53 protein-coding genes (1 of these 53 only partly in view) are annotated in these 57,671 nt (G+C 40.5%); 29 read left to right on the plus strand and 24 right to left on the minus strand.

The annotated features are described in order from the left end of the window. Nucleotides 1–153 carry the 5' end (the start) of an inorganic phosphate transporter gene (locus ACYZ0U_RS14485; RefSeq protein WP_461453252.1) on the minus strand. Its footprint begins 1,266 nt before the window's first position, so only the first 153 of its 1,419 coding nucleotides appear in the window; its start codon is at nt 151–153; the stop codon falls past the left edge of the window. 487 nt (nt 154–640) lie between these two features. Beyond that, nucleotides 641–1,312: a lipid-binding SYLF domain-containing protein gene (locus tag ACYZ0U_RS14490; protein ID WP_461453253.1), complete on the minus strand. Its 672-nt coding sequence runs from the start codon at nt 1,310–1,312 to the stop codon at nt 641–643. Between the two features lie 114 nt (nt 1,313–1,426). Here ACYZ0U_RS14490 and ACYZ0U_RS14495 point away from each other — a divergent pair, with 114 nt between their 5' ends. Then, complete coding sequence (locus ACYZ0U_RS14495) at nt 1,427–2,410, plus strand: LuxE/PaaK family acyltransferase (RefSeq protein WP_461453254.1); 984 nt, start codon at nt 1,427–1,429, stop codon at nt 2,408–2,410. Nucleotides 2,411–2,469: 59 nt separating this feature from the next. Further along, the gene (locus ACYZ0U_RS14500; RefSeq protein WP_461453255.1) at nt 2,470–3,147 is read left to right on the plus strand and encodes a PH domain-containing protein; all 678 of its coding nucleotides are present in this window, start codon (nt 2,470–2,472) and stop codon (nt 3,145–3,147) included. 8 nt (nt 3,148–3,155) lie between these two features. Here ACYZ0U_RS14500 and ACYZ0U_RS14505 read toward each other — a convergent pair whose 3' ends face one another. Genes ACYZ0U_RS14505 through tyrS form a run of 3 tightly spaced genes read right to left on the minus strand, consistent with a single transcriptional unit; the run spans nt 3,156 to nt 5,427 of the window. After that, nucleotides 3,156–3,608 (minus strand): RES family NAD+ phosphorylase, encoded by a 453-nt coding sequence (locus ACYZ0U_RS14505; protein WP_461453256.1) that lies wholly within the window; start codon nt 3,606–3,608, stop codon nt 3,156–3,158. Between the two features lie 3 nt (nt 3,609–3,611). Further along, nucleotides 3,612–4,106, minus strand: coding sequence for a type II RES/Xre toxin-antitoxin system antitoxin (gene parS, locus ACYZ0U_RS14510; RefSeq protein WP_461453257.1), 495 nt, complete (start codon nt 4,104–4,106; stop codon nt 3,612–3,614). A gap of 37 nt (nt 4,107–4,143) precedes the next feature. Next, the gene (gene tyrS / locus ACYZ0U_RS14515; protein ID WP_461453258.1) at nt 4,144–5,427 is read right to left on the minus strand and encodes a tyrosine--tRNA ligase; all 1,284 of its coding nucleotides are present in this window, start codon (nt 5,425–5,427) and stop codon (nt 4,144–4,146) included. 119 nt (nt 5,428–5,546) lie between these two features. On the opposite strand from tyrS, the gene ACYZ0U_RS14520 reads away from it, so the two are divergent. The 5 genes from ACYZ0U_RS14520 to ACYZ0U_RS14540 all read left to right on the plus strand — a co-directional run bounded on the left by ACYZ0U_RS14520 (nt 5,547) and on the right by ACYZ0U_RS14540 (nt 11,624). Then, nucleotides 5,547–6,218 carry an ACP phosphodiesterase gene (locus ACYZ0U_RS14520; protein ID WP_461453259.1) on the plus strand — a complete coding sequence of 224 codons (672 nt, stop codon included), beginning with the start codon at nt 5,547–5,549 and terminating at the stop codon, nt 6,216–6,218. 168 nt (nt 6,219–6,386) lie between these two features. Further along, nucleotides 6,387–8,375 carry a 30S ribosomal protein S1 gene (gene rpsA / locus ACYZ0U_RS14525; RefSeq protein ID WP_461453260.1) on the plus strand — a complete coding sequence of 663 codons (1,989 nt, stop codon included), beginning with the start codon at nt 6,387–6,389 and terminating at the stop codon, nt 8,373–8,375. Between the two features lie 187 nt (nt 8,376–8,562). After that, entirely contained in the window at nt 8,563–9,114 is a 552-nt protein-coding gene (gene pyrR, locus ACYZ0U_RS14530) for a bifunctional pyr operon transcriptional regulator/uracil phosphoribosyltransferase PyrR (RefSeq protein ID WP_461453716.1), read from the plus strand. Between the two features lie 104 nt (nt 9,115–9,218). Further along, nucleotides 9,219–10,145: an aspartate carbamoyltransferase catalytic subunit gene (locus tag ACYZ0U_RS14535; RefSeq protein WP_461453261.1), complete on the plus strand. Its 927-nt coding sequence runs from the start codon at nt 9,219–9,221 to the stop codon at nt 10,143–10,145. Nucleotides 10,146–10,187: 42 nt separating this feature from the next. Continuing rightward, complete coding sequence (locus tag ACYZ0U_RS14540) at nt 10,188–11,624, plus strand: serine hydrolase domain-containing protein (protein WP_461453262.1); 1,437 nt, start codon at nt 10,188–10,190, stop codon at nt 11,622–11,624. A gap of 92 nt (nt 11,625–11,716) precedes the next feature. Here ACYZ0U_RS14540 and ACYZ0U_RS14545 read toward each other — a convergent pair whose 3' ends face one another. The 3 genes from ACYZ0U_RS14545 to ACYZ0U_RS14555 are packed head-to-tail and all read right to left on the minus strand — an operon-like array spanning nt 11,717 to nt 17,585. Next, nucleotides 11,717–12,946: an efflux RND transporter periplasmic adaptor subunit gene (locus tag ACYZ0U_RS14545; protein ID WP_461453263.1), complete on the minus strand. Its 1,230-nt coding sequence runs from the start codon at nt 12,944–12,946 to the stop codon at nt 11,717–11,719. Continuing rightward, nucleotides 12,927–16,175: an efflux RND transporter permease subunit gene (locus ACYZ0U_RS14550; RefSeq protein ID WP_461453264.1), complete on the minus strand. Its 3,249-nt coding sequence runs from the start codon at nt 16,173–16,175 to the stop codon at nt 12,927–12,929. The genes ACYZ0U_RS14545 and ACYZ0U_RS14550 overlap by 20 nt, the downstream gene beginning before the upstream one ends. Before the next feature lie 18 nt (nt 16,176–16,193). Continuing rightward, nucleotides 16,194–17,585 (minus strand): TolC family protein, encoded by a 1,392-nt coding sequence (locus ACYZ0U_RS14555; protein ID WP_461453265.1) that lies wholly within the window; start codon nt 17,583–17,585, stop codon nt 16,194–16,196. Nucleotides 17,586–17,684: 99 nt separating this feature from the next. Here ACYZ0U_RS14555 and ACYZ0U_RS14560 point away from each other — a divergent pair, with 99 nt between their 5' ends. Next, nucleotides 17,685–18,731, plus strand: a complete 1,047-nt coding sequence (locus ACYZ0U_RS14560; protein ID WP_461453266.1) for a LysR family transcriptional regulator — start codon at nt 17,685–17,687, stop codon at nt 18,729–18,731. Nucleotides 18,732–18,747: 16 nt separating this feature from the next. Then, entirely contained in the window at nt 18,748–19,950 is a 1,203-nt protein-coding gene (locus ACYZ0U_RS14565; RefSeq protein WP_461453267.1) for a glycosyl hydrolase family 8, read from the plus strand. A gap of 105 nt (nt 19,951–20,055) precedes the next feature. Here the strand turns inward: ACYZ0U_RS14565 and ACYZ0U_RS14570 are convergent, their stop codons facing one another. Further along, nucleotides 20,056–21,363: a flavin monoamine oxidase family protein gene (locus tag ACYZ0U_RS14570; RefSeq protein WP_461453268.1), complete on the minus strand. Its 1,308-nt coding sequence runs from the start codon at nt 21,361–21,363 to the stop codon at nt 20,056–20,058. Between the two features lie 277 nt (nt 21,364–21,640). Here ACYZ0U_RS14570 and ACYZ0U_RS14575 point away from each other — a divergent pair, with 277 nt between their 5' ends. After that, nucleotides 21,641–22,378 (plus strand): DNA-formamidopyrimidine glycosylase family protein, encoded by a 738-nt coding sequence (locus ACYZ0U_RS14575; protein ID WP_461453269.1) that lies wholly within the window; start codon nt 21,641–21,643, stop codon nt 22,376–22,378. Between the two features lie 10 nt (nt 22,379–22,388). Here ACYZ0U_RS14575 and ACYZ0U_RS14580 read toward each other — a convergent pair whose 3' ends face one another. Continuing rightward, nucleotides 22,389–23,042 (minus strand): ankyrin repeat domain-containing protein, encoded by a 654-nt coding sequence (locus tag ACYZ0U_RS14580; protein WP_461453270.1) that lies wholly within the window; start codon nt 23,040–23,042, stop codon nt 22,389–22,391. A gap of 186 nt (nt 23,043–23,228) precedes the next feature. Here ACYZ0U_RS14580 and ACYZ0U_RS14585 point away from each other — a divergent pair, with 186 nt between their 5' ends. The 5 genes from ACYZ0U_RS14585 (at nt 23,229) to ACYZ0U_RS14605 (ending at nt 28,348) form a co-directional block, all read left to right on the plus strand. After that, a complete protein-coding gene (locus tag ACYZ0U_RS14585) occupies nt 23,229–25,796 on the plus strand; it encodes an FtsK/SpoIIIE family DNA translocase (RefSeq protein ID WP_461453271.1) in 2,568 nt (855 codons plus the stop codon). A 137-nt stretch (nt 25,797–25,933) separates the two neighbouring features. Beyond that, nucleotides 25,934–26,614 (plus strand): LolA family protein, encoded by a 681-nt coding sequence (locus ACYZ0U_RS14590; protein WP_461453272.1) that lies wholly within the window; start codon nt 25,934–25,936, stop codon nt 26,612–26,614. A 186-nt stretch (nt 26,615–26,800) separates the two neighbouring features. Next, nucleotides 26,801–27,073, plus strand: a complete 273-nt coding sequence (locus ACYZ0U_RS14595; protein WP_461453273.1) for a hypothetical protein — start codon at nt 26,801–26,803, stop codon at nt 27,071–27,073. Beyond that, nucleotides 27,070–27,831 (plus strand): MBL fold metallo-hydrolase, encoded by a 762-nt coding sequence (locus tag ACYZ0U_RS14600; protein WP_461453274.1) that lies wholly within the window; start codon nt 27,070–27,072, stop codon nt 27,829–27,831. Before ACYZ0U_RS14595 ends, ACYZ0U_RS14600 begins: the two co-directional genes overlap by 4 nt. 91 nt (nt 27,832–27,922) lie before the next feature. After that, nucleotides 27,923–28,348 (plus strand): BLUF domain-containing protein, encoded by a 426-nt coding sequence (locus tag ACYZ0U_RS14605; RefSeq protein ID WP_461453275.1) that lies wholly within the window; start codon nt 27,923–27,925, stop codon nt 28,346–28,348. On the opposite strand, the gene ACYZ0U_RS14610 is transcribed toward ACYZ0U_RS14605, so the two are convergent. Then, nucleotides 28,349–28,825: a hypothetical protein gene (locus ACYZ0U_RS14610; RefSeq protein WP_461453276.1), complete on the minus strand. Its 477-nt coding sequence runs from the start codon at nt 28,823–28,825 to the stop codon at nt 28,349–28,351. It lies immediately after the preceding gene. 128 nt (nt 28,826–28,953) lie between these two features. On the opposite strand from ACYZ0U_RS14610, the gene ACYZ0U_RS14615 reads away from it, so the two are divergent. Together ACYZ0U_RS14615 and ACYZ0U_RS14620 are read left to right on the plus strand one after the other, a co-directional pair. Further along, complete coding sequence (locus tag ACYZ0U_RS14615; RefSeq protein WP_461453277.1) at nt 28,954–29,826, plus strand: alpha/beta hydrolase; 873 nt, start codon at nt 28,954–28,956, stop codon at nt 29,824–29,826. 68 nt (nt 29,827–29,894) lie between these two features. Further along, on the plus strand, nt 29,895–31,157 hold the full coding sequence (locus tag ACYZ0U_RS14620; protein WP_461453278.1) for an alkaline phosphatase family protein: 1,263 nt from the start codon (nt 29,895–29,897) through the stop codon (nt 31,155–31,157). Between the two features lie 69 nt (nt 31,158–31,226). On the opposite strand, the gene bla is transcribed toward ACYZ0U_RS14620, so the two are convergent. Continuing rightward, the gene (gene bla / locus ACYZ0U_RS14625; protein ID WP_461453279.1) at nt 31,227–32,129 is read right to left on the minus strand and encodes a class A beta-lactamase, subclass A2; all 903 of its coding nucleotides are present in this window, start codon (nt 32,127–32,129) and stop codon (nt 31,227–31,229) included. Between the two features lie 128 nt (nt 32,130–32,257). Between bla and ACYZ0U_RS14630 the strand changes: the two genes are divergently transcribed. The 3 genes from ACYZ0U_RS14630 to ACYZ0U_RS14640 all read left to right on the plus strand — a co-directional run bounded on the left by ACYZ0U_RS14630 (nt 32,258) and on the right by ACYZ0U_RS14640 (nt 35,506). After that, entirely contained in the window at nt 32,258–33,907 is a 1,650-nt protein-coding gene (locus ACYZ0U_RS14630; RefSeq protein ID WP_461453280.1) for an amidase, read from the plus strand. Nucleotides 33,908–33,997: 90 nt separating this feature from the next. After that, nucleotides 33,998–34,528 carry a hypothetical protein gene (locus ACYZ0U_RS14635; RefSeq protein WP_461453281.1) on the plus strand — a complete coding sequence of 177 codons (531 nt, stop codon included), beginning with the start codon at nt 33,998–34,000 and terminating at the stop codon, nt 34,526–34,528. A 51-nt stretch (nt 34,529–34,579) separates the two neighbouring features. Then, nucleotides 34,580–35,506: a DUF72 domain-containing protein gene (locus ACYZ0U_RS14640; protein WP_461453282.1), complete on the plus strand. Its 927-nt coding sequence runs from the start codon at nt 34,580–34,582 to the stop codon at nt 35,504–35,506. Between the two features lie 92 nt (nt 35,507–35,598). On the opposite strand, the gene ACYZ0U_RS14645 is transcribed toward ACYZ0U_RS14640, so the two are convergent. The 5 genes from ACYZ0U_RS14645 to ACYZ0U_RS14665 form a co-directional block, all read right to left on the minus strand. Continuing rightward, nucleotides 35,599–36,291 (minus strand): DUF1345 domain-containing protein, encoded by a 693-nt coding sequence (locus tag ACYZ0U_RS14645; RefSeq protein ID WP_461453283.1) that lies wholly within the window; start codon nt 36,289–36,291, stop codon nt 35,599–35,601. Nucleotides 36,292–36,299: 8 nt separating this feature from the next. Next, on the minus strand, nt 36,300–36,500 hold the full coding sequence (locus tag ACYZ0U_RS14650) for a YwbE family protein (RefSeq protein ID WP_461453284.1): 201 nt from the start codon (nt 36,498–36,500) through the stop codon (nt 36,300–36,302). Then, on the minus strand, nt 36,500–37,834 hold the full coding sequence (argH, locus tag ACYZ0U_RS14655; RefSeq protein ID WP_461453285.1) for an argininosuccinate lyase: 1,335 nt from the start codon (nt 37,832–37,834) through the stop codon (nt 36,500–36,502). The genes ACYZ0U_RS14650 and argH overlap by 1 nt, the downstream gene beginning before the upstream one ends. A 104-nt stretch (nt 37,835–37,938) precedes the next feature. Beyond that, complete coding sequence (locus ACYZ0U_RS14660) at nt 37,939–38,373, minus strand: hypothetical protein (RefSeq protein ID WP_461453286.1); 435 nt, start codon at nt 38,371–38,373, stop codon at nt 37,939–37,941. A 61-nt stretch (nt 38,374–38,434) separates the two neighbouring features. Beyond that, complete coding sequence (locus ACYZ0U_RS14665; RefSeq protein ID WP_461453287.1) at nt 38,435–39,499, minus strand: M20 family metallo-hydrolase; 1,065 nt, start codon at nt 39,497–39,499, stop codon at nt 38,435–38,437. Between the two features lie 113 nt (nt 39,500–39,612). Between ACYZ0U_RS14665 and ACYZ0U_RS14670 the strand changes: the two genes are divergently transcribed. The 5 genes from ACYZ0U_RS14670 to ACYZ0U_RS14690 all read left to right on the plus strand — a co-directional run bounded on the left by ACYZ0U_RS14670 (nt 39,613) and on the right by ACYZ0U_RS14690 (nt 43,404). Beyond that, a complete protein-coding gene (locus ACYZ0U_RS14670; protein WP_461453288.1) occupies nt 39,613–40,281 on the plus strand; it encodes a basic secretory protein-like protein in 669 nt (222 codons plus the stop codon). Between the two features lie 144 nt (nt 40,282–40,425). Continuing rightward, complete coding sequence (locus tag ACYZ0U_RS14675; protein ID WP_461453289.1) at nt 40,426–41,712, plus strand: DUF2851 family protein; 1,287 nt, start codon at nt 40,426–40,428, stop codon at nt 41,710–41,712. 1 nt (nt 41,713) lies between these two features. Beyond that, nucleotides 41,714–41,935 carry a PspC domain-containing protein gene (locus ACYZ0U_RS14680; RefSeq protein WP_461453290.1) on the plus strand — a complete coding sequence of 74 codons (222 nt, stop codon included), beginning with the start codon at nt 41,714–41,716 and terminating at the stop codon, nt 41,933–41,935. 229 nt (nt 41,936–42,164) lie between these two features. Next, nucleotides 42,165–43,091: a DnaJ C-terminal domain-containing protein gene (locus tag ACYZ0U_RS14685; RefSeq protein ID WP_461453291.1), complete on the plus strand. Its 927-nt coding sequence runs from the start codon at nt 42,165–42,167 to the stop codon at nt 43,089–43,091. Between the two features lie 16 nt (nt 43,092–43,107). Further along, nucleotides 43,108–43,404 carry a chaperone modulator CbpM gene (locus tag ACYZ0U_RS14690; protein ID WP_461453292.1) on the plus strand — a complete coding sequence of 99 codons (297 nt, stop codon included), beginning with the start codon at nt 43,108–43,110 and terminating at the stop codon, nt 43,402–43,404. Nucleotides 43,405–43,414: 10 nt separating this feature from the next. Here the strand turns inward: ACYZ0U_RS14690 and ACYZ0U_RS14695 are convergent, their stop codons facing one another. From ACYZ0U_RS14695 to kaiC, 5 genes are read right to left on the minus strand one after another with little or no spacing between them, the layout of a single operon-like run. Continuing rightward, nucleotides 43,415–44,188: an enoyl-CoA hydratase/isomerase family protein gene (locus ACYZ0U_RS14695; RefSeq protein WP_461453293.1), complete on the minus strand. Its 774-nt coding sequence runs from the start codon at nt 44,186–44,188 to the stop codon at nt 43,415–43,417. A gap of 58 nt (nt 44,189–44,246) precedes the next feature. Next, nucleotides 44,247–45,914 (minus strand): PAS domain-containing sensor histidine kinase, encoded by a 1,668-nt coding sequence (locus ACYZ0U_RS14700; RefSeq protein ID WP_461453294.1) that lies wholly within the window; start codon nt 45,912–45,914, stop codon nt 44,247–44,249. Further along, nucleotides 45,914–46,231 (minus strand): circadian clock KaiB family protein, encoded by a 318-nt coding sequence (locus ACYZ0U_RS14705; protein ID WP_461453295.1) that lies wholly within the window; start codon nt 46,229–46,231, stop codon nt 45,914–45,916. The genes ACYZ0U_RS14700 and ACYZ0U_RS14705 overlap by 1 nt, the downstream gene beginning before the upstream one ends. Nucleotides 46,232–46,240: 9 nt before the next feature. Beyond that, the gene (locus ACYZ0U_RS14710) at nt 46,241–46,525 is read right to left on the minus strand and encodes a circadian clock KaiB family protein (protein WP_461453296.1); all 285 of its coding nucleotides are present in this window, start codon (nt 46,523–46,525) and stop codon (nt 46,241–46,243) included. Nucleotides 46,526–46,546: 21 nt separating this feature from the next. Continuing rightward, nucleotides 46,547–48,256, minus strand: a complete 1,710-nt coding sequence (gene kaiC / locus ACYZ0U_RS14715; RefSeq protein ID WP_461453297.1) for a circadian clock protein KaiC — start codon at nt 48,254–48,256, stop codon at nt 46,547–46,549. A gap of 378 nt (nt 48,257–48,634) precedes the next feature. On the opposite strand from kaiC, the gene ACYZ0U_RS14720 reads away from it, so the two are divergent. The 3 genes from ACYZ0U_RS14720 (at nt 48,635) to ACYZ0U_RS14730 (ending at nt 52,666) form a co-directional block, all read left to right on the plus strand. Further along, a complete protein-coding gene (locus tag ACYZ0U_RS14720) occupies nt 48,635–51,655 on the plus strand; it encodes a PAS domain S-box protein (RefSeq protein WP_461453298.1) in 3,021 nt (1,006 codons plus the stop codon). Nucleotides 51,656–51,685: 30 nt separating this feature from the next. Further along, complete coding sequence (locus ACYZ0U_RS14725) at nt 51,686–52,051, plus strand: response regulator (RefSeq protein ID WP_461453299.1); 366 nt, start codon at nt 51,686–51,688, stop codon at nt 52,049–52,051. A gap of 93 nt (nt 52,052–52,144) precedes the next feature. Then, entirely contained in the window at nt 52,145–52,666 is a 522-nt protein-coding gene (locus ACYZ0U_RS14730; RefSeq protein WP_461453300.1) for a ferritin-like domain-containing protein, read from the plus strand. A gap of 77 nt (nt 52,667–52,743) precedes the next feature. Here ACYZ0U_RS14730 and ACYZ0U_RS14735 read toward each other — a convergent pair whose 3' ends face one another. Then, on the minus strand, nt 52,744–55,788 hold the full coding sequence (locus ACYZ0U_RS14735; RefSeq protein ID WP_461453301.1) for a protein O-mannosyl-transferase family: 3,045 nt from the start codon (nt 55,786–55,788) through the stop codon (nt 52,744–52,746). Between the two features lie 285 nt (nt 55,789–56,073). Continuing rightward, on the minus strand, nt 56,074–56,967 hold the full coding sequence (locus ACYZ0U_RS14740) for a hypothetical protein (protein ID WP_461453302.1): 894 nt from the start codon (nt 56,965–56,967) through the stop codon (nt 56,074–56,076). Nucleotides 56,968–57,115: 148 nt separating this feature from the next. Between ACYZ0U_RS14740 and ACYZ0U_RS14745 the strand changes: the two genes are divergently transcribed. Then, complete coding sequence (locus ACYZ0U_RS14745; RefSeq protein WP_461453303.1) at nt 57,116–57,628, plus strand: hypothetical protein; 513 nt, start codon at nt 57,116–57,118, stop codon at nt 57,626–57,628. Nucleotides 57,629–57,671 lie beyond the last annotated feature (43 nt).

Genomic DNA, 57,671 nt, shown 5'->3' on the forward strand with positions numbered 1-57,671 from the left:
CGTAGCAACAGCGTTGGCGGTATCATGAAAACCATTAACAAACTCAAAGCCGACTACCGCTATAAGGCAAATTGCAAATACAACCAGCAGTGACGTGCTTAAAGTAACCTCGCCAATAAAGGGCAGGGTGATTGCACTTAGTACGTTGAGCATAATTTTACAGCATTAATAATTAGGTGAGAAAATTTTTTGATTAACCCAAAGAAATGGTTTTAGCCGCTTTAGTGTGAAAAATGCAGATTATCAAATTGTTATGTTATCCTGTAAATTATGTTATGTTGATATTAGCTTGATAGGGAATGTTGTTTCCCGAATGCCGGCAAACGACATGCTTATGTTTAATTTTTGTTTTAAAATTAGCGTTTTACAGCGAAATTTGTTTCAGCGATGAAACAACCCCGTATATTCAAGCCACTCATTTACAATATTTTGCATGTTTCGGCTCGTTCGGGTGTTCGGCGGCTTGTTCGGGTTTGTTCGAGTTTGTTCGGGAATGTTCAGGTGTGTTTGGGCCATACTACAAGTCCATTTCACACCGGTGATAGTGACACTTTGGGAACTAACCCAAAAACTGAAACAAAACAAAAAACCCCACTTTAGGCGGGGCTTTTTGTGGATTTAAAATTTAAAACTAACATGCCTACAAGTGGCTGATAGCTTCTTTTAGGCCAACAACACCTTCCGTAGTGCTCGTACCAGTTTCAAATATCTCGCGTGAGTTTAAGTCCATACCGTAAAAGGCATGGTCAGCATGCTTGTCAATAGACAGGTTTGAACCGTGTAAGGTTATACCTGCAAACAAACCACGGCTGCGTGAGTATGAGTATACTTCGGCTTCCAGTTTGTAATCTGTACTGGCAGATGAGCTACGGCCAACCGGGCCAGCTGCAACTGATACGTCGCCACCCAGGGTGAAGTCGCCATTTTTAACCTTAGCCAAAGCACCACGATGACGGAAAACCAACACTAAATCAGTTGATTGTACACCGATCTGCAAGCCGATACTGCCACCAGTAAGCGTTACGAATACCGGGTCGCTCCATTTGCCGTTAGGCAACTTCACCATGGCTACGCCTTTACCGCGTAAACCGCCAATTCCTAAACCTGCGTTAATCAGGTGCGGAATGATCACAATACCACTGTATTGCTCGATCAAATCATGCGGGATACTCTCGCGCATCTTACCAAAATCGCGGATCACGTTAGCGGCGGCATGTATGCGCTCGGTCTCTTTACTCGCGTCAGTTGCTGATGCCATTACTATTACTAAGCTAAGTAACAAGGGCATGCATAATAATTTTAATGTTTTCATGGTTCTTGTATCTAATTGTTGTTGTTTATAGATGTAATGTTTAAACCCCTAAATATGCAGGTTGTTTGCATAAATCTGTATAAAATTGAAACCACACATTATATTTGTAGCGATATGACGATCAGTAAGCAGCAAGTATTCGGGATTAAGAGTAGAGAGCAATTTACTGATGTAACACTGCATATATTCCGGCACCAAGCACAAAACTGCACGGTTTACCGGGAATTTATTCAAGGCTTGCGTGTTGATGTTGATAGTATTAAGACTATTGAACAGATCCCTTTTCTGCCTATTGAGTTTTTTAAATCCCACAAGGTAGTCAGTAACACTAATGAAGTGGAGATTACCTTCACCAGCTCCGGCACTACAGGGCTGATCACCAGCCGCCACCCGGTTACGGATGTGAGTTGGTATGTAGATAGTTTTCAAACAGCTTTTGAATTGTTTTATGGTGATATCAAGGATTATACGGTATTGGCATTGCTCCCCGCGTACCTGGAGCGCGAAGGATCGTCACTGATATACATGGCGGAGGATTTGATAAAACAATCTAACAATCCCGATAGTGACTTTTATTTGTATAACCACGAAGAGTTATATCACCAGCTTAATAAGCAGCAGGAGGCAAATAAACCTACCTTGTTATTAGGGGTAACATTCGCCTTGTTAGATTTTGTGGAGGGTTATCAAATCGATTTCCCCGAGCTGATTGTGATGGAAACCGGCGGAATGAAGGGCAGGCGCAAGGAGATGATCCGTGAGGAACTACATGATATCCTCACCAAAGGTTTTGGGGTAGATGCAATCCATTCGGAGTATGGGATGACAGAGCTATTATCGCAAGCATACTCCAAAGGCAATGGAATATTCAATTGCCCACCGTGGATGCGCATTATTACACGTGATACCAACGACCCGGTAACTTTGATGCAAGGCGACAGAGCGGGTGGTATAAATATCATCGACCTGGCGAATATCAACTCGTGCTCGTTTTTAGCAACGCAAGATTTAGGGAAAGTATATGCTGATGACAGTTTTGAAGTGCTCGGTAGATTCGACAATGCCGACATTCGCGGCTGTAATTTGCTGATAGCATAAAACTTAACCTGTAAATAATATATAATTATTAAATTTACCACCAATAAACAACCATACATATGATTGAGAAATTTTTGAACGACGAGCAGGATCCGAAAACCGTAGAGAAAGTATACTCGCGCCTAAACGACCTGCTTAACTCCGGCGAAGAAATATTGTATATCGCCGTTCAAAAAAAACCACTGGTAAATATTTTGCCTGATTGCATTGCGATCACTAACAAGCGCATCTTATTTTTCACCCCGGCAAACCTGGGCTTGTCTATTAAATTTGTTGATTTTGTTTGGAAAGATATTCTTGATGTATTCACTAAAGAAGAAATAATTGGTGCCATCTTTAGCGTAAGGACAACTAACGGCGCAGAAATGGGCGTTGACTACTTACCTAAAGTACAGGCCCGCAAACTATACCAATACGCGCAAGAACGTAAGGAAGAAGAGCGGGAGGCTCGTCGCCTGCGTGATTTGGAAGAAAAGCGCGCAGAATCAGGTGCTATGCAGTTTGAAACTCCCGCAGCGTTTAATCAGCCGTTTCAACAACAACCGTTAGTACAACCTACTCCTGTTGTTGAAGCACCTCCGGCTCCAGTAATTCATGAAGAGCCCGTTGTAGCTGCAGCTCCGAAGCCTGATGAACTAACTGAAAAATTGAAAAAATTAAGGATGCTTTTTGATAACGGTTTAATATCTCAGGAAGAATACAACGCCAAGAAATTGGATTTGTTAAGCGATTTGTAATAAAATGACTAAACCAACCGTTGGTCGAAATTGAAAGGCAACTGTTTGACCAGCTTAACTTTTGACATGGCCGGGTGCAGAGGGTTCAACAAATAATTAAACTCCTCGGCTACTATAGCCGAGGGGACTTTCAACAACAAACCTTCTTGTTGTTTTAAAAAATCATCCCCTATTTTTTTTAGTTCGATGGATGGCAAAATATCTTGCCAGTTGGCCGGTATATTGTTAATAGCTAATTCCTTGATACTATCGTCGGGAACTTTGATCTCAGCGATACAAAAACTATCCGGGAACATTGTAGGCGATAAATGTACCAATACTTCTAATACTGCTAATGACCTGGTTGATGCCAAATAAACCATAGGCTTACCTACACTACTCCAACGTCCTCCATATAATCTCGCCCCTGCTCCGCTTAAATCATTTATGTAAGCACATTTAGCAATACGATAAAGTATCATGGATTAAGCAAAAATACCATGCTCAATACGGCCTAACTCCGTAAAAACCATATTAAAGCCGGCAGATGTATCTAAAAGATATAATGGGGCCTCACCATTGAATATTACACTTGGGGTTCTAACCCATAGTTTGAATTTATCAATAGAACCAAATACCTCGTTACCACGTGTATAAAGGCGGGCAAGCTCTATAGCTTTTTCTGAATACTCAGAACTTACAACAGCCTCATCATCATAACGCTGTAAGGTACGCTCAGAAATGTGCATAATATTAGCTAACTCCTGGATAGTTAAGGAAATTTTTTTAGCCAATGATAGCAATACCCTTTTAGGCAAACCCTTGCGGGTTAGCTGAACGATATTAAAATCATTCGAAAGATCAATAGGTTTTATACCACATAATAAACCATAAAAAAAATTACTTGAACCCTGAGTAATATAAATGCTCATAGGTTCATTAACTACAGAAGGTTCAATATGTTTCTTTTTGTACGACATTTATCCAAAAATACAGGACATTTGTCATTTACCCAAATTATTCTGCGATAATTAAAAAATAATTTTTCTTTCCTTTTTGAGCTACCAGGAATTTCCCATTGATCAGGCTATCAGCTTGATAGACATCTTCGGCAGTTCCTATCTTTTGCTTATTGATGGCTACCCCACCACCCTGTATCATCTTCTTCGCTTCGCCTTTTGAAGCAAATACAGCTGTTTTACCCGCTAATAATTCAGTGGCGTTTATTCCTTCAGCAAATTCGCTAGCATTTATAGTAAAATTAGGTACTCCTTCAAAAATGCCGATTACCTCATCATTACTCAATTCGCTTAAAAACTCTATTCCAGTGTTACCGAAAAGAAAATCAGATGATTTGATCGCTTTTTCGTATTCGGCCTCGCCATGTACACGTATGGTAATATCTTTAGCTAAAGCTTTTTGTAACGTACGTAAATGCGGCGCTGCATCCTGCTCAACTTCTAAATTTTTGATAGTTCCCTCATCAAACAAAGTAAATATCCGGATGTAAGTCTTTGCATCAGCATCGCTTGTATTCAACCAAAACTGGTAAAATTTGTAAGGAGATGTTTTAGTCGGATCCAACCAGATATTTCCGCCCTCTGTTTTACCGAATTTAGTACCATCTGATTTTTTGATTAATTGAGTAGTTAAAGCATACGCTTCACCAGCATCTTTACGGCGAATCAGCTCCGTACCGGTAACAATATTCCCCCATTGATCGCTTCCGCCCATTTGCAGCACACAGTTTTTGTTCTTCCACAAATAGTAAAAATCATAACCCTGCACTAACTGGTAAGTAAATTCAGTGAACGACATGCCTGTATCGCCGTTGATCCGGTTCTTCACCGAATCTTTAGCCATCATATAGTTTACGGTGATATGTTTACCCACATCACGTATAAAATTCAGGAAAGAAAATTCTTTGAACCAATCATAATTATTAACCATCTCGGCGCTATTGGCACCGCTGTTAAAGTCAAGAAATTTTTCTAATTGTTTTTGTATGCCGGCTAAGTTGATCTGTAATACATCTTCGGATAGCAAGTTACGCTCAGCTGATTTCCCTGAAGGATCGCCTACCATGCCGGTAGCGCCGCCGACCAAAGCAAATGGCTTATGACCAGCACGTTGAAAGTGTATCATGGTCATGATTTGCGCCAGGCTGCCCACGTGCAACGAATCCGCTGTTGGGTCAAAACCTATATAGCCGGCAACCATACCTTTATTTAATAAATCTTCAGTTCCTGGCATAATATCGTGCAGCATGCCTCTCCAGCGTAATTCTTCAACAAAGTTCATCGTGTATTTCCTATCCTTTAAAACGGTTGCAAATATAACAGAATAGTGTAAAATCTATTTTTTTGACGGTCTTAACTCTCAGGTAATCTAATTTTCCGTATATTGAGCTACCAGTATATATGAATTTTTTATCCCATTTTTACTTCGACCGCAACGTTACCGACTGCTACCACATCCTTGGGACAGTAATGCCCGACTTGCTTAAAAATGCCGATAAAACAATTGTGCTACATCCTGAAAAACTACATCATACGGATGAACGCATCAATTGTATCATCAAAGGCTGGAACAAACACCTGGAAGTTGACCGCTATTTTCACTCATCCGACTTTTTCCTTACGCATTCTCATGAGCTCAAAAAACAACTTGTTCCGGCTATTATAGGTTCGCCTGTAAAGCCATTTTTTTTAGGGCATATTGCCTTGGAACTAATATTGGATAACCTGCTTATCACAACCAATACCGTTTCGGCGGATGACTTTTATGAACACCTGTCAGGTTGCGATCATGTTATAATACAAGAGTTTTTAACCTTTGCAAGCTTGAAAGACAGTTCCAAATTCTTTCGTTTTTTTGATGGATTTAAAAGGGATGGCTATCTGCATACCTATTCCGAAACACCCAAGATAGCTTACGCCTTAAAAAGAATATGTATGCGTGTTTGGAAAGACCCGTTTACCGAAGAACATGAAGCCGCTATCAATGATGTGGTAGTACATTATCGTGAATATATTTATGACAGCTATATGCGGATTTTTGATGAGATTGACAGCCAGTTAAGCTCCAACTGATCAGGCGATTAATATATCTATATTAAAATATTATTCTAAAAGCTTGTTTTTTCAATAAAAACCCCTTAAAATCAGCAATTAACACTTAATTTATTTTTTTGTAATTAAATTATATCCGTACCTTTGCAGTCCCAATTAGAAAATTGGGAAAAGGAGAAAAATTAATTAATGGCAAAAAAACAAGAAGCAGAAAAAGAATTAAAAGCAAAAGAGGCTGAACTGGGTACAGTTACCGCTACTGCAGAAAAAGAGACTATTGAATCAGAGGCTGATTCAATCTCTATCGAAGACATCAAGTCACAAATTGCATCTACACCCGACGCGGATTTCGATTGGGATGCAGATGAGAAGAAATTTGGCAATTACAGCGACAGCGACCGTGAAAAAATGGAAAAACTTTATGATGGAACTTTCAGCTCTATCACTAAAGGTGAAATTATTACAGGTACAGTTGTAAATGTTAACAGTAAAGATGTGGTATTAAACGTAGGATTTAAATCTGACGGTTTAGTATCAGTTTCTGAATTCCGTGATACACCTGATCTTAAAGTAGGTGACACAGTTGAAGTTTTCGTTGAATCGCAGGAAGATGCTAACGGTCAGTTAGTCCTTTCACGCAAACGCGCAAAAACTCAAAAATCATGGGAGCGCATTAATTCAGCTTTAGATAACGATGAGATCATCACAGGTTTTGTTAAGAGCAGAACTAAAGGTGGTTTAATTGTAGATATTATGGGCGTTGAAGCCTTCTTACCAGGCTCACAAATCGACATTAAACCTATCAGGGATTACGATGTGTACGTTGGTAAAACAATGGAATTCAAAGTTGTTAAGATCAACCACGAGTTTAAAAACGTAGTGGTATCGCACAAAGTGCTGATCGAAGACGATTTGGAAAACCAAAAAACCGAAATTGTTGCCCGCCTTGAAAAAGGACAGGTATTGGAAGGAACTGTTAAAAACATTACTGATTTTGGTGTATTCATCGACTTAGGTGGTGTTGACGGTTTATTACACATTACCGATATCTCTTGGGGTCGCATAGAGCATCCACGCGAAATCTTAGCATTAGATCAAAAAATCAACGTTGTTGTTCTTGATTTTGATGACGAGAAAAAACGTATCGCTTTAGGCTTAAAACAATTAACTCCTCACCCTTGGCAGTCATTAACTGAAGATATTCAGGTTGGCTCTAAAGTAAAAGGTAAAATTGTTACTGTTGCTGATTACGGCGCGTTCTTGGAAATTATTCCGGGTGTTGAAGGTTTGATCCACGTGTCAGAAATGTCATGGTCTCAAAACTTACGCAATCCACAGGAGTTCCTTAAAGTTGGTGACGAAATCGAAGCACAAGTATTAACACTTGACCGCGACGAGCGCAAAATGTCATTAGGCATTAAACAATTAACTCCTGATCCTTGGCAAAATGCTGCTGAACGTTATGCTGTTGGTACACAACACATAGCTACAGTTAAAAACATGACCAACTTTGGTGTGTTTGTTGAGCTTGAAGACGGAATTGACGGTTTGATCCACATCAGCGATCTTTCATGGAGCAAAAAAGTTAATCACCCTAACGAATTCACTAAAGTTGGTGAAAAACTAGACGTGGTTGTTTTAGAACTTGATGTTGAGAACCGCAAATTAAGCTTAGGCCACAAACAGCTTGAAGAAAACCCTTGGGATACTTTTGAAACCATCTTCACTATTGATTCAATACATGAAGGTACAGTGTTAAAAGTAACTGATAAAGGTGCTATTGTTGCTTTACCTTACGGTGTTGAAGGCTTCTGCCCTACCAAACATCTGGTTAAAGAAGATGGCAAAAGCTTAAAAGGTGAAGAAACTGCTGAATTCAAGATCATTGAATTTAACAAAGAAAACAAACGTATCGTTATTTCACACTCACGTATTTGGGAAGAAGCTCGCGCTGATGCTCGTGTACAGGAATTTGAAAACCGTAAAAAAGAAGCAAAATCTGCTACTAACGCGGTGAAAAAAGTGAAAGACTCAGTTGAAAAATCAACTTTAGGCGATCTTAGCGTATTAGCTCAGTTAAAAGAGCAAATGGAAGGTGCTGAAAGCCAAGCCCGCAAAGCTGCGCCAGCCCCTGCTCCTAAGAAAGCAGAATCTGCTGAAGAAGAAGAAGCTAAATAAGCTTTAACTTAATAGTTTTAAGCCCTGCTGATCATATTAGCAGGGCTTTTTTATAGAATGATATTTCATAACACATTGCGATCGAAACGTAATGATGACCCTTTTCTTATAACTTTACTCGTCAAATCTCTATTCTTTATTTAACTAATCACAAAAATTCCTACCTTTGCCCAAATCCACCCAAACGATGCAAAATCTTACGCTGCTCGACGGTCAAAAATTTCAGATTACAATTCAGCGTTTATGTCGTCAGTTAATTGAAAATCATAACGATTTCTCAGGCTCGGTACTTATTGGCATTCAACCGCGCGGCATTTATTTAGCTAAGCGCGTTGCCGAGGAACTACGCAAAATATTACCCGCAAGCACCATACAACAAGGCGACCTGGATATTACTTTTTACCGCGATGACTTCCGTCGCCGGGGAGAACAACTGGTACCTAATCAAACTAAAATAGATTTTATTATTGAAGGCAAAAAGGTCATCATGATGGATGATGTATTGTGGACTGGCCGCACCATACGTGCAGCCATGGACGCGATGCTGGCTTTCGGTCGCCCTGAGAAAATAGAACTGCTTACACTGGTTGATCGCCGTTACTCAAGGCATATACCGGTAGCAGCAGATTACGTGGGCATTGAGGTTGATTCCATCGCATCGCAAAAAGTAGTGGTAAGCTGGAAAGAAACAGATGGCGAAGACAGAATAGTTTTACTGTCGGAAGCAAAAGAGGGTTAATATCAGATTTCGAAATTTTCGAATTCGGAATTTGAGCAACAGTATAAGAAAACAAAGAATAAATTTCGAAATCGAACATCCGACATCCGAAATCAAAATAGAAAATGGCAGGACTGAGCACAAGGCACTTATTAGGAATAAAAGATCTGAACCCGGCAGATATTCAATTGATATTTGAAACCGCTGATACTTTTAAATCGGTATTGAACCGTCCCATTAAAAAAGTCCCTTCGTTGCGCGATGTTACTATTGCCAATATTTTCTTCGAAAACTCTACCCGCACACGTTTATCTTTTGAACTAGCTGAGAAACGCCTATCTGCAGATGTAGTAAACTTTGCGGCCTCCTCTTCATCAGTAAGCAAAGGAGAAACATTAATCGACACGGTAAACAATATTTTAGCTATGAAGGTGGATATGGTGGTTATGCGCCACCCATACGCAGGTGCCGGTATATTCCTGTCAAAACATGTAAATGCCCAGATCGTTAACGCTGGTGATGGTGCGCACGAGCATCCTACGCAAGCTTTACTCGACGCATTTTCTATTCGTGAGCGTTATGGCGATGTGGCAGGTAAAAAGGTAGTTATTGTGGGCGATATTTTGCATTCGCGTGTTGCCTTGTCAAACATTCTTTGCCTTAAACATTTAGGTGCCGAAGTTATGGTTTGCGGGCCTACTACACTAATCCCAAAATACATTGGCTCATTAGGTGTAAAGGTTGAACATAACTTGTTAAAAGCCCTTAACTGGTGCGATGTAGCCAATATGCTGCGTATTCAATTAGAGCGCCAGGATATCAAATATTTCCCTTCACTGCGCGAGTATACCATGCTTTACGGGTTAAATAAACAAATATTGGATTCTTTGGATAAAGAAATCACCGTGATGCACCCCGGCCCGATTAATCGCGGCGTAGAGATCACGAGCGATGTTGCCGATAGCAAGCAATCTATCATCCTTGATCAGGTGGAAAATGGCGTGGCAATACGTATGGCGGTGCTATATTTATTGGCCGGGCAAACCCCATAAGCCAATATTTTGGTCGTATATTCGTTTCAATAACCAATGTATATGCGATCAAAATTTCTTTTCTTCCCGGTATTTGTTATCTTGTTAAACCTTCTCACAAGAAATACTATGGCCCAAAGTATTGAACAGCGTAAAACCGATTCTGTATTTCAATTGGTTAAAACACAATTTAACGCCAAAAATGCCGATCAACTTTATGAGCTTACCGGCTCACGATTAAAAAAAGATCTTATAATTGAGGCTTTTCGCAATATTTGTAATTACCAGCTTTTTGTTTTGGGCGAGATCAAAGAATCATCACTTATTAGTTTCGAGAATAATAAGGACGCCATTTACAAGCTTAATTTTAGTACAGGTAAAACATTGCAGTTACTCATGAGCCTGGACAAGAATGATAAGCTTGCAGTATTTTTATTTCAACCGTACAAAAAAGCCGAAGGCGAAAAGAAATCATTAGCATCATCATCAAACCTATTAAAAACTATTGATGACCGGCATGTTGATACCGCCGCGCGTGTATATATTCAAAAAGCTAATACTGTTGGTTTAAGCATTGGTGTATTGAAAGATGGCAAAATAAATTATTACGAATACGGAGAAACTGCGCGCGGCAACGGAAAATTGCCTGCAGGCGGCACTTTGTTCGAGATCGGCTCTATTACCAAAACATTTACTTCCACATTACTGGCCTATTATGTGAACGAAGGTAAATTGAAATTAAGCGATCCAATCACTAAATATTTACCCGACTCTGTCACTTTAAATAAAGCCTTGCACGGCATTACTTTACAAAATCTAAGCAATCATACATCCGGCTTGCCTAGCCTCCCACCCGACTTTTTTGCACATGTTACAGACACATTGAACCCGTATAAGGACTATACTAAAAGGTTATTATTCTCCTACCTTAAAACTTGCACTTTAAATAGCCAACCCGGCGAAAAATATGCGTATTCAAACATGGCGGCGGGCTTATTGGGCATCTTATTGGAACACATCAGCGGAAAAACCTATGAGCAAATGGTAACGGAAATCATCACCCAACCCTTGCAAATGAATAGCACCGTACAGAATATAACACCATTATTAAAACCAAGGCTTGCATCTGTTTATAATGAAGATGGTAAACAAACCGAAGTATGGGATTTTAGCGCACTCGCTCCTTGCGGATCATTAAAATCAACAGTAAATAATCTTTTAATTTACGCCAAGGCAAATATGGCTTACGGGAGTACCAAATTATCCGAAGCCATAGAGCTAACGCACAACGTTACTTTTGATAAAGATATAAAGGTTTGCCTGGCCTGGCATATTATAAAGGTTGATGGGGTTGAATATTACTTTCATAACGGTGGCACTTATGGTAGCAGCAGCTTCTTAGCTTTTAATAAAGAAAAAAATATCGCAATAGTGATACTATCCAATTGCGGTGAAAGCGTTGATGGGGTTGGCGTAAATATTTTAAAGAAGATACAATAGTAGTCGAAAAAAAAAGACCGGCTGAAACAAACAGAACCGGTCTTTCAAAAACAATAAAACTAACCTGTGATATTATTTTTATTTGTGCTATCCTATTTAGCAGCAGGTTTTTTAGCTGTTGATTTAGTGCTGTCGCCTTGCGGGCCGCTTTCCACTTTACCATTAGCTTCATTTGCATCTTCAACTTTGGCTTTACCTATTTTTACAGGCGAACCATCTCTTATCTCTTCGGATGCATTAACCACGATCTCGTCTCCCGGATTAATTTTACCATATACTTCTATGTTTGGGCCTGATTCTAATCCTTTTTGAACGCTAAGCCATTGGGCTTTACCATCTTTTACCAAAATAATGAAAACCTTTTCTGTAGATGTAACTACGGCTGTTTTGGGTACTATGTATGAGCTGTCTCTTGCAGGCAGCGGCACATTAACATCGGCATACATGTTAGGCAATAACTTTTTATCAGTATTATAAACATCCATTTCCAAACGTTCCGATCTTAACGTATTATCTAATGCGCCGGCTAAACGTACTACCCTCGCGGTAAATTTCTCACCTTGTAACTCTCTTATAGTGAAACTAACTTCATCCTTATCATTTAAACCACCGGTAAAATTTTCCGGAACCGATATTACCAAACGCAAGCGGTTATGATCCTCTAACCTGAATATAGATTGGCTTGTAGCTGCGCTGCCCGGGCCCACATAGGCTCCTAAATTTACACCACGTAAAGTTATAACCCCATCAAACGGTGCCCTGATCTGTAAATAGTTAAGGTTTGCCGCAACTGCTTTATAAGCTGATTTTGCAGCCTCAACATTGGCAGAATCTGATGATTTCTTTGCCTGAGCCTGCTCCAAATCATTTTGTGATATGGTACCTGGTGTTTTGCTGGTATTGTATAACCTGTCGTAAGTTGCTTTATCAGCAAAATATACAGCTTTAGCTTGCAGGATATGCGATTTTGCCTCTTCTAATTGTGAATTTATTTCCGGCGCTTCCAATACAGCCAGCAGCTGCCCCTGGTGAACTTGTGAACCGATATCAACCAATAAGGTTTTAACATACCCGCTAACCTTTGCATAAAGGTCGGTTTGTTGGTATGCCTGCAATTCGCCTGGTACAGTTATGTTTGATGTTAACTTACCTTTTCGCGCCTTAACAAGAGTTACTGTAGGCGTATCAAGCGCGTCTTCCTGTTGTACAGTTTGTTCCTGTGCCTCTTTGTCCTTTTTACTTTCGCCGCATGAGCTAAAAAAGGCCGTGGCTATAACTAAAGCGGTTATAACAATAATTAATTTATTTTTTTGAGTGTTCATGTGTGTGGTGCAATGGGACATAAAATTTACTTTCCTTATCTTCAGGGTCTAATGAAACAGAATCCGTGGTTGCATTGCCTTGTACCCAGGCAAATACCAATGGTAAAACAAATAGTGCTGCAAATGTTGAGGCAAATAAACCGCCAATAACTGCGCGGCCCAATGGCGATGTTTGGTCACCACCCTCACCTAATCCTGATGCCATTGGAATCATACCTACAATCATTGCCAAACTGGTCATTAATATAGGGCGTATACGTAGTGCAACTGCTTCACGGGCTGATTTCAATGCATCGCCGTTAACCTTCCTGATCTCCTCTGCATTGGTTACCAGCAGTACCGCGTTGGAGATGGACACCCCGACGGACATGATCATACCCATGTATGACTGCAGGTTAAGCGTTGCCCCCGTTATCTTCACTAAAAACAGCGATCCAAATAACACCGCAGGTACCGTTGAGAGTACTACCAGCGAAACTTTAAACGACTGGAAGTTAGCCGACAACATAAGGTAGATAACCAATATGGCTACTATCAAACCTGTTTGTAAACTACTAAGCGTATCGGTTAATGTTTGCGTCATACCGCGTAGTTCAACTGTTAAACCATGTGGTAATTTACCTAGTGATTTTATCGCTTTTTGTACATCGTCGCCTGCTGTACCTAAATCCTTTTTATTAATGTTAGCTGTTACCGATAATGTTGGCACGGCGCCAATATCATCATCTTCACCATTCGCGGTATCAACTTTAATATCAGCAACGTCGCTTAATACAGGCCTGGGCTGGTTAGCCAATACAGGTATCTCACGCACATCGTTAAGGCTCGACATTTGATATTCAGGAACCTCAACCTGAACCTGGTAACTCAAACCTACTTTATTATCAATCCAAACGTTTTTTTCTGTTAAACGTGATGATGAAGTTGATGCAGTAAGCGTACGGGTTATATCATTTACACTTACACCAAGTTCAGCCGCACGTACGCGATCAATATTAATATCGATAGATGGGTAGCGATATGATTGCGCGATTTGCACGTCACGCAAATATTTGATGCTATCGAGTTTCTGCACCATTTTAAGCGCATAATTAACATTTATCTTTTTGTTTTTACCAGTGAAGGCAACATCTATAGGCGTTGGTGACCCTTGGCTTAAAATTTTATCAGTAAGTTCTATTGGCTCAAATGACATTTTTACATCAGGTAATACCTTTCTCATGGTATCCCGGAAACGCTCTTTCAAATCATCCAGGTTCACTTTATAATTTTCTGCCAGTTCAACCTGCATTACCGCCTCTTGGGGGCCAGCCATAAACAGATAAATTGGGTTAGTGGAGAATGATGACGGGTGAGTACCCACCATAGTAGAAGTTATTTCAATATTCTTTTTACCAACCAAACCTTCCAAAACGTGCAACGCTGTTATTGCAGTTGTTTCCGTGCGTTCAAGCCTGGTGCCATCAGCACCGCGTAAGCGCACCTGGAATGTACCGGAGTTAACTTTAGGCAATACATCGCGCCCGATGATGGCAAATAATAAGAATGCTAAACCAAAGGCAACTACCAGGTATACCGTAACAATCAGTTTTCGCCTTGGAAGCATCTTATCAAAAACGTCAAGAAACCACAGCCTGAATTTATCAAACTTACTCTCATCCTTGCCATGATGCTCACTAATCTTTTTAACAGCTTCCTCTTTTTGAGCAGATTGGTTGCCTTCATCATCCATAGCGTAATCTTTTTTCTCATGCTCATTTTTCATTAACCAGTTAGCCATAATTGGCACAAAGGTTTGTGCAAGCAGGTAAGATATGATCATGGCGAAACCAATTGCCAATGATAATGGAAGGAACAATGCACCCGGGATACCCGACATGGTGAAGGCCGGAGCAAATACTGCCAGGATACAAAACAGGATCAACAATTTAGGGAACGCTATTTCCTTACAGGCATCCCATATAGCTAAAGCCTTGGGTTTGCCCATATCAAAATGCTGGTGAATATTCTCGATGGTTACCGTCGACTCATCCACAAGAATACCAATTGCCAGCGACAAGCCGCTCAGCGTCATGATATTTATAGTTTGATGGAAAAGGTACAGGAAGAATACGCTGGAAATAACGCAGGTTGGTATAGTCATGATTACAATTAACGCACCGCGCCTGTCTCCTAAAAATAACAGTACCATCAAACCGGTTAATATCGCGCCAATAGCACCCTCTTCTGCTAAACTCTTTACCGCGTTAATCACATATACCGATTGGTCAAATACGAAAGATAACTTAACATCTTCAGGAACCAGGCCCTGGAATCGTGGAAGTGCTTTTTTCAAATTCTGTACCACATCCCAGGTTGATGCCGATGCCGACTTGGTAATAGGCAGGTAAACAGACCTTTTGCCGTTAATAAGCGCGTAACCTTGCGTAATATCTGCGCCATCTTCTATAGTGGCCACATCGCGCATAAAAACAGTTTGCACGCCATTTTTATACAATGGGATATCGCCAAACTGAGCAATCTTATCAATGGTTGCGTTAGCAGGTGTAAGGTAATTGTAATCACCTATACGCACGTTACCCGCTGGTGAGTTTTGGTTATTATCCCGTAAGGCAAGTACTAACTGATCAGGCGTTAAATTATGTTGACGAAGCAACTCGGGATCCGCCTTAATAACAACTGTACGTGTGTTACCGCCAAACGGCGCCGGTGCAACCAGGCCAGGCACAGTGGTAAATGCCGAACGTATGTATACTAATGCAAAGTCAAGCAACTCATTGTTGGTACGTGTAGGGCTGCTTAATACAAGCTGGCCCACCGGAAGCGTTGAGGCATCAAAACGCAAAATAAACGGCGGTTGTGACCCTTGCGGGAAACCGGCCTGCGCCCTGTTGGTGTACGCCGTGACCTCCGCCGCGGCCTGTGCCATATTTGTGCCTTCATAAAATGTTATTTTGATTAGTGTTAAGCCCTGAACGTTTTGCGATTCGATGCTTTTTACACCTGATACGAATAACAATAAGTTAACGTATGACTTGGCGAAGTAAGCTTCCATTTGGTCGGGTGTAAAACCACCGTAAGGGTGAGATACATAAATTACCGGCAGGTTAAGGTCGGGAAAAATATCTATCTTAATACTGCGTACAGCATTAATACCAAATAAGAATAATGTTGCTACTATAACCAGTATGGTGATTGGCCTTTGAAGGGCCCCTTTAATCATTCCCATTAGTTTGTATTCTGTATGTTAAAAGTTATTTATAAAGACCCCAAAATCTCCGGTTGCCGCTGCCTTATATAATAAGGCCTGCCAAACATTATTCGCTGTAATATCCTGGTCTACTTCGGCACGGTTCAGCGTGTACAGCGCATCGGTAAAATCAACAATGTTTGCCAAACCATTTTTGTACAAGGCAAACTTTTGATTATATGCATCGCTTGCAGCCTTTACTTCAATAGGTGCTTCGGCATTGTTTTTTAGAGCGTTGTTTATTTTGGTAATCGCCAGTAATGCCTGATCATGTATTTGCTGATCTTCAAGGTCATATTCATTACGATATTGGTCTGATGTAAATTTTTGCGCCTTTACCTGGTAATGCACCCGGAATGGATTGGTTATATCCCATATAAAACCAACACCTATTAAATAGTTGTAGCGTGTTGGATCGGCCCCTGCACCATAGCTGCTACTGTAATCATTTTCATTCGTTGCAATATCGGATTTAATACCCGAACCTCTACCCTGATAAGCGCCAAATAAGCTAAAAGTTGGGTAGCTGAAAGTGCTTAAATACCTAGCCTGCTCATCACTTACACCAATGCGGTTACGATAGTACTTTAACAGCGGATGCTCTTCAATAGCTGTAGCCGGATCTATTAAAATATTGTTAGGTGTTTTTTTAACAAAGGTGCTATCCAATAAAAAATCTGCCGGCGGGATACCAAGGTAAACTGCCAGCGCGTTGGCCTGGTCGGCAACTACCTGCTGTGCATTAGTTAATGCAATTTTAGCATTCGATACTTCCGCATTAGCTAATGATGAATCCACACCGGGGTTTAGCCCATTTTTTACACGGGCGATAACCACTCTTTGCAAATCAAGGCTACGATTAAGGTTATCCTGTTCGGCCTTACTAAGCTGCTGATCAACTAATAATGTAAGATAAGAAGCGGCAACTTTTACTTCATCTTCAAATTGCTCCTGTGCTAAATCGCTTTCATCAAGAGTAACTACATTACGCTGCACCGCAACCTTTTCGCGGGCGCGGCCAAAGGCAAAGAAATTCCAGTTAATGTTGGTTACATATAAAGAACCGAAAGAAGCAGCCCAATTTTGATTAGGCAGTGCAGGGCCGGAAGACGCAACAGCCAAGCCGCCATAGGCGCTTATTGGGCCATCAATACCCGACGCGGTACCGTACACCTGCTGTGCTGATAAATTTAAATCTGGTAAATATTCTGTTTTAGTTTCAGTTAACGAGGCTTTTGATGAATTAAGCTGATTTGCTTTAGCTTTTATCTCACCATAATTATTGAGTGCAAGTTGTACCGCTTCTTTCATCCCAAGTACTTTTTGCTGGGCCTGTACGTTTACTAAAATAAAAATACCAGTTAAACTTAAGAATAGACGTTTAGACATTGTTACTAACATATGCGGTATTTGTTGCTGCAAAATTAAAACTATATTTTATATGAAAAAAATGAATTAATTTTGTGAAAATCATTAATAAAAGTAATAATGAATATCGCGATACATCATTTCAGATTAATAGATACCATATCAAAAGAGGGAACTCTTACTAAAGCCGCAACAACTTTACATCTTACACAATCAGCTTTAAGTCACCAGCTTAAAGAATTAGAACGGGAATTAGGTATAGATGTTTTTAACAGAAACGGTAAAAAATTACATTTATCTGAACAAGGCTACCGTTTTTTGAGGAGTGCCGAGAAGATTTTGGCCGAAATTAAAGCCCTTGAGGAAGATATTTCGAACTATAAGAACGGGCAAACCAGCAAATTATCTATCAGTATGCAGTGTTATACTGCTTATCACTGGCTTCCCGGCATCATCAAATATTATAAATCACGCTGGCCTGATATAAATATTCAAATCCTATCAGAAGCGACCAGCCGGCCATTAGAATATTTAATGAATGGCGATTTGGACATCGGTATCATCCGCACCCAAATGGTTAATACCAAAATACGTTACGAGCCTATTTTTAACGACAGGCTAACGGCTATCATTAGCAAAGACCATCCGCTTGCGAAAAAAGATATTATTGAAATATCCGATTTTCAGGATCAAGAACTCATATTACCATTGTATGATCCATCGTACCAGGATACGCCCATGATCGAAGCTTTGATACAAGCACAACAAGTTAGGCCTAAAACATTACATCGCATACATTATACCGATGCAACTATTGAAATGGTGAACGCCAATTTAGGAATCAGCGTAATGGCTGACTGGATTGTGGAGCCTTATTTAAAAAACAAAAATATCGTATCAAAACCAATGCATCATAGCGTAGCTAGCCGGTCATGGTTTGCAGCCACCTGCAAACAGACCCCTGCTATACAAAACTTTTTGGAATGCCTTAAATTGTATTTCTCCGGAGCAGATATGAGCATCAATCCTACTGAAAAAGAACAGTTGATCAAACAACATGCTGGTAAAATACATTTTCCCGAAAAATTAGCAGCCTCCACAGCTGTATTTACACGCCCATCTGTTGCAGCAGCATCATCGCAGGAATTTAAAAATTATCAATATTAATTTGAAGCTCTGGTGTTTGATAAGCCTCTTGATTCTTTTCTGTTATTCAGCAAAAGCTCAAAAGGCTTACAAACCGTTTCCTCAGCATGTAATCTATGCCAAAGGCAGTATATTACCTGATAAAATCACGCAACATAAATTAAATCTAACTACAGCATTATTTTACGACCAATGGAAGGCCCATTACATAAAAACGGTACCGGGAAAGGCTGAAAGTTACATTTGGTTTGAAGACAAAGACGGTAAACAATCTGTATCCGAGGGACAAGGTTATGGGATGGTCATCGTAACGTTAATGGCGGGATATGATCATTCAGCTAAAATTAAATTTGATAATTTATACAAGTATTATCACTCACACCCGAGCAACCGGGGTAGCCATTTAATGGCCTGGGCGCAAAATATTCATGATAAAGATCTGGACAAAACATCAGCCAGTGACGGTGACATTGACATAGCATATTCACTATTATTAGCCGATAAACAATGGGGCAGCAAAGGTAATATTGATTACCTGCAGGAAGCTAAAATCATGATCGACGAAATAATGCAGTACGAGATCAATCATCAAACATGGTCGGTATTGTTAAGCAATGCCATAGAGCATGATAGTAAAGATTATTTTGATACCCGTTCATCTGATTTTATGCCCGCTAATTTTAAGGCATTTCAACACGCCACAGGTGATTCCCGCTGGACAAAAGTAATTGACAATGGTTACAAATTATTTAGCTACATGCAAAGTGAATACAGTCCGGATGCTGGTTTAGTGTCTGATTTTATAATTCATATCAACAAAAAAGCTAAACCTGCCTATCCTAATTACCTTGAATCGAAATATGACGGAGCATACAACTATAATGCATGCCGTGTACCCTGGCGTACCGGGGTTGATTACCTTTTATCGGGAGATGAACGCTCTGAAAAATTTGTTCAGAAGATTAACCATTGGGTAAGAGTAACCACGAATAATGATACTTACAACCTATCAGCCGGATATACTTTAGCTGGAGATGATATTAAAGGCAGATATTTTGAAGCTTTGAGTTTTATCACCCCATTCGCGGTTTCGGCAATGGTTGATAAAGGCAACCAGCAATGGTTAAACAAGGTTTGGAATTATTCTGTACAATTTAAGATGAAGGATTTTGATTATTACGACAATACTATCAAGCTATTGAATATGATCATTATATCAGGTAATTATTGGAAACCGTAATTCTAATTGTGATTTCATACGTTCAACAAGAGAGAAATCTTCTTTACCTTACAATCGGCGATGCAAATCGAAGAAGAGTTCTCCTTACAGTCGAATTGACAAGTATTAAAGGTTTAAAAGTTTCTGCGCCACATTTTGCCCGCTTGTTAAAGCAGCTTCAACAGTACCCATAGCAGGGCCATCGTACAAATATTCTCCTGCAAAGAATATGGTATCATCTACGCCGGCATCTAACAGTTTCCGTGCTTCTGCAGAAGCTACAGTATCATAACTATATGAGCCACGTGTAAATGGTTCAGTGGTCCAGTTTATGATATTTGAAGCTATCAGGTTGGCCTTCAGCTCTTCCACATCTATCTTAAAAATATTACTTAATGATTGTAATGCCTGTTGCAAAAGCTCTTCGGTAGTATTATCCTTTTTAGCTTCAGCAGGCGGGCCACCTAACCAACCTGTAAGTAAGGCGGAATTCTTAGGCTGTTGGGTCCACCAGGTAGGGATTTTTTCATCGGATATTAAAAAAGCCATATCCGTTAATCTTTTGCCAGCCAGCTTTTTAGTGTCACCGCTTTCCCAAAAGGCATACTTAAACTCCAATAAAAATTTAATTATCGCTCCAAAACCCATATTGTTTATGGCTTGCAGCTGCTGCTTTATAGGTGGGTGAAATTCAACAGCGCCCTTATCTTTTTTATCAGCCTGCAAAACCCCTAATGGAATAGCTATGATCACTTTTTTAGCTTGATAAACCTCCCCTGCTGTTGTGGTTACTTTTACTTCAGCGTGTTTCCAGTCTACCCGGTTAACAACAGAACTCAGGTATATGACATTACCAAGTCCCTTGCATTTATCGGCAAGGTAATTGATCATACTGCAATAACCATCATCTATCCTGCGCTGGGCATCATCATCCTCGTTATTCCACTCGTTACGAAGTGCAAATGAGCTTGCCTTTTTAGGATCGGCAGTATCATAGCCCGACACATATTTGATTACTCCATCCCGAATTACGGTAAATTCATCACCGCCAAAATGGGTTTGCAAAAATTCGTCAATACTGACGTCCCGCTCAAGGTCGTCCAATTTTTTAAGTAATATATCCCAGTTTGGGATGAGGGCTTCGTCTTCTACGAATTGCCCTTTGGCATAGCGCACCATTTCGCCGCCCGCGGGGCTATAAGCTATATTAGCTTCCTTTAATAAGTTTAGCGTTACCGGCAAATCACCGTGTATGAACTCAGCGCCTAATTCGGCATGCTTAAAAAACGACTCATGGCTTATGGTATGAATCCGCCCGCCGGTACGGTTGCGCGCCTCCAGCACGATCACCTTTTTACCTGCTTCAGAAAGTTTGTAAGCGGCCATTAAGCCTGCAGCACCAGCACCAATTATAATCGTATCGCTTGTCTCCATATATTACCCGGTAATTGCAAAACCCACCTGCCACAAATTACCAGCCAGCTTTTCAATGCCAACATAATTTTTAAAAAAAAACTATTAAATTCAGCTTAAAATAGCCTTTTATGAACTCATAAAGCCCATTTTAACTATCGAAAAGGCGGTTTTATGCCCATCTAACGCCCTAAACCGACTAAATCATTCCGCTTTTTGGTGCTTTTTTGACGGAAAACACCTGTTTTAACCGCTTATTAATGGCTTAATTTTTGCCTCATCAGCATAAACCAATTTTATGCCCGAAGGCCCGATCATCGTTATCCTGAAAGAAGAGTTAAAGCCATTCAAACACCAGCGGGTGATTGCAGCCAAAGGTTACACCCCAAAAATGGATCCGCACCTGATCATTGGGCAAACCCTTAAGAACATCAAAAGCTGGGGCAAGCACCTGTTATTGTGTTTTGACGATTTTACCGTTCGGGTACACCTTGGCCTGTTTGGCTCGTATCGTATTAACAGCCGGGGGAAGAAAAATGCGTCATTAAATATAACATTCGAAACTGGCGAAGTAAACTTTTACATCAGCTCAATTGAGTTGATTGATAAACCCTTGAACCAGGTTTACGACTGGTCAGCAGATGTGATGAGCAAGAAATGGGATACGGAAAAAGCTATCGCCAGGTTGAAAATGAAACCGAAAGCCTTAGCAGGTGATGTTTTATTGGATCAAAAAATATTCTCAGGTGTAGGTAATATCATCCGGAATGAAGCATTGTTTAGGGCGAGGATACATCCGGATAGCATAATAGCTAACATCCCCGACGAAAAACTGCACGAGCTGATCGACGAAACCATCAAATACACCTTCGACTTTTTAAAATGGAAGAAAAAAGGGGTATTAACCAAGCACTTCGAAGCCTATGAACAGGAGATGTGCCCGCGGGATCATATCCCATTTCACAAAGCTGATCTGGGCAAAACCAAAAGGCATACTTTTTACTGCGATGTTTGTGAGAAATTGTACGTCAGTTAAAATTGAGCGGCTATTCTTCGCTTAATGCTTCGGCAATTTCCATAAAGCCTTTTTCACGGGCAAGGTCGGCTGGTAGTTTGCCGCCTTCCATGCGGATATTGATATCAGCATTGTTCTCCAAAAGTAATATCAACAGGTCAAGGTTGCCGTGCTGGGCTGCTGAGTGTATAGGAGTAACACCTGCCTGTTGTCTCACATTAATATTGGCGCCGGCTTCAATTAGCAAAGCGGCAATATCGGTATGGTTACCGGCAGCCGCAGAGTGGATCGGATACACATTAAATCCGTTGTTCGATGGCATATTGACGTCTGCTCCTTTTACAATCAGCAGGCGGGCTATTTCATACTGCCCAAAATAACAAGCCAGCCCAAGCGGTGTAAAACCGTCCTCGGCATAATAATTTACAGCTTCGGGATAAGTTTCAACTAAACGTGTTACTACATCAAATTTACCTGCGGCAACCGCTTCAAATAAATTTACGTCATCAATATACTTCATTAAAAACTCGGTAACCTCGGGTTTTTTATAGTAGCACGATAACATTAATGGCGATACATGGTGCCTTGTTGTGGTTTTTGCAAGTGTGGGATATTCTGCCAGCAAAGTATCAAGCCCCGTTAAATCGCCTGCCGTGATGTATTGTTCAAGTCGATCTTGTATCATATGCGTTCTAATCAATTTGTTATCAAAACAATAAACTACAAAGTAATTTTATTGCATTTAAGTAGTTTTACCCTCTTGTACGAAGAATCAGCATGTTAGTTCCAAATTAGTAAAAATTAAAAAATTACCTCCAAATAAGTTTAATCTATTAACTTTATATTTGTAAGCTAAACGCTGTAAACAGGGATGCCGGTAAAAGGAAATCAGTTCAAATCAAATAGTTTTAAGGAAGATAACGAGCCTCGCCAAAGCACTAAAAGTGAGAAGGAAAAGTATGCGAAGCCTAAAGTGCCCAAAATGCCAACCTTCGACCTTAACAACGGGCGTTTGGTAAAAGTTATAGGCCTGTTCTTCCTGATACTCACTATATTTTTTTTAGTAGCCTTCACCTCCTACCTGTTCACCTGGCAGCAGGATCAAAGCTATGTATCACCTGCCAATGGCGGCTGGCATAACCTGCTAAAAACCACGCAGGAACTGCAGGACAACGGCCTTAAAAACCCGGTAGTTGAAAACTGGCTGGGTAAATTCGGCGCATTGCTTTCAAACCAATTTATTTACGAGTGGTTTGGTGTCGCATCGTTCATTTTCATCTTCGTATTTTTTGTGATCGGTTACCGCCTGCTGTTTAAGGTGAAGTTGTTTTCGATACCAAAAACACTGGCCTACTCATTCTTTTGTATTGTGTTTTTGTCGGTTGCAATTGGATTTATCCATGCCTTTATCGGCGATTACCCGCATATGCTGGAAGGTGGGTTCGGCTACTGGACAAACTTGCTTCTTGATGCGCAGATAGGCCAGGCAGGCACCGGCGGTATATTAGTATTTGCCGCGCTAACAGTATTGATCATCGCTTACAACATTGATTTTAAATTCCCGGAAAGGAAAATAAAAGTCTCCGCTACCGGGGAAGATTTAGTGGGGGCTCAAGATAACGTAGATGTTTTACCTGCCGACCCGATAGAATTATTGGAAGAAGAGCCATCCTTACCGGTTGAATGGCCGCGTAATACTAACCGCGGCACAAACGTAGCCAAAGCAGCGGTTGAGCCATTGGTACAAACCCCTGTTTTTCATGAGCCTGTAGTTTTAACGCCCGACCCTACAGCAGGACATGAGCCTGAATTTGAAAGCGAGATCCCTTTAACGCTTGAGGTTGAAAGGCCGACACCAATATTAAACATCGAGAAATCTGATGATGATAAGGCGAAGGACCTGGTAGCCCAATTTGGCGCCTATGATCCTAAGCTTGATCTGCCAAAATACAAATATCCGACACTCGACTTGTTAGAGAACTACGGTTCCAACAAAATATCGGTAAACTCCGAGGAGCTGGAAGCCAACAAAAATAAAATTGTTGAAACGCTGAACCATTATAACATCGAGATCGATAAGATCAAGGCGACCATTGGCCCAACAGTTACTTTATATGAGATCATCCCCGCTCCTGGTGTGCGGATCTCTAAAATTAAGAACCTGGAAGATGATATTGCGCTAAGCCTGGCTGCTTTGGGTATCCGTATCATCGCGCCTATGCCGGGTAAGGGAACTATCGGTATCGAAGTACCTAACCAAAACCCCGAAATGGTATCCATGCGCTCTGTACTATCTACTGAAAAATGGCAGAATAACACCATGGACCTGCCGATCGCTTTGGGTAAAACCATCTCCAACGAAGTATTTATTGCCGATCTGGCCAAAATGCCCCATCTACTGGTTGCGGGTGCTACCGGCCAGGGCAAATCGGTTGGTATCAATGCGATTCTGGTGTCGCTGCTGTACAAAAAGCACCCTGCGGAGTTAAAGTTTGTTTTGGTTGATCCTAAAAAGGTGGAGTTAACCTTATTCCGTAAGATAGAAAGGCACTTTTTAGCGAAACTGCCTGATGAGGCAGATGCCATTATCACGGATACCAAGAAAGTGGTAAATACACTTAATTCACTGTGCATCGAGATGGATCAGCGTTATGATCTGCTGAAGGATGCACAAGTACGTAACCTGAAGGAATACAACGCCAAATACGTAAGCCGTAAGATAAGCGACCCGGAAAAGCATCGTTATCTGCCATTTATCGTGCTGATCATCGACGAGTTTGCCGATTTGATGATGACTGCCGGTAAAGAGGTTGAAATGCCGATAGCCCGTATAGCGCAGCTGGCCCGTGCGGTGGGTATCCACTTGGTTATTGCTACGCAAAGGCCATCGGTTAACGTAATTACGGGTACTATCAAGGCTAACTTCCCGGCTCGTTTGGCGTTCAGGGTACTGTCTAAGATAGATTCGCGTACCATATTAGATGCCGGTGGTGCAGATCAACTGATCGGCCGTGGTGATATGCTGATGTCTACCGGTAGCGACCTGATCCGCCTGCAATGCGCGTTTGTGGATACGCCGGAAGTAGAAAGGATCTCTGATTTTATCGGCAGCCAGCAAGGCTACCCAAGCGCCATGCACCTGCCGGAATATGTCGGTGAGGGCGAAGCCAGCAGCAGCTCCAAAGAATATGACCCGGATAATCGCGACCCGATGTTTGAGGATGCCGCACGTTTGATCGTTATGCACCAGCAGGGCTCAACATCGCTCATCCAACGTAAAATGAAACTGGGCTACAACCGTGCCGGCCGCATCATCGATCAGCTGGAAGCCGCAGGCATAGTAGGCCCGTTTGAAGGCAGCAAGGCACGCGAGGTTTTGTACCCGGATGAATACAGTTTGGAAAGGTATTTGGAAACCCTGGACAAGCCAAAGGCGTAGTAACATTCCTTCATTGTCATTCTAACCGAGCGAAGATAAGCCACATTTCAATGACATTACTTTAATACCTTGTCATTAAACCATCCAAACATCTATCCCTCTAAACTGTATATTAGCAGATACATTCTACCAATAAAATGAAAAAAATAACCTTATACGCATTTTTACTTTTAGGAATTACTACCACAGCTTTCGCGCAAAAGGATGCTGAGGCAAAAGCTATATTAAACCAGGTAAGCGCCAAATACAAAGCATTTAACATTGTAAAAAGCGATTTCACTTTTGTGATAGATAACCAGCAGGATCAATCCACCATAACACAACAGGGTACCATCGTAGTCCAGTCCAAAACAAATAAATACAGGCTGAGCCTTTATAGCCAGGACCCTACTGCTAAAACCCAGGTTGTGCAAGAGATCATCACCGATGGCAGAACGCAGTGGACTTATAATAAAAAAGACAAGGAAGTACAGGTAAACAAGGTTGATAAAGCCGACCAAAACTTTAACCCGGCACAGATCTTCACCATGTATGAAAAGGGTTATAAATACATTTATACCGGCAGCGAAACTCTAAAAGGCCGTGTTTACCAGGTAATTGATCTTACTCCTGAAGATATCGACAAATCGTATTTTAAGATCAGGCTGATGATCGACAAAACCAAAAAACAGATTTATAGCGCCTTGATATTTGATAAAAGCGGCAATAAGTATAATTACACCATCAATACTTTTACGCCAAATGTACAAGTGCCTGAAAATACGTTTACTTTTGATGCTAAGGCCCATCCCGGCGTTGAGGTGGTGGATTTGAGGTAATATATTTTAACTATGTCATTACGAGGAACGAAATCGCGAACTATGCAAGACCGCTTTTCTCCGTGCGATTGCTTCGTTTCTAAGCAATGACATGATGGATATAAAGCGCGAAACACCATCCGTGCAAACTTCCCAAAATGACATTACCTTCAATTAACCTAAAAATTTATTTACTAAATTTGGCTAATGCTCACCCTCACCAACCACACCCTTGAAAAACTGGAAATGCTGCTAAAAACAGCAGGCTACAAGGTGCGGTATGAGAAAGGTAACTTTAAAACCAATGCCTGCCTGCTGCAAAACAGCAAAATCATCGTTATTAATAAATTCTCTAACCTCGAAAGCCGCATCCAGTCTATTGCCGAGCTTGCGCGCGAACTGGAGATTGACTACAAACTTTTAGACGAAAAACAGGTTGCTTTTTTACAACAATTAAAACAAACCAACCTGCAACTGTGATCATTACTTTTTTAGGAACCGGCACATCACAGGGCGTACCTGTTATCGCATGCGATTGCGAGGTTTGCACCTCAACCGATCCGCATGATAAGCGCCTGCGTTCATCCATCATGATCGAGACGGGGGATAAAACAGTGGTTATCGATTCAGGTCCGGATTTTCGTTACCAGATGCTGCGTGAAAAAGTCAAAAAGCTGGATGCCATTGTATTTACCCATGAGCATAAGGACCACGTGGCCGGTATGGATGATATCCGCGCTTTTAACTACCGCCAAAATACTGCGATAGATGTTTATGCTACTACTCGTGTGCAGGAAGCCCTAAAGCGTGAATTTGCCTACATTTTCGCGGAATTTAAATATCCCGGCATACCCCAAGTGAATATGCACACCATTAACCTGACACCTTTCGATATCGGCTCATTGCATTTGATCCCTGTTGAGGTTATGCACTATAAATTACCTGTACTGGGTTTTCGTATGGGCGATTTTACTTACATCACCGATGCCAAAACCGTCACCGAAAGCGAAATAGAGAAAATAAAGGGAACCAAAACACTGGTGATAAACGCTTTGCAAACACAAAGCCATATCTCACATTTTACTTTGGATGAAGCGGTTGCCTTCGCCCAAATGATCGGTGCGGAAAAAACTTATCTCACCCATATCAGCCATCGCCTTGGCTTGCATAGTGTAATGTCGGCGGATCTGCCACAGGGTATTGAGTTCGCTTATGACGGGTTGAAATTGCATATCTAAATCGTTACAAATCTATTTTAATATATTATTGTTGAATATTACAGTGTTTATTACGCTTTATATATTAATATTCTTCATTTAATTTATTATCATGTACTACCTTATTTATATCAGCACAGCTGTAAACTTGATGTCGCAACAGGAGCTTGCTGATATACTGGTAAAAAGCCGTGCAAATAACACGGCTAATAACGTAACAGGCATATTATTGTACGCTCAGGGTACTTTTATACAAGCATTAGAGGGTGATGAAGAAATTGTTACCAAAACCTACAATAAGATTGAAAAAGATGACAGGCATAAAAACCAGATAACAATTATCACCGGCACTTCGAAGGAACGTGTATTTGCTGATTGGTCCATGGCTTTTATATCCCTCGACCCGAAAAAAATGAATGAATTGGAAGGCTACATTAACCCGCTGAAAAAGGAATTATTTAAGGGAACCGACACCAACCCGGCAATAACTGTTATGAAAACCTTTGCTGAAAATAACAACCTTACCTATAATCAATAATTATAGGCTTACATAACTAATGTGCTCAATAGTGCCTTTGTAAGTCTTTAACTTACCCTGGTTATTGCTATTGATTCGGCCGCGTATGGTGATCGACTTGTTATTTACGGGAGTTAGCTGTCCGTTATTGTTATCGTAATCAAAAAAACCAGTTCGTGTACCGGTTAAATATAACGGGCAATCCTGGCTAAAGTCTACCAATATCACTCTTTTATTACCGCGGCTAAACAGGCTGTCATCAACTAAAACAGCCAGGTCCTTATCCTGTTCATATTTACCTTTTACTTCAACATACTGGTTATTGTAATAAGCAAAGCTATCAACCAGGTTTTTAAAAGTGATGTGCTTAAAGGTTTTATCGTCGTCGCAACTACTCTCATACACTTTTTTATGCTGGCTACAGGCTTGCAATAGCAGCATTGCCGCAAGGAAAGTGAAGATTCTTAAATTAAAAAAGTGATTTAGGGGTATCATCATGTGAAGGTAATTATATTTATAAACGCATAAGTCATTTGGATGTGTAATTAATGCAATAGTTTAATTATCATTTTTTTATTTACCTTAATACTTTAACGCGGTAATTGTTCTGCCAAATTTTATCAACCATGAAAAAAATATTATTAGCACTTGCTTTATTGATTGCTATAACTGGAAATGCACAGCAAAAAGTCATTCAATTATATAACGGCACCGTGCCCGGTTCTGAAAACTGGGACTGGAACCAAAATGAAAGCGCCGACAATGTATATCATAGCAACGTTGTTTACAATGTTAGCCACCCTACCCTTACCGTTTATTTACCTGATAGCACTGTTGCAAACACTGGTGTGGCATTGGTTATTTGTCCGGGTGGTGGCCTGCAAACACTGTCTATTAACCATGAAGGCTACGACGTTGGCAAATGGTGCCAAAAACATGGTATTACCGCTTTTTTATTGGAGTATAGGCTAATGCACACCCTCGGCCCGGATCCTTACAAAGAGATGCTGGCGAAAATGAAGGCAAATACTGTCTTGAAAGAACAAGCACCGGTTGCCCCCCTGGCAAATGCCGACGGAAGAGCTGCGATTGCTTATGTACGCGCCCATGCTGCTGAATATGGTGTATCGCCAAATAAGATAGGCATTGTGGGTTTCTCAGCTGGCGGTACCATTGCTGCAACAACCGCTTATAATTACACCCCGCAAAACCGCCCTGATTTTGTAGCTCCAATATACGCTTACTTCCCGCCGGAAATGCAGGTTAATGTGCCTGCCGATGCGCCGCCTATGTTTTTGGCTGCCGCAAGTGATGACAAATCATCGGTTTACAGTGTTGAGCTTTATACTACCTGGATAAATTCAAATCATTTGGCAGAGTTACATTTGTTTTTAAATGGCGCGCATGGGTTTGGTATGAAAACACAACATCTGTCAAGTGATGCCTGGGCCGATCTATTTTATAACTGGATCAAGCAAGCAGGGTTTATCAAGCCTTAAATACAAAGTTTACGCGCTTTAACAATTCCATAATGTTAGTTTCGTAAATTTGGACATACTGAATACGCATGAAATATTACTTATCTATCCTCTTTTGCCTGTTAATCAGCACTACTGCTTTTTGCCAGCTTGATACTACTCAAAAAATAATTTCGGGCCGTTTTAATAGCACGGAACAAGAGCAAAAACCTTACGTAATCTTAATTTCTGCCGATGGTTTCCGTTGGGATTACGCGCAGAAATATCACGCAGAACATCTGCTGGCTTTAGCTAAATCAGGCGTTCAAGCTGAATCGATGCTGCCTTCTTATCCATCGGTGACTTTCCCAAATCACTATTCGATAGTTACCGGTTTATATCCTTCGCATGAAGGTTTGGTGAATAACTCTTTTTACGATGCCGATACCAGATCATTCTTTTCATATAAAGGAAAAACCGGTACCGATGCCATCTGGTACAATGGTGGCACGCCAATCTGGGTTTTGGCAGAGCAGCAAAAAATGCTGTCGGCCAGTTTTTACTGGGTTGGATCAGAAGCCGCGGTGCATGATGTGCGCCCGACTTATTACTACAAATACAACGAGAAAATAGACATGCATAACCGTATTCAAACCGTAGTTAACTGGTTAAGCATGCCTGCCGATAAACGCCCGCACATTATCACATTCTATTTCCCGCAGGTTGATCACCAGGGACATAAATACGGGCCGGATTCGCGCGAAGTGGATGATGCAGTACATCTGATCGATTCATCGGTATACGAGTTAACCAAAGCGGTTAAAACCACCGGGCTTAATGTTAATTACGTTTTTGTATCCGACCACGGCATGACCAAACCTGATATAGACCACCCTATTGAAGCTCCGGCAGGGATTGATACATCAAAATTTATTGTATCCGGCGATGGTTTGTTGGTTGAGCTGTACGCAAAAGATCCTAAATATATTCAAAGTACTTACGAAGAGTTGTTAAAGAATAAGACCGCCGATTATGCCGTCTACCTAAAAACAAATGTTCCCGAAAAATTGCATTATGGTATAAAGGATGACTGGCACAACCGTATTGGTGATATTTTACTGATCCCTAACTGGCCAAAGGTATTTGACTTGTATCATAGAAAGATGGATCCCGGCTGGCATGGTTATGACCCCACGGTTGTAAAAGATATGCACGCCACTTTTTATGCATGGGGACCGGCATTCAAAAGCAACTTAACCGTTGCGCCCTTTACTAACGTAGATATTTTCCCGCTAATCAACCAAATATTAGGTTTAACCTACACCAACAAGGTTGACGGAACTAAAGAGTTGGCTGATAAAGTCCTGAAATAGATTAGTCCCGATCTGTTCGTCGCGCAGCGATAAATAGGTTGGCGAGCGAAGCAAAGGCGGGTGAGTTAACTATTTATTTTTCTTTAAAAGTTCGTTATCATAAACAGCTTTCGCAATTTTAGCGATAACCATATCACGGGTGGCATCATCAGCGGTGGAGTTGGTTATAAATATGGCGATGGCAATATGTTTACCATTTGGCAATGTGATTACCCCAACATCATTGGTTGCAGCTGACAGGCCGGCCTCATTCTTTCCGGATGTACCGGTTTTATGTGCTACAACTGTCCCTACCGGTAAAAGCGCTTTGATTCGGGTCGGGATATGCGTTGTTTCCGTCATTAATTTATTTAAGAAATCCCTGCTCGCTGGTTTTAACACATTGCCAGTATAAAGGGTGTCTAACAACTTTACCATGGCAACAGGCTTGCACCAGTTGGTATATTGCACCTCCCATGATTTTCGCATATCTTCTTCAGTCGCATCTATATTGATCCCCCTCATTTTGATCATGTGCAGATAATTTTGAACTTGATTTGGTCCGCCAAGCTTTTTAAATAAAATGTCGCAGGCATCATTATCGCTTTCTGAAACTGCATAGTATAGCAGGTCCCTTATAGAAACATCTACATCGCCTTTAGGGTATTTGTCGCGCAGCGGGCTGTAGGTTTCCGGCAGGTCTTTTTTGCTGACATGAATGGTTTTATCCAATGTTAACACACCAGAATCAACCAAATGCATTACCGCCATTCCAAGTGGCAATTTAAGCACGCTTTGCAAAACCAGTCGGGCATTTTTATTGTAATTTACGGTATCCCTGTCCTCCAAACCTAAAACAGAAACACCAACAATGCCATGGGCAGCTTTAGCGATCTCTGCAATTTGCGGCCTTAAAACTGATGATTGCGCGAACGAAAAATGTGTGGTTAAAGCCAGTATCGCGGCAAATGATGCCCTATATATTTTGTTCATGATTTTGTAAGTAGACGATTTAATTATAAACGCTGCGAAAATTAAGAAATTACCGACATATGCGTTTATTTAATTAATACATTCTCATTAAAAATTTGTTTCTTGTAGGTGATTAATCCTTAAATATCATGCACAGAAGAAGTTTCCTTAAAACCGGTACAATCGCCGGTGTATCCTTATCAGCTATTAGCTTAAACGCGGTTGGCGCTCCTAATCAAATCAAGCCAGAAAACGAATTGAGCTTAATTGATTTTGAGCTGGATGAAGCTACGGTGACCAGCTTGCAGCAGGATATGAAAAGCGGAAAATATACGTCACGCACGATTACTCAACTGTATCTTAAACGCATTGCCGCAATTGATAAAAGCGGCCCAAAACTCAACGCGATAATATCGCTTAATCCGGACGCGCTGCACACAGCCGAACAAATGGACAAGGAACGGGCAGAAGGCAAAGTACGAGGCCCATTACACGGCATACCGGTACTGATAAAGGACAATATCAACACCAAAGATAAAACCCCAACTACGGCAGGCTCATTAGCGTTGGCTGATAATTATGTGGATAAGGATGCATTCATTATTAACCGTTTGCGCGAATCAGGGGCTATATTATTAGGAAAAACCAACTTGAGCGAGTGGGCAAACTTCCGTTCAACCCGTGCGTGTAGTGGCTGGAGCAGCCAGGGCGGGCAAACCAAATCCCCTTATATTTTAGATCGAAACCCAAGCGGTTCAAGCGCGGGGACGGGATCGGCCGTGTCGGCAAATTTGTGCGCTATAGGGATCGGTACCGAAACTGATGGCTCTGTGGTATCGCCTTCATCTGTTAATGGCATTGTTGGTATAAAACCAACGGTAGGGTTATTGAGCCGTACGGGCATCATACCCATATCAAAAACGCAGGACACTGCCGGGCCAATGGCACGCACGGTTACCGATGCAGCCATTTTATTAAGTATATTGGCAGGAATGGATAAAGATGATGTTTATACCATTAAAGAACCGGGAGCAGATACGGAAGGTGATTATCGTTTAAACATAAAACCTGTAAAAGATTATACTCAATTTTTAAACAAAGACGGTTTACAAGGCAAGCGCCTGGGTGTTGAAAAATCAGCTTATTCCGGCAACCCGGATATGGAAGTGATTTTTAAGCACGCCATTGATGTTTTAAAAAGCAAAGGAGCCATTATTATTGATATTGAGCTTGTTGATCAGTTAAAACCCATTGGTGGTGACGAATTTACCGTATTGCTGTATGAGTTTAAGGATGGACTGAACAAGTACTTGTCAACAGCTAATTCCAAAATGAAATCATTAGCCGACGTAATGGCTTTTAATATTGCTAACGAAATCAGGACAATGCCCTTCTTTAAACAGGAAATAATGGACCAGGCGCAGGCAAAAGGCGATCTGAATAGTAAAGAATACCTGGATGCTGTAGCAAAAACGTCAGATGGAACCCGCGGAATAATTAATAAAATCATGCTACAAAATAACCTCGATGCTATTATTGCCCCAACAAATGGTTTTGCCTGTACAATTGATTTGGTAAACGGCGATTATGATAACGGTTTCGGATTTTCAACACCGGCGGCAATGGCAGGTTATCCGCATATTACGGTACCTATGGGCGCCACGCATGAGCTGCCAATTGGTTTGTCTTTCATCAGCACCGCATATAAAGAGGCCGATATTATTAAGCTGGCTTATGCTTATGAACAGGCATCGCAAAAAAGGGCAAAACCAATATTTAAGGTTGATCTGTTAGGTTAAACGTAAAATAAGTATTACCAAAAGCCTTATTTATAATTAAATAGTAAAATATAGTCCATAAATAATAGCTTTATATTTTAAAGCTGTAGAATGAGGAATTTAGTACCTGTTTTTATTATTGGTATAGTGATGCTGTTGTTACTGAATGCTTGTAATAAAGAGAGCGTAACTACCACTTCAACCGGTGGCTCATATTCCATGAAATTTATTTATAATGATACCACAGCTAGTTTTAACACTTGTACAGTATCAACTGTGATCGAAGGTAATGTTCCGTCAGAAGTGCTTATTTCCGGCTTTACCACAACCAATAATAAAATCACCGGTAAAAGTTTTGAGCTCGACCTTGTTGCCGATATCGATAGCTTAAAAGCCGGCCAAGTATTTCCCGCAGCTACTACCATTAACCAATTACATAGCTCAACATTATACTTCTTCCCTGATTCTTTAAGAACCTATACAACTCAGGTTGCAAAACCGATAGGTTCCGTAACCATTACAAGTGTTACCTCGTCCGAGATCAAAGGCACTTTCAACGGTGGTTTATATGGCTGGCAAGACGAATATGCTGAAATTTTAGATTACAACATCAGCGGCGGAACTTTTGTTGCCAGACGATAATATGAATTGCCCCTAACCCCAATAAGTATTATCTTGCCAAAAAAATAAACCATGGAATTTGGCAGAGTAACACCCGGGGAATTAGAGGAAGCAGATTTCACCTTACCGCCCGACCAGGAACTAACCATACAAACACTTCAGGCTGCAAAAAACGACAAACCCTTCCGGGTGCATGTTGGCTGTGCCAAATGGGGCCGAAAAGAATGGGTGGGCAAAATATATCCGCTTAAAACAAAAGATGCCAATTTTTTGGATGAATATGTAAAGCATTTTGATTGTATTGAACTGAATGCGACCTTTTACAATGTTTACCCGCCGGCTACCATTAGCAAATGGAGAGAAAAAGCTGATAGCAACCCTGATTTTAAATTTTGTCCTAAGTTTTCGCAGAGCATAAGTCACATCCGCAGGTTAAAAAATGCGGATGATGTAACCACGGTTTACTACGAAGGTATTATGGCATTCGGCGATAAACTGGGACCACTTTTTTTGCAACTGAGCGATAATTATACACCGAAAAGTTTCCCGGAACTGAAAGCTTATTTGGAAAGCCTGCCTACCGATATCCCCGTATTTGTAGAGTTAAGGCATAAGGAATGGTTTGCTGATGTGCAAGTGCGTACGCAGGTATTTAACTTGTTTAAGCAATTGAATATTGGCGCGGTAATTACAGATGCCACCGGCCGACGCGATGTGGTACATATGGAATTACCAACCCCGCATGCTTTTATCCGTTTTGTAGGAAATAGCTTGCATCCATCTGATTACGCACGTTGCGATGAATGGGTAGCGCGTATTAAGCAATGGCGCGACATGGGCCTGCAATCAGCCTGGTTTTTTATGCACCAGCATGATGAACGGTATTCACCTGAATTAGCGGATTATGTGGTGGAAAAGTTAAATGCAGAGTTAGGTATGCAATTGCTACGCCCCAAATTTATCGACAGGGATAAACCAGCGCCGGGATTATTCGGGTAATCTGAACTATGATTTAAGGATTAAACGATTTTTATGATGATGTGCCCTTGCATCTTGAAAATCAAATAAATCCGTTTAATCCAGGTTCAGGCTTATTGCGTTACCAACCCTGATATCACATTAATGCTCAAAGCCACAATAGCCGTATTAAACGCGAAAGAGATCAGCCCGTGCAACAGGCATAAACGGCGGATATTCCTATCGGTGATCTGAACATCCGATACCTGGAATGTCATTCCAACTACAAATCCGAAGTAAATAAAATCAAGAAAATCGGGGTCTTTCGTATCCGGAAAGTCAAGTCCGCCACCTTTTTTAGTGCCCCCATCGTCTGTATCTGTGTCGTAGAAAATGTGAGCATATCGTAACGAAAACACGGTATGTACCAGCCACCATGACACAGCAACGGCACCCATAGCCAATAAAATATGCTCATTTTTGCTAGTCTCTGAAATCCCTTTAGGTGATTTTAACAGGAAAACAATTGCAACCAAACTAACAATTGACGCGATTATAATAAATACAAAAAGAAATGTACGACTGGAATCCTGCAATTTAGCGATCTTTTTAACCTCCCGCGGGTGAGAAGTAAAAATGATGATCCAGTTTAAAATAATGATGGTTAGTGCACAGCCGATCCAGATTACGAGGGCAAGTTCAGGGGCACTAAGCCTGTTCCAAAAACAAAAGCAAACTATAATGCCAACCACTATGGCCATCATCAGGCGGTAATGTGCATCTATCTTATAAAAAAAACGTTTGTCGGTTGGTATTGCATTTGCCATATACTTTATTAATTTTCTTCGATGATCTCAATAACACGGCCCACCTGCCCGTCTTCCAACCTTACCTTTATCCCACGCGAATGATGCGACGCACTCGTCAGCAAGTCTTTCACAAACCCGCGCGTACGCTTGCCCGACCGCTGATCCTTTTTCAGGATGATGTCGACTTCCAATCCGGGATAAATATCTGCTCTGTTTTGGCCGTTCATTAGCTTACTAATTCTTTAATTGCTTGCTTCACTTTGTTAAAATCGAAACTGCCTGCTAATTTATAAAAAGCTTCCTGAATATGGTCATTACCTAAATTTCCGATACTTCCTTCGTGGGTATGGTTAACTTTTTTGTCAGGGTTAAACTCGCCTTTCTCAATAGCCAAACCAACTTGCTTGTATGCATCACGGAATGGCGTGCCGCTTAAAGTTAATCGGTTTACCTCTTCAACACTAAACAGGTAGGCATATTTTGGATCATTCAGTATATCAGTTTTAACTGTAATATTTTGCAGCATGAAGGTTGCCATATGAAGGCAGCTTTTTAGCTCCGTAAATGCGGGGAATAACAACTCTTTCAACAACTGCAACTCACGGTGATAACCTGAGGGCAGGTTGGTGGTCATCATGGCTACATCATTTGGCAAAGCCTGAATACGGTTGCATTTACCGCGCATAATTTCCCAAACATCCGGGTTCTTTTTATGCGGCATAATGCTGCTTCCGGTAGTTAAATTATCCGGGTAGCTTACAAAGGCAAAGTTTTGACTCAAATATAAAGCCTGATCCATAGCCATCTTAGCTAAAGTAGCCGCGATAGAAGATAATGCCTGCGCGATAATGCGTTCTGTTTTACCCCTGCCCATTTGGGCGTATACCACGTTATAATTCAAACTATCGAAACCTAATAATTTGGTGGTCAAAGTACGGTTTAACGGGAATGATGAACCATAACCAGCAGCCGAGCCCAAAGGGTTTTTATTAGTGATCTTATAAGCGGCTAAAACAAGTTCCAGGTCGTCGCTTAGGCTCTCTGCGTAAGCGCCAAACCATAAGCCAAATGACGATGGCATGGCTACCTGCAAATGCGTATAGCCTGGTAAAAGCACGTGTTTATATTTTTCGCTCAGCTCAATCAACTGGCGGAAGAGTAATTCAGTTTCCTCAACCACCTGTTGCAGTTCATGGCGGAAGAAAAGTTTCAGATCAACCAAAACCTGGTCGTTACGCGAGCGGCCGCTGTGGATCTTTTTACCGGCATCGCCAATGCGCTGGGTCAGCAGCATTTCAACCTGCGAGTGAACGTCTTCAACGCCCGGCTCAATTGTAAATTCACCTTGCTCTATATCTTTATAAATAGCTTTCAGTTCGCGCTGTACTAACGAAAGGTCCTCGCTGCTCATCAATCCAATGCTCTCCAGCATTTGGGTATGTGCCAGCGAACCCAATACATCAAAAGCCGCCATCTGGTGATCAAATTCCGTATCGCGCCCAACGGTAAAGCTTTCTACCAGTTCATTAACATTTGTAGTTTTTTGCCAAAGCTTAGTCATAACGCAAAGATGCTATAAATATTTTTATTGATACTTAGGAAAGATGTAATAGTCGAGACTATTGATTTTTAAGGCTTAACTTTATGAATTAAAACTAAAAAGTATTATTTCAATACCGATATGGTTGGGGTTGTTGAACCAATATTCGTAAAAATAAATTTGTTGTGTTGGACTTCTAAAATAAATGAGTTTGTTTTTAACCATTTTATAAATTTTAAACCAGAAATTTCACCGGTTAATTTAAACGATTGCCAAAAACCATCTATATCAATTTGTCTACGGCTAATTATTTTAACATTACCACCCTCCCCACCTACAGTTAAAGTCTCAATTATTACATTATCATATATTTCAGATGTACATATCAAAACTCTATATACCTTGCCATTGTCATCAACCTCACCTTCATTAAGATATGAGATAGCCGAATAATAATTTTTATGAGAAACATCCGAAGTTTTGATATTTAAACTTTTATTTTGAGCATACATGTTTAATACCCAAAATATCAAAAAAATAAGCAAAAAATTCTTTTTCATTATGATTGAATAGTAAGAACTAAATTTAACTAAATATTAAGAATTAAGTAGTTATAATAGACTATATCAAACGTTCTAGCATCTTCACATACAACTCAATACCTTCCCTGATCTCATCTACATAAACAAATTCGTCAGCAGTATGTGACCTTGCAGAATCCCCCGGGCCAACTTTGATGGACTGTATATCCAGCAATGATTGATCTGAGGTGGTTGGCGAGCCATATGTTGTTCTGCCTAAAGCAATACCCGCCTGTACAATCGGATGATTTTTATCAATGGATGACGGTTTTAACCTAATCGATCTCGGTTTAACATCACATTTCACATGCTGGCGGATGATTTCCAGTACCTCTTCATTTTTATAAGCATCAGTTACCCTTACATCAACGGTAAATACACAGCTTGCAGGTACCACATTATGCTGCGAACCTGCGTTAATTATAGTAACCGACATCTTGATCGGCCCGAAAACTTCAGATTCTTTTGGGAACCTGAATGTCCTGAACCACTCAATATCCGGCAAGGCATTGTAAATGGCATTTTCGCCTTCTTCACGCGCGGCGTGTCCGGCTTTGCCATGTGCGGTACAATCCAATACCATTAAACCGCGCTCGGCAATGGCTAACTGCATCAGGGTTGGCTCACCAACTATACCAAAATCAAGCTGACCCAGTTCAGGGATGATCAATTCCAGACCGTTAACTCCCGAAATTTCCTCTTCAGCAGTGGTAGCCAGGCAAAAGTTATATTTAAGATTTTGCTTGTCATAAAAATAAAGAAAAACCGAGATCAGCGATACCAGACAGCCACCGGCATCATTGCTGCCCAGGCCGTAAAGCTTGCCGTCTTCTATTTTTGGCTCATATGGGTCACGGGTATAGCCGGAGTTTGGCTTTACTGTATCATGGTGCGAATTAAGCAGTATGGTAGGCTTTGAATCGTCGAAATATTTGTTCCAGGCCCAAAGGTTGTTTAGTTTGCGGTGCATGGTAATACCGCGTTCCTGCATAAATTCATGTATAGCATCGGCAGTTTTATCTTCTTCCTTACTAAAAGATGGTATCGAGATGAGTTGTTGCAGCAGCGCGACTGCATCTTCAAAAAGTTTTTCTGTTTCGGTCATAAGAATGTGTGCGCAAAAATAATGTTTTTATGAGCATCGCCACAAAATCCAGTGTGATTATAATATTACAAATCCGGAAAAACGATTTAGGTAAGATTTATTAAATTGCGTGCATGAAAACTACCTCAATTATTGCCCTACTGTTTTTATGCTTTGCGATGAGCTCAAAAGCGCAAAAAACAACTACCTACAACAACCACGGTTATAAACTGATCTTCGTAAATTACGATGCCACGCTTGACAGTAACGAGCAGGCCCGCATGGTAAATACATTTTATATTGTATATCCCCGGCTTGCTAAAACTTATAACCCAAAAACACTTAAAACGGTAACAATAGTTATTGATACCACCTACAAAGGTGTTGCCGAAACTGCAAATGGCAAAGTGACCGTTAATTATCTGTGGATGCACAAGCACCCGGAAGATATTGACGTAATAACCCACGAGGTAATGCACATTGTGCAAGACTATGGCGATAGCAGCGGCCCGGGCTGGTTAACCGAAGGCATTGCGGATTATGCCCGTTACAAATTCGGTATTAACAATGCTGCTGCAAACTGGAAACTGCCTGAATATAAATCCACCCAAAATTATACCGATGCTTACCGCGTAACTGCCCGTTTTTTGGTTTGGATAGAGAAAAACTACAATCCTAATACCGTAAAAACATTTGATGCGCAAATGCGCAAGCATACTTTTACCGATGCATCGTGGCAGCAGGTAACCGGCAAATCGCTGGATGATCTTTGGAAAACTTATATCGCTAACCCGGTGATATAACCGAATTAAGTAATAATTGTCATTTCGAACGAGGAACGAGAGAGAAATCTCCTGCTTAAGCATAGCAGCAATGCGTGTCGGAGAAGATTTCTCCCTCTGGTCGAAATCACAATTAGAGTTTATGGATTTTTTCTATTTTAGTGCATGCTTTTCACCGAAGACTTTTTGCACTATGTATGGAAATTCAGGCTGTTTGATAATAATGATCTGAAAACGGTCGACGGCGAAGCGATACACATTTATTCTGCCGGCATCCATAACACCCATTCCGGTCCGGATTTTACCAATGCCCGTATTAAAATTGGCGATACGACCTGGGCGGGCAATGTAGAGATACACGTACCATCGTCCGACTGGCGCAAGCACAATCATATAACTGACGAGGCATATAAAAATGTGATCCTGCACGTGGTTTACCGTGATGATGAACCGGTAATTACGCCCGACGGGCACAAGCTGCCCACGCTGGAACTGGAAAACCGTATTTCGCCCGACTTGTACAATCGTTTTCATTCGCTGGTTTATGGAAACCAGAGCATCATTCCTTGCGAAGGTTCAATAGGCCATGTTGATGAAATGACCATCCGCACCTGGCTTACACGTGTTTTAATTGAACGTTTGGAAAAACGCTCTGAAACGGTGATCAGCGCACTCAATAATAACCGCGGCGATTGGGAAGAGACCTTTTACCAGTTCCTTGCGGCTAACTTCGGCTTTAAAACCAATGCGTTGCCGTTTGAAATGCTGGCAAAATCACTACCTCAAAACATCCTCGCAAAGCACAAAAATAACCCAATGCAAATTGAGGCCCTGGTATTTGGACAAGCCGGATTTTTGGAGGGAAATATTTTGGATGATTATCCGCAGAAATTAAAAAACGAATACAACTTTTTGCGCAAAAAGTATAGTCTCACCCCTATCGAAAACCATTTATGGAAATTTTTGAGGATGCGGCCGCAGAACTTCCCCACCATCAGGCTGGCACAATTTGCAGCACTGATCGTTAAATCAAACCATTTATTTTCAAAGATCCTGGACATTCGCGAGGTTAAAGGCTTGCGCGACTTATTCACCGAGATAAAAGTAAATTCATATTGGGAAGATCATTACCGTTTCGATGTAGCATCTAAGCCGTCATCAAAAAATTTAGGGCAATCATCGGTTGATGTACTGTTACTGAACACTTTGGCTGTATTTTTGTTCAGTTATGGCAAGCACCTGAAATTGGAATATTACATTAACCGCAGCATGAAGCTTTTAGATAATCTGCCCAAAGAAGAAAACAATATTATAGCAGATTTTGACGTTTTGGGTGTGAAAATTAAAACTGCGTTTGAATCGCAGGCACTATTGGAGTTAAGGAATAATTATTGTAATTTTAAAAAATGCCTGCAATGCGGCATTGGTAACAAAATACTGAAACTGGCCTGATATGTTACAGCGGATATTAACTTTTTTTGAACGGTATTCTTTTGGTGTTTGTACCTATTTAGGCGAGCGCTTTAATATATCTATCAACAAGATCAGGTTGTTTTTTATTTACTCATCCTTTTTAGCTGTTGGCTTCCCGCTGATATTCTATTTCTTCGCCGGTATTGTGCTTGATATCAGGAACTATGTAAAACGGGTACACACACGTGTTAGCGACCTATAATAGGGATACGCTGCGAACCTATAAATTGCAGAACGTTGAAAGCTGCCTGCTTCTTTATAAATTCGCTTTGTATCCCAATCTCATTTTATAAGACCCTCTTTTTACAATTTAGTTGCACTAATTTTAAAGCTATGTACTAACTTTAATTAAAAACGATTTAATAACATCTAATTAAAACTAAGCCGCCGCATTAACGGTTTATACTATCTATTATACATACACAGCTAACATGGCTTTTATTGACTATTATAAAATTTTAGGGCTCGATAAAAAAGCATCAGACAAAGACATTAAAAGTGCCTACCGCAAACTGGCCCGCAAATATCACCCCGACCTTAACCCTAACGATGCCGAAGCAAACAAGAAGTTTCAACAACTGAATGAAGCCAATGAAGTTTTAAGCGATCCGGAAAAACGTAAAAAATACGACCAGTATGGCGAAAACTGGCAGCACGGCGAAGCTTACGAGCAACAGGCTCGGCAACAGCAACAAAGCCGCCAGCAAAGTTATGGCGGCGCGCAGGGATTTGATTTTGAAGGATTTGGCGGCGCAGGTGCAGGTGGTGAGGATTTTTCTGATTTCTTCCAGTCGATGTTTGGCGGAGCTGGTGGTGGTTCACGTTCAGGCGGAGGCCGGAGCCGAGCCGGGTACCGCGGGCAGGATTATAATGCCGAACTGAAACTAAACTTGCGCGATGTTATAGAAACCCAAAAGCAAACCATTACCGTAAACGGTAAAAACCTGCGGATAACCATACCAGCAGGTGTTGAGAACGGCCAAACCATAAAAATTTCCGGCCATGGCGGACCAGGTGTTAACGGTGGCCCGGCAGGCGATCTATTTATAGCATTTTCAGTGGCAAACGATCCAAAATTTAAACGAAACGGCAATGATCTGCAGTCGACTGTAAAGATCGATCTATATACAGCGGTTTTAGGCGGCGAAATTACTGCTGATACTTTAACCGGCAAGGTAAAACTAAAAGTACCTGCAGAAACACAGAATGGCACCAAAGTGAAATTGAAAGGTAAAGGCATGCCTGTTTACAAAAAAGAAGGCCAGTTTGGCGACCTGTACTTAACGTACGAAGTGGAAATCCCAACCAACCTAACCGACAAGCAAAAAGCTCTATTTGAAGAATTGGCTAAATCCTGATATTAAATAAAAGAAAATGGCAACAGATAGTTTAATAGCGGCAAATGATTTTTGTGTGTATTACAATGTTGAATACACTTTTATTAATTCCCTACAGGAAGCAGGATTGGTACAGATCACCACGGTAAATGAAACCACTTACATACCCGAAACCGAACTGCAAAAATTGGAAAGGATGATTCACCTGCACCACGACCTGGAGATAAACATTGCAGGTATCGAGGCTATAACCCATTTGCTTGGCCGCATGGAGGAGATGCAGGAAAACATGCGCATCTTAAAAAATCAACTCCGAATATATGAACAGGATTAATAAGACATATTTACCGTTTTCCGCCCAAAAAGCTAAGCAAGGCTTGCTGGGTAAATTCGGATAGTACCAGTTCGCCGCTGATGGCAGCGCGCTCAGTTAAAAGTTGATCCCAGTTTTCGGTACCTTCCCATAATATTTGTTTCAGGCCCGATAAGGCTTCCGGGTGGTAGGATGCGAGTTTGCCTGCAAGCTCATTTAAAGCTTGGTCTAAGGCAGGTATATCAGCATAAACCTCGTTATACAGACCATGTTCCCTGGCCCATAGCGCTGTTTGAAAATCAGTAGCACGGATTGTAAGCTGTGAAAATGCAGGCAATCCTATTTTACGGGTTACTGCGGGTGATATTACGAACGGCCCTATGCCAATTGCCAGCTCACTTAATTTAATGGAAGCGGCCTCGGTTGCCAGGCAATAATCAGCGCCGGCAGCAAGCCCTACCCCACCACCTACAGCTTTGCCCTGTACCCTTACGATTACTATTTTAGGTGATTTTCTACAGGCGTTGATCACATTAGCGAAACCTAAAAAGAATATGGCACCTGCTTCTTTATCTTTTATCTGCAGCAACTCATCAAAGCTGGCACCGGCGCAAAAAGTACGGTCGCCTTCACTTTTAAGCACGATAACGCGGATTTGCGGGTTACTACCGGCTTCATCAATTTTAGTTGTCAGCTTCTGCAAAATAGCAGCCGGCAAGGAGTTTTGTGCCGGATGGAAAAAGCTAATAGTGGCCACACCGTTAGTGCTGATAGTTAATGATACATTTCCATTATCTGCTGACATAATCAAGGATTGATTTGCAATATTAGCAATATTTATCTCTTAAAAATTATCGCCGTAATCAGGCTTTAATCAATGGCAGATCAAAATAAAAGGTCGAGCCTTTGCCAGGTTCACTTTGAACGGCAATTTTGCCATGATGTGCTTTGATGATCTCAGTAGAAATATACAAACCCATGCCTAAGCCACTGGTCATAAATTTTTTATCTTCAACCCTGTAAAAACGTTCAAAAATGCGTTCTATCTGTTCAGCTGAAAGCCCGATACCAAAGTCAGTTACCGAAACCCTAACCATATTTTTATGCAACGAAGATGTAATGATCACCCTCTTTCCTTCCGGAGAATATTTTACCGCATTATTGATCAAATTCATCAAAACCTGCTCCAAACGCTCAGGATTAGCGTTAACTGTATAGCTTGTATGTGCTTCATTTTCAAATGAAAATTGCGGGTATATGTGCGCGGCATTTTCAATGGAAGCGCTGATCAACGCGGCAATATCAATTTTATCAAGTCTGTATTCCAACCGGCCGGCCTGTATTTTGCTTACATCCAACAAATCATTAACCAAATGCTGCAATTTGTTGATGGCTATATTGGCTTTGTCAATATAGGTTTTAACCACGGCTGGTAATTCCTCTCGCTTGTAGGATGCAATAAGTTGTAAGTATCCCTTTAAACTGGTTAACGGCGTTCTCAATTCATGACTGGCGATACCAATAAACTCATCCTTGCGCTCCATCTCCCTTTTTTGGTCTTCAATATCAGTCGCGGTGCCCACCCATAAAACTATTTCACCGGTATCATTTTTCAATGGAATTGCCCGGTTCAAATGCCAGCGGTAAATGCCCTCGCCATTTTTGTATCGGTTTTCAACTTCAAATATTTGTCCATTCTTTAAGGCATGGGTATATTTTTCAATGGTGATTTCCAAATCATCTGGATGAATAACCGTTTGCCAGCCAAAATCCTTGGTTTGTTCAAAATCGAGCCCGGTATAATCAAACCATTGTTTGTTGTAAAAATTTATTTTACCACTTGGCAAATTTGTCCAGGCCATTTGCGGGATGTTATCTGCCAGCAACCTAAAGTGCTCCCTACTGATCAATAACTCATTGGTACGTTCCTTAACAGTATCCTCCAAATCATCATTCAATTTTTTGGTCGCATTTTGAGCAATCTCCAATTGTTCATTTTTTTGCTGGAGTTGTTTTTCGGTATCCTTTTGAATGGTCAGGTCGGTCAAAATCAAACTTAAAGCTATGCCCTCATCAAGATCAAGTGTATTACATGATAAAAGGCATGGTATATTTTTTCCGCTTTTGCTTTTAAGTGTTATTTCTTCTTTAGAATCCTCTTCCCAGCCATTATCAATAAGTTCTTTATATTTTAGTTTAGATTCCTGCGGGATAAAATCGTCAAAAGGCAATCCAAGTACTTTTTCTAATGGGATATCTACCATTGTTGCAAATCTTGAATTGCTATATAAAATCAACCCGTCGCGGTTAAGGGTTACAGCACCCTCAATCATTTTTTCAATAAAAACACGATACGTTTGATCTGCTGTTTTTAATGTATATAACTGGTGCCCGTTATCTCCCTCTACAACAAAAGCATCAACCTGGCCGGTACGTATAGCATGAATAGTATCTGTTGATTCTTCCAGTTGTATTTTAAGCTCATTAAATTCGCTTAAAAGTTGTTCGTATGTTGGTGTAACTTTGTCCATTAATTAGCATTCTTTAACCCAAGTCCTACCAGCACCTTATCCATGTCCGACATATCGCCTATCAACCTCCGCACCGGGTTAGGCTTTACTTTAATCAGCATCGGTAAAGCTATTACCTGCTCTTTTTCAGCAACAAGGGGTTGCTGGTAAATATCTATAATTTCCAGTTCGTACCTATCTTTTAAGTAAGTTTCGCATATACTTTTTATATTTTCTATTGCGCGTGTAGAATTTGGCGAGGCTCCTGTTACAAATAATCGCAACATGTAAACCTGCTCCTCATCAATTTCATCATAACCGGAATATTGCTCTGTCATGTTTATAGGTTATGCCGGCCTAATATTTAAGCCAACCAATACTTTTTCTTCGTTTGACAGATCACCAATAATTTTTCTTATTGGCTCCGGTACTTTTCTTACGAGCGTTGGAATAGCGAATATCTGGTCGCCCTCGGCAAGCTGCGGCTGTACCAAAAGATCGATCACTTCAATTTTGTATTGTCCTTTTAAATGCTCCTCGCAATATTTTTTCAGGTTTTGCAGCGCTGCAACAGATTTTGCTGTTTTACCTGCAATGTAAAGCCTTAATTCATATTTTTTATCTGCAGTCATGTTTCTACGATATTCTTTTAATTACCCCTTTCCACCTCGTTTGTGTGTTATTTCATTGCGGGTTTTGTCGGTTACTTGTTTTATTAATTCTTCTTCCTGTGATATCTTGTTCAATTCTTCTTCTACAGATTCAAACTCCGTTTGCAGGCTTGATATTTTAGCCTCAAGAACTTTACGCTTACGCGATATTTCCCTGTCTTTGCGTCCAAATGCATAATCACGCAATACTTCGCCGGTTTGTTCGTGCAGTATCTGTGCCTCTCTTGCCGACCCTGTCAACACCCCGTCTGGCCCAAGGTAAACGTCAACCAGGTCAAGTCCTTTGTCAGTAATTACAAATTCCCGTACCTGGTTTGAATGCTTCATACCGCGAGATTTCATGATGTACATGCCGCGGTTACGTTCGCCATTATACTCAATATCACGTACCATAAGCCAGGCATCTACTAACGATGACACACCCTCGTCAGTTTGATCGCTGATGATCGTATTTAAGGTAAGCGCGGTAAACATTACGGTAACCTGTTCCTCTTGCAGGAAATCAATTAAACGAATCAGCATCGATTTAACCTCGCTAACCGAGCCAACAGTGATCAAATTGGTAATAGGATCCAAAATAACCGACTCCGGCTTAAAGCGTGTAATCTTTTTATACATGGCAACAAGGTGCATCTCTAAACCATACAAGGTCGGCCTGGATGCAAAAAATTCCAGTAAACCGCTATCTATGTACTGTTGCAGATCAACACCTATAGATTTCATATTCCGTATGATCTGGCTTGGTGATTCTTCAAAAGCAAAATAGATACACTTTTTTCCTTGCTTACAGGTCTCACTGGCAAAATAGGCCGCAATACTTGTTTTACCGGTACCTGCCGTGCCGGATACTAAAATACTGCTTCCTTTAAAAAAACCTTTGCCATCCAACATTTTATCCAGCGAAGGTATGCCCGAGGTTATCCTGTCTGATGATACCGGTTTTTCTAATTTTAGCGATGTTACGGGTAACACAGATATTCCTTCTTCGTCAATCAAAAAAGGATACTCGTTAGTGCCATGTACCGATCCGCGATATTTAACTATTCGTAAACGACGGGTTGATATTTGATTGATAACGCGATGATCTAACAAGATCACACAATCCGAAACATATTCTTCTAATCCCTGGCGGGTTAATTTACCCTCACCACGTTCACCGGTAATTATGGCGGTAACGCCTTTCTCTTTTAACCAGTGAAACAGGCGACGCAATTCTGCACGTAAAACAGTTTGGTTTGTTAAACCCGAAAATAGATTTTCTAAAGTATCTAATACAACACGTTTAGCGCCAATACTGTCAATGGCATAATTCAATCTTATAAATAAACCATCCAGGTCATACTCCCCGGTTTCTTCTATTTCACTGCGGTCAATATGTACGTGATCTATTTTTATTTTCTTCTCTGCCTGCAATTTATCTAAATCAAACCCTAAAGAGGCTACGTTCATAGCCAGTTCTTCAGCTTTTTCTTCAAAAGCCATAAATATGCCGGGCTCATCAAACTCAAGCGCTCCGCGGATTATAAACTCAAGCGACATTAAAGTTTTGCCGCAACCAGCATCACCACAAACCAATGTTGGCCTGCCTTTAGGTAATCCTCCCTCTGTAATTTCGTCTAGCCCGACAATACCTGTTGGAGTTTTAGGTAATGTTGGATGATTTTGCGATGCTTGTTTTTTGGCCTTACTCATTTTGGAATAAACTTTAATAAACGATAGTAGCTGATGACAATAAATTTAAAGCCGTAAATACTAAGTGCATATAATTTAAATAAGTGTTAAATTGTTTTTACTGTGAATAATTATTATAATATTTTTACAGTACTTATTTAAACAGTTTAGCAAAGCTTGATTTATATTTACAGGATGATTTTACTACCATATTTTCATTGGCAATATAGCGCATTATTATATTTATAAATGAAGTATCTTACAACTACAAATTGTGTAAATTAAATCAGTCTTATTATCCTTTTGAACTAATTATCGTAATCACTCTATTTTATTCAAACGTTTACAGCTCTAATATGATTATTTTGTTTAAACCAATATCGCTTTTCAACCTGTAAAATGAGTACCAATCCACAGTTATCTTTTCTGGAAAACGAAAATATTTTCAGGACGGTGATAGAGGAATCACCGACGCCTGTGGGTTTATATGTAGGGCGGGAGATGATTGTGCAATTGGCTAATAATTCGATGCTGAGAACATGGGGCAAAGACGCTTCTGTGATCGGCAAAACTTATTATGAGGCTTTGCCCGAACTTGAGGGGCAACCCATTTTTAAAATTCTGGATGATGTATTCACATCGGGCATAGCGTACGAAGCAACCGAAGACCGTGTTGACCTGGTTGTTAACGGTGAATTGCAAACCTTTTACTTTAATTTTACATTAAAACCGCTTAAAAATCCTGACGGAACAGTTTGGGGCGTTATAAATACCGCCGCGAATGTTACCGAGTTGGTTGTAACACGGCAAAAACTGGCAGCATCAGAACAACGCATACAATTCTCTATAGACTCTGCCGAAATAGGTACCTGGGATATTGACCGGCTTAAAGGAACTATTGAATGGAATAACCGCTGCCGCGAACTTTATGGTTTTTTGCCAGGCGAGCATCCAACTATACGAAATGTACGCGATCACGTTCATCCTGATGATGCAGAACGGATAACCCAATCTGTAGTTGAGGCTGTAGATCCGAAATCGGGCGGAGATTATGATGATATATTCAGGATCATCAATATTGATAAAAAAACCACCTGGGTTAAGTGCAAAGGCAAGGCATATTTTAATGAAGATGGTGTTTGCTATCGTTTTGCGGGTACAACGCTTGATATAACTAAAGAAATAAAATTACGTGAGGAGCAGGAAAAGTTAATAGCAATAGTTGAGAATAGCACGGATGTTATAGGAATTGCCGATATGAATGCGAACTTAACGTACCTGAACAAGGCTGGTTATGATCTATTTGGATTTGAAAGCTATGACGAGGCTTTCAGATCGTCGGCTGATTACTATATGCCAAAGGATGCTAAAAAGCTATATGAAGAAGCTGTTCCGGTAGTGATGGAGAAAGGTCAATGGTCTGGTGAAGTAAACTATCGGCATTTTAAAACAGGCGAACCTATACCTGTTTATCTTAATATTTTCAGAATAAATGATCCGGAAACAGGTGAGCCAATCGGCCGTGCATCTACAGCCCGAGATTTACGACCTGAAAAATTTGCCCGTAACGAACAATCTAAATTACTTTCTCTTATCGACCACAGTTCTGATTTTGTTAGTTTATCAGATCTTGACGGTAATGTAAGTTATGTTAATGCTGCCGGAATGAAGATGTTGGGAATTGACTCTTCAGCCATTTTCAGGCATAATAGCGAATATATTATGCCCGGTGAACTGGATAGGCTGCGTAACAAGGTTAACAAAGCATTATTCGAAAAAGGGCGTTGGGCCGGAAATATCACATACCGGCATTTTCAAACCGGCGAACCAATACCAGTGCATGGTACAAGTATGCTCGTTTATGATGCAGCAACAGGTAAACCACAGGGACGGGCAAGCATAGCACGAGACTTAAGGCGTGAAATTGCCGACCAAAAAGCGCTTGCTGATAGCGAACATTTGCTTAAAAACATCACCAATGCAAGTCCTACCGCGCTTTGGATGTCAGACGATAAAGGTAGTATCACCTATACCAATCAGACCTGGGAAGACTGGACCGGGCAAACTTTTAAAGAAACGCTTGGCGACGGATGGACAAAATGTATTGTAAATGAAGACCGGCAGCGTGCAGGCGAACAGTTTATAAGAGACCTTACAGCGCGCAAGGAATATACTGTTGATTTCAGGATACGCCGTAAAGATGGCGGCATACGCTGGTGCATTGCTACAGGTAACCCTCAATATGACCAGGACGGAAACTTTAAAGGTTACATTGGCTCCTGCACCGATATAACAGAGAAAATACAGTTTGATCTGCAAATCAAAAAAACCAATGAGGAACTAAACGACCAGATACAGCAATTTCAATTTGTTACCGGTTTTATGCCAGTACAATTATGGACAGCAAATACCAAAGGCGAAATTGATTATGTAAACGAGCGCACATTAGAATACTTTGGTGTACCCGCAGAAAACATATTTGGGCCGGCATCGCAAAACTTTATCCACCCTGATGATTATGAAGCATGTATGGACGTTTGGGCCAAATCATTAGCAACCGGCAAGCCCTACCAGGTGGAGTTTCGTTTAAAGGATAAACACAATGTTTATAAATGGCACCTTGCGCGGGCTTTGCCTTTTTATAGCGATGGTGAAATTGTAAAATGGTTTGGAACCAATACTGATATTGACGATCAAAAACAACTGCAACGTCAAAAGGATGATTTTTTAGGCATTGCCAGTCACGAATTAAAGACACCTGTAACCAGTATAAAAGCCTACGCGCAAGTATTAGGGGCCATGTTAACCAAAGAGGGCGAAACAAAAAAAGCCGACATGGTTTTACGGATGGATGCCCAGGTAAACCGCCTTACCAATTTAATCGGCGATTTGCTGGATGTCACCAAAATAAACTCGGGCAGGTTACAGTTTAATAAAACCTGGTTCAACTTTAACCAGGCAATAAGTGAGACCATTAAAGATCTTCAGCATACAACCACTAAGCATGAACTAATTGAAGATTTTAGCGAGACCGGGCAGGTATATTCTGATAAAGATCGGATTGGCCAGGTGATCACTAACCTGATAACCAATGCCATTAAGTATTCGCCGCATTCCGACAAAATAATCATCAGTACTAAATTAGAGAACGAAGAGTTAATAGTTTGTGTGCAAGACTTTGGTATAGGTATACCAATGGATAAAGCCGACAAGGTATTTGAACAATTTTACCGCGTAAGCGGCAATAAACAGCATACTTTCCCCGGCTTGGGGTTAGGATTATATATATCATCAGAAATTATTAAGCGTGAGGGTGGCAGAATGTGGGTAAATAGCATAGAAGGAAAAGGGTCTACTTTTTGCTTCGCATTACCCGCATATGATTCATCGAATAAATATGAATCCAGCCTGATTACTTAATAATGATTTGATTTTTATTAGCCGAAACAAATGAGCTTAAAGCATAAGAAAATAATGATTGCGGATGATGATCCGGGAATTGTTGACGCTGTTGAAATGATACTGGAATTTGAGGGCTATCAAGTTACCTCGACGGTTGATGGCAGTACAGTTTTGGATATGAGGGATGAACTACCTGATTTGTTATTGCTAGATATCTGGATGTCGGGCGAGGATGGCAGGGATATCTGTAAAAAGCTCAAACAGGATCCGCTTACTAAAAAAATCCCTATTATTATGATCTCAGCAAGCCGCGACATCAGGCAATCAGCGATGGATGCGGGCGCGAATGATTTTTTGGCGAAGCCATTTGAGATGAATGAGCTTTTACAGAAAATTGAAGAACTCACCAATTAGCCTATTATACAATTCATTAGCTGTTTAATTACAGTATTACTAAAAACAATTAATTGCAGTGCCCGTTATAATTTATAACAAACATTTACTGCCATGGGAATTTTACAACATATAGAGCACCAGATATCAGCGCTTAACGACCTGATAAAAATAAATAATGATCGCATTACCGGCTACGAAAAAGCTATTGAAGGCACAGAAGATCCGACCTTAAAAAAACTTTTTGAGGATTATGCTGATGACAGCAAAAAATACAATTCCGAATTAAAAGATCATATACACGTTTTGGGTGGTGACCCTGCCAGCGGAACTACTATTGCAGGTAAATTTTACCATACATGGATTGATGTTAAAGCCAGGTTTACAAAAAAAGATGCGGTTTCAATTTTATCCGATTGCGAATATGGCGAGGATGTCGCTAACGCAGCTTACAGAAACGCGGCCGACGATAAAGAGTTAATTTGGAAAGACGAAACAGTGGTGAGTTTATTAAGCCACCATTTAAAAGAGCTTAAGGCCTCGCATGATAACATTAAAGCCTTGCGTGATGATGCCATTGCAAAAGCAGCGATAGCAAAATCCATTGAAAAAGAAACTTCAAAAATTGAAGGCTAACATAATTAAAGCAATTAGCTGTAGCCAATAAAAAAGCCGCTCCCAAAATTGGGAGCGGCTTTTTTATTGGAATTTTATTATTGTTGCCTACTTAAAATGCTGGCAAATTTACTTGTATAATCTTTATACTGTGCAGCTAATTTATTTGATGATGGTTGATGAGCGTCCTTAGTAAATTCAGCTAAGGCACCAATAATTTGTACGCCTATATTAATATCCCGCGGACTAATTTGATCGCTGTTATTTTGCAACAGGTAATAATTATAATCTAACTGATCAGTTAGGAAATCATCAATATCATTGGTGATCTTATTACCTAATACTATATCATTCAGTTTATAAGCAGCCTGGGCAAGGTAAAGCTTCCTGCCTTCCACATCAATGTACGGGTTTAGATCAGGCATTTCCTGATCGTATTTCTTTAATACATTTAAAGCAAGGTCAGGGCGGTTCTGCGCTATTAATCCCTGGGTCAAATCAAGGAAGGTAGTTAGCATTACCGGGTAAAACATATATACTGATTCATGATCAAGGTATTTGGCAGTTTTAAAATTACCCCATTTAAACTTGTTAATCACATTATCATACATCACCATTGGGTTAGTTTTTTCCGCACCGCCTTTTTCGGCTGTATCCGGTGTAAACGGTATCAAGTGATAAACAAAACCTTCTTTGTACAGGTAAGGCTGTAAACCTATCAGATTTTCAGGGCCAACTGTTACGGTAAAACAAATAGGGCGTTTCCAATGATTATGTGATAATATATCAAACATAGCCAGGTTATCCTTCATTACATAGTTTGATGTATATTTAAACTTCAGCGTATCTGTCAGTTTGCTACGCTGGCTATCAGGCACAACGCCATTTTTGATGACCTCGTCTTTATTAATAGTGATCTTGAAATTCTTGGTAGGTAAGTAATTGGCACTTTCGCCACTTTGATACTGTACCATTGTAGCCGGGTTATCTGATGATATAAAATCAAATACATCACTCAATTCTGTATATCCCGGCACTTTTCGGTCATCAAAATAAATTACGTCGCGCACACCATCTTCATACTTTTCAAAAGGCATGGTTATAGGCAATGGCGCCGACTCATTCATTTTATGTGTCATCTGTTTAATATACCAGTCGCCGGTGAACAAACTCAGGTTCACTATGCGTACATCCGGCCTTATGCCTTCAACTTCCTGGTCATACCATAACGAGTAAGTATCATTATCGCCGTAGGTAAATAATATCGCATTTTTAGGGCATGATATCAGGTAATTATAGGCCATATCATGCGGGGTCATTTTAGTTGAACGGTCATGGTCTTTCCATTCTTCTTTAGCTAACACAACCGGGCCCGCCAATAAACAAACAGCAGTTGCAGCAAAAGCCGCTGTTTTCGCGCTGATCTTTTTTCGGAGCAGATCAGCAATAGCAATTACGCCCATACCTATCCAGATAGAGAATGCATAAAATGATCCGACATAGCTATAATCACGCTCACGTGGCTGTACCGATGGCTGGTTTACATACATAATGATCGCTAAACCTGTAAAGAACCATAAAAGGGTTACCACCAGGGCATCTTCCCTGCGGCGGTTAAAATGGAATATTAAACCGAATAAGCCAATTATTAAAGGCAATGCAAATAATGGCGTATAAGTTACTCCTTCTAAAGGCCTTGAGGGATCGCCACCAACAATTGATTTTGGTAAATGCTTACCACCATCAAATATGCCCGATGTCCAATTACCATCAACACCTGCCATATTACTTTGTCCGTCGGCATCGCTGTAACGGCCTACAAAGTTCCAAAAGAAATAACGCCAATACATCTGGTAAATTTGCCAGCTGAACAGGAATTTTAAGTTATCTGAAAAATTCGGAGCTTGCCCGTCAGGTATCCTCAGCCATTCTTTATAAAATTCAGGGTCTTGCCCTTCAGAACTATAAATACGTGGTAATATAGTTGTATGGTCGTAAACCAGGTTTTGCTTTTTACCAGATACCTCATATTTGGTTTTTCCCTTGCGGTAAATGGTAGCACCTTCGGTTTGATCTATTGGTTTCGCATCAAAATATGGGCCGTATAACAATGGTGTTTCGCCATATTGCTCACGGTTCAAGTAGCTGTTTAAGGTAAATGCATTATCAGGGTGGGTGTTATCCAGGTCAGGATTAGCAGTAGCCCTGATCGGGATATAAGCAAATGAACTATAACCAAAATAAATAAAGGTACAACATAAAAATGCCAGGTTAAGTATTGGCTTTTTGTATTTAACACTATAATATATACCACCTACAAGTACGGCGATCAAAAGTATGAAGAATACAAGCGCTCCGCTACCAAAACCAAATCCCAATGTATTAACGAAGAACAGGTCGAAGTGAGCCGCACCCACAACAGTGTAGTTTCTGATGCCATATTGAACAAATACTAATATTACTATACCAACTAATATGGCTAAAAGTGCATTCTTTAAAGTGATTTGCCTTGTTCTGCGCAGGTAATAAACCAAAGCCAGTGCAGGTATGGTTAATAAGTTTAATAAGTGGATACCAATAGATAAACCAATTACATAAGCTATAAATATGATCCATTTATCGGCACCCGGCTCATCTGCGTGAGCATCCCATTTCAATATCGCCCAAAATACCAGCGCGGTACAGAATGATGACCAGGCGAAAACGATGGTTTCAACAGCCGAGAACCAAAAGGTATCGGTATAAGCAAATGCCAAGGCACCTACTAAGCCAGCACCCATGATCATGTATAATTTTGACTGATCTGCATCTTCGCTTTCCTTATAGGCAAGTAATTTTTTAGATAGCGCGGTTATCGACCAAAACAACAGCATAATTGTACCGCCACTTGCCAATGCCGAACCCATGTTGGTAAAAAATGGCACTTTGGTGGTATCGCCCAATGATAATAGAGAGAAAGCTTTACCGAGCATAGCAAATACCGGGTAACCAGGCTGGTGAGCTACTTGTAAGCGATAGGCGCAGGAGATGAACTCGCCGCAATCCCAAAAGCTCACTGAGGGTTCCAGCGTCATGATATAAGTAATTGAGGCTATAGCAAAACATAACCAGCCTAATAAATTATTAATTTTCTTGTATTGCATGTATAAGGAATTTAAAAGCAGGGGTAAATATCAGCATTTTTATAGCTTATTTTTAAAAAATTGCTCGTGTAAAAACTGTATTTAACAGTAATTAACTTTTTAGTTTTAATAAAGTGCGAATATCATAATTTTTTTGAGGCTTACTTAATTAAATATTTCATTTATTAAACACTGATTTGTATGCTATTAAACAGATAAAAAAAGAGGGATAGACATACACTTGCCTAATAGGGAACAATTTTTTACCTATACCAAGATTAAGCAACCATGGCATAGGTATTTATTTTAAAATTTGAACGCCAGGCCGGCATCAAAGTATACAACATCGTTATTGTTAGACAAACCAACTGCCTTTGCAACAGCAGCGGATTTGAACCCGTTTTGCACTACGGCATACGTCGGGGTAAATTGGATAATAAGCACCCCAATTTTGTATTCAAGCGGGGCAGAAAATTCGTAATCAAGTGTTTTAAACTGGCTTAAAGTTGTTTCAAATTTGGTAACTGCCGCACTAACTTTCTTATTTTTAAAAACCTTTTTCTGGATATATGCATTATAAAAGTTTTGTGTGCCTACATTAGTAGCGATAGTAGGTGAAATAATAAAAGCATCATTACTTGCAAACGGACGTTCAATAATAAAATCATGCGATACACTAATGTTCAGAAAAAAATCTCCGGCTGCCCCACTGTTTAAATTATAGTCGGCCGTAACGCTGGGTGTAATAATATTAGCAATGTTGTAATCGAGGTTAGCGTCAAAAGTATTTGTTATAGATGATCCGATGAGTGTGCTGTTTGCATTGTAAAATAACTTACTATAAGATATTCCACCTGATAAATTATCAGTAATATCAAAATCATATCCGGCAGTTAGGTTACCACCATCTAACTTATTTTTTTTGTTATCCGGCAAAAAGTCCGCATCGCTTGATACATACAGGCCAAAACCAAAGGTATATTTAGCAGTTGGGCTAATAATTGGAGTGGTTATTAACCCTGTTCGGCCCATAAATACATTATTGCTCATGTAATCAGCTCCAATTTTGATGGTCGATTTCTCTTTTGCAGGATTTAAAATAGTTGCTGCCGAAGTAGTATCAGCAGTTTTCTGACAGTAAGCATTTACAACAATACTTAAAAATAAAAGAATTAGCAGGGATTTGTAACTAGCATGCATAGGGGTATTTTAAGTTAATAATGATATTAGACGGCAATAATATGTAATAGTTTAATATAAAAATATATTTAATAATATTAAACTATCTATTTAATATATAGTCTGTAAGTGTAAATTAATTATCAATCATTATAAAAAAACTAAAACAATGAAAAAGATCGTATTACTTGCCGTAGCTGCAATGTTTTCAGCTGCCGCTTTTGCGCAAACAACACCGGCAACAATCACATCAACAACCCCTCCTGTAAAAACACAGATGAAAGACCTGCGTCAGGATGTTCGTGCGTATGACAACAAAAAAGCTGAGGCTAAAGCTGAAATTAACAAAGGCAATTTAGCTGCTGCAAAAACTGACCTGGCTGCTGCAAAGGTTGATAAAGCAGACATAAAAGCTGACAAAGCCACTTTAAAAAGTGAAGGCATTGCCCATCCTGTTAAATTAGCTACCAAAGAAGTAAAGATTGCTGATGTTAAAAAAGTGGTAACCGCTAAAGCTGACCTAAAAGCTGACAGGGCTACCGAACAGGCAGACGTTAAAGCCGGTAATATTACAGGCGCACAAGCTGCACAAGCTGCCGCTGCAACTGAAAAGAAAGATCTGAAAAGAGACATCCGCGAAGCACATCGCGATGGTGTTAAACGCCATTTACACAAAGCGTAATTTATTGAATAAAAAGAGGATGTTTAACTGGCATCCTCTTTTT

It is taken from the genome of Mucilaginibacter sp. (genome assembly GCF_965225845.1).
Taxonomy (GTDB): domain Bacteria; phylum Bacteroidota; class Bacteroidia; order Sphingobacteriales; family Sphingobacteriaceae; genus Mucilaginibacter.

Bases quoted from the DNA above. Each gene is read 5' to 3' on its own strand.
- ACYZ0U_RS14490 (WP_461453253.1), bottom strand. From the start codon at position 1,312: ATGAAAACATTAAAATTATTATGCATGCCCTTGTTACTTAGCTTAGTA.
- ACYZ0U_RS14495 (WP_461453254.1), top strand. From the start codon at position 1,427: ATGACGATCAGTAAGCAGCAAGTATTCGGGATTAAGAGTAGAGAGCAA.
- ACYZ0U_RS14500 (WP_461453255.1), top strand. From the start codon at position 2,470: ATGATTGAGAAATTTTTGAACGACGAGCAGGATCCGAAAACCGTAGAG.
- ACYZ0U_RS14505 (WP_461453256.1), bottom strand. From the start codon at position 3,608: ATGATACTTTATCGTATTGCTAAATGTGCTTACATAAATGATTTAAGC.
- parS (WP_461453257.1), bottom strand. From the start codon at position 4,106: ATGTCGTACAAAAAGAAACATATTGAACCTTCTGTAGTTAATGAACCT.
- tyrS (WP_461453258.1), bottom strand. From the start codon at position 5,427: ATGAACTTTGTTGAAGAATTACGCTGGAGAGGCATGCTGCACGATATT.
- ACYZ0U_RS14520 (WP_461453259.1), top strand. From the start codon at position 5,547: ATGAATTTTTTATCCCATTTTTACTTCGACCGCAACGTTACCGACTGC.
- rpsA (WP_461453260.1), top strand. From the start codon at position 6,387: ATGGCAAAAAAACAAGAAGCAGAAAAAGAATTAAAAGCAAAAGAGGCT.
- pyrR (WP_461453716.1), top strand. From the start codon at position 8,563: ATGCAAAATCTTACGCTGCTCGACGGTCAAAAATTTCAGATTACAATT.
- ACYZ0U_RS14535 (WP_461453261.1), top strand. From the start codon at position 9,219: ATGGCAGGACTGAGCACAAGGCACTTATTAGGAATAAAAGATCTGAAC.
- ACYZ0U_RS14540 (WP_461453262.1), top strand. From the start codon at position 10,188: ATGCGATCAAAATTTCTTTTCTTCCCGGTATTTGTTATCTTGTTAAAC.
- ACYZ0U_RS14545 (WP_461453263.1), bottom strand. From the start codon at position 12,946: ATGAACACTCAAAAAAATAAATTAATTATTGTTATAACCGCTTTAGTT.
- ACYZ0U_RS14550 (WP_461453264.1), bottom strand. From the start codon at position 16,175: ATGGGAATGATTAAAGGGGCCCTTCAAAGGCCAATCACCATACTGGTT.
- ACYZ0U_RS14555 (WP_461453265.1), bottom strand. From the start codon at position 17,585: ATGTCTAAACGTCTATTCTTAAGTTTAACTGGTATTTTTATTTTAGTA.
- ACYZ0U_RS14560 (WP_461453266.1), top strand. From the start codon at position 17,685: ATGAATATCGCGATACATCATTTCAGATTAATAGATACCATATCAAAA.
- ACYZ0U_RS14570 (WP_461453268.1), bottom strand. From the start codon at position 21,363: ATGGAGACAAGCGATACGATTATAATTGGTGCTGGTGCTGCAGGCTTA.
- ACYZ0U_RS14575 (WP_461453269.1), top strand. From the start codon at position 21,641: ATGCCCGAAGGCCCGATCATCGTTATCCTGAAAGAAGAGTTAAAGCCA.
- ACYZ0U_RS14580 (WP_461453270.1), bottom strand. From the start codon at position 23,042: ATGATACAAGATCGACTTGAACAATACATCACGGCAGGCGATTTAACG.
- ACYZ0U_RS14585 (WP_461453271.1), top strand. From the start codon at position 23,229: ATGCCGGTAAAAGGAAATCAGTTCAAATCAAATAGTTTTAAGGAAGAT.
- ACYZ0U_RS14590 (WP_461453272.1), top strand. From the start codon at position 25,934: ATGAAAAAAATAACCTTATACGCATTTTTACTTTTAGGAATTACTACC.
- ACYZ0U_RS14595 (WP_461453273.1), top strand. From the start codon at position 26,801: ATGCTCACCCTCACCAACCACACCCTTGAAAAACTGGAAATGCTGCTA.
- ACYZ0U_RS14605 (WP_461453275.1), top strand. From the start codon at position 27,923: ATGTACTACCTTATTTATATCAGCACAGCTGTAAACTTGATGTCGCAA.
- ACYZ0U_RS14610 (WP_461453276.1), bottom strand. From the start codon at position 28,825: ATGATGATACCCCTAAATCACTTTTTTAATTTAAGAATCTTCACTTTC.
- ACYZ0U_RS14615 (WP_461453277.1), top strand. From the start codon at position 28,954: ATGAAAAAAATATTATTAGCACTTGCTTTATTGATTGCTATAACTGGA.
- ACYZ0U_RS14620 (WP_461453278.1), top strand. From the start codon at position 29,895: ATGAAATATTACTTATCTATCCTCTTTTGCCTGTTAATCAGCACTACT.
- bla (WP_461453279.1), bottom strand. From the start codon at position 32,129: ATGAACAAAATATATAGGGCATCATTTGCCGCGATACTGGCTTTAACC.
- ACYZ0U_RS14630 (WP_461453280.1), top strand. From the start codon at position 32,258: ATGCACAGAAGAAGTTTCCTTAAAACCGGTACAATCGCCGGTGTATCC.
- ACYZ0U_RS14635 (WP_461453281.1), top strand. From the start codon at position 33,998: ATGAGGAATTTAGTACCTGTTTTTATTATTGGTATAGTGATGCTGTTG.
- ACYZ0U_RS14640 (WP_461453282.1), top strand. From the start codon at position 34,580: ATGGAATTTGGCAGAGTAACACCCGGGGAATTAGAGGAAGCAGATTTC.
- ACYZ0U_RS14645 (WP_461453283.1), bottom strand. From the start codon at position 36,291: ATGGCAAATGCAATACCAACCGACAAACGTTTTTTTTATAAGATAGAT.
- ACYZ0U_RS14650 (WP_461453284.1), bottom strand. From the start codon at position 36,500: ATGAACGGCCAAAACAGAGCAGATATTTATCCCGGATTGGAAGTCGAC.
- argH (WP_461453285.1), bottom strand. From the start codon at position 37,834: ATGACTAAGCTTTGGCAAAAAACTACAAATGTTAATGAACTGGTAGAA.
- ACYZ0U_RS14660 (WP_461453286.1), bottom strand. From the start codon at position 38,373: ATGAAAAAGAATTTTTTGCTTATTTTTTTGATATTTTGGGTATTAAAC.
- ACYZ0U_RS14665 (WP_461453287.1), bottom strand. From the start codon at position 39,499: ATGACCGAAACAGAAAAACTTTTTGAAGATGCAGTCGCGCTGCTGCAA.
- ACYZ0U_RS14670 (WP_461453288.1), top strand. From the start codon at position 39,613: ATGAAAACTACCTCAATTATTGCCCTACTGTTTTTATGCTTTGCGATG.
- ACYZ0U_RS14675 (WP_461453289.1), top strand. From the start codon at position 40,426: ATGCTTTTCACCGAAGACTTTTTGCACTATGTATGGAAATTCAGGCTG.
- ACYZ0U_RS14680 (WP_461453290.1), top strand. From the start codon at position 41,714: ATGTTACAGCGGATATTAACTTTTTTTGAACGGTATTCTTTTGGTGTT.
- ACYZ0U_RS14685 (WP_461453291.1), top strand. From the start codon at position 42,165: ATGGCTTTTATTGACTATTATAAAATTTTAGGGCTCGATAAAAAAGCA.
- ACYZ0U_RS14690 (WP_461453292.1), top strand. From the start codon at position 43,108: ATGGCAACAGATAGTTTAATAGCGGCAAATGATTTTTGTGTGTATTAC.
- ACYZ0U_RS14695 (WP_461453293.1), bottom strand. From the start codon at position 44,188: ATGTCAGCAGATAATGGAAATGTATCATTAACTATCAGCACTAACGGT.
- ACYZ0U_RS14700 (WP_461453294.1), bottom strand. From the start codon at position 45,914: ATGGACAAAGTTACACCAACATACGAACAACTTTTAAGCGAATTTAAT.
- ACYZ0U_RS14705 (WP_461453295.1), bottom strand. From the start codon at position 46,231: ATGACAGAGCAATATTCCGGTTATGATGAAATTGATGAGGAGCAGGTT.
- ACYZ0U_RS14710 (WP_461453296.1), bottom strand. From the start codon at position 46,525: ATGACTGCAGATAAAAAATATGAATTAAGGCTTTACATTGCAGGTAAA.
- kaiC (WP_461453297.1), bottom strand. From the start codon at position 48,256: ATGAGTAAGGCCAAAAAACAAGCATCGCAAAATCATCCAACATTACCT.
- ACYZ0U_RS14720 (WP_461453298.1), top strand. From the start codon at position 48,635: ATGAGTACCAATCCACAGTTATCTTTTCTGGAAAACGAAAATATTTTC.
- ACYZ0U_RS14725 (WP_461453299.1), top strand. From the start codon at position 51,686: ATGAGCTTAAAGCATAAGAAAATAATGATTGCGGATGATGATCCGGGA.
- ACYZ0U_RS14730 (WP_461453300.1), top strand. From the start codon at position 52,145: ATGGGAATTTTACAACATATAGAGCACCAGATATCAGCGCTTAACGAC.
- ACYZ0U_RS14735 (WP_461453301.1), bottom strand. From the start codon at position 55,788: ATGCAATACAAGAAAATTAATAATTTATTAGGCTGGTTATGTTTTGCT.
- ACYZ0U_RS14740 (WP_461453302.1), bottom strand. From the start codon at position 56,967: ATGCATGCTAGTTACAAATCCCTGCTAATTCTTTTATTTTTAAGTATT.
- ACYZ0U_RS14745 (WP_461453303.1), top strand. From the start codon at position 57,116: ATGAAAAAGATCGTATTACTTGCCGTAGCTGCAATGTTTTCAGCTGCC.